Genomic DNA, 57,671 nt, shown 5'->3' with positions numbered 1-57,671 from the left:
GATTGAGTTTTTCGACATCAGTTTCAGTCATGCTGAGTAAATAATCTTGCCTGTTAATAGCTTGCGGTTTGGGAAACGGCTTGGGTTTTTCTCCTTTTTTTAACAAAATCTTATCCTTTTTTACCGGCTCAACCTTTCCGATAGTCAGACGAAATAATTCACTCTCTTTTGATGAAAGGATTTTTTTTACCACAATAGCTGCTTTTGTAAATTATTGTTGCTAAGATAATTTGATTTTATAGTGTACTCTGCTTCAGAGCGATTGGTAATGCACATTTTGTTAAGTAATGATGATGGCTACTTGGCTGAAGGCTTGTCGGCATTAGCGAACGCATTGAGCAACTATGCAGAAATATCGGTAGTGGCGCCCGATAGAAATCGCAGCGCCGCCAGTAACTCCTTAACCCTGGAAATGCCTTTGCGGGCATATAAGGCGCATAATGGATATATCAAAGTAGACGGCACCCCAACCGACTGCGTGCATTTGGCTATAACCGGATTGCTGGAAAAAGAGCCGGATATGGTTTTTGCCGGAATTAATCATGGCTCAAACCTGGGTGACGACGTACTTTATTCGGGTACTGTGGCGGCTGCGAGCGAAGGCCGTTTTTTAGGCCTCCCTGCAGTCGCCATTTCTTTAGCGGGCGTTAATCCCTGTTATTTTGAAACAGCGGCGCATGTCGCGATAACCCTGCTACAGCAGTTAATTAACAAACCTTTGCCGCAAGATACCATTCTTAATGTGAATGTACCGGATGTAGCCATTAAAAACCTAAAAGGCTATCAGGCGACCCGGCTTGGACTACGGCATAAATCGGAGCCGGTAATCAAGGGCAAAGATCCGCGCGGAGGCTCCATTTACTGGGTAGGTCCGCCGGGAGCTGAACAGGATGCCGGGCCTGGAACGGATTTTTATGCAATTAACACAGGTTATGTTTCAGTTACGCCCCTGCAACTGGATTTAACCTGGTATGATCGGATTAATGCCTTAATGGCATGGTTACCGAAGGAAAATGAATTATGAACCAAACCCTGCAAGGAATAGGTATGACGTCAAGGCGGACGCGTGAGCGCATGATTAACCGCTTATCTGAACAAGGTATTATCAGCAACAAGGTTTTGGATGTTATGCGGAATACGCCGCGGCATATCTTTATGGATGAGGCTCTGGCAAGCAGGGCTTATGAAGATACTGCGTTACCCATTGGCCACAACCAGACTATCTCTCAACCTTATATTGTCGCCAAAATGACGGAATTGCTGCTGGAAAGAGGACCTCTGGAAAACGTTCTGGAAATAGGCACCGGCTGCGGCTATCAGACAGCAATTCTGGCCCAGCTTGTAGACCGGGTCTATTCCGTAGAAAGAATCCTGGCTTTGCAGAGAAAGGCAAAGGGCCATTTGTGGGAATTGAAGCTTAAGAATGTCAGTTATCTGCATAGCGACGGCGGTTGGGGATGGCCGGATTATGCGCCGTTTGATGGCATTCTGGTTTCAGCTGCACCGTCTGAAGTGCCGGAAATGCTGCTGCAGCAGATGGCGGTTGGAGGAGTTATGGTGATCCCCATCGGCAAATGCGGCAGCCAGGAATTGCAAAGGATTACTCGTACTGAAAACAGTTATGAATTTGAAAAAGTGGAGCCGGTCAGCTTTGTGCCTTTTTTATCAGGCAGAGAATGAACAGATCAGTATTTTTGGTAGTGACTCATAGCGGCTCTCTTTCCCAAAAGAAATACAGGAATAGAAAGCCTCCGCCTAGATAAGCTTAAAGCTGACCTCTGTCCCCAACTCAAGATCAAGCTGTTGTCCTGCGTTTCCCTTATTGACCGCAATCTCTATCAGGCCGCTGGAGTTTTTATACCAGAATGCCTGATGCTCTTCGACGCCATTGAAGGTATCAGCCTGCCGGATAACCCTATCATTGACCCTTAAAATCCGGCCGGCAAATTGATCCTGATAACGTAAGCCTGTCATCGCGTTGCCATAATAATCAAAGTAAATTACTTCAGGCAAGTCCAAAAGCCATTCGTTTAAATCCTGCCTGGTAAAGGGCATCAATAAATCAGCGGCCGCATTTATGACCAGTTTTGCCGCAACAGACGCAAATATATCCCGGCCGTTAAAAGCTCATCGAACACTGTCGAGGCTCCCAGGTAATTTCCGACCATTGACTATGCCGGGATTGGAGTGCGACGGTATTTAGCAAACCGTTATCCGGCCCGACAAAAATTTGTCCATCCGCATGCAAAACCACGGCTTTGCGATCCGTGCCGACTCCAGGATCAACCACAGTTAAAAAAATACTGCCCGCCGGAAAACTGTAGCGCAAGGCCGCCAATAAATAGGAACTCAAGCGCGGGTTGGCTGCGGGCGCACTACTCAACAAATTAATGACAGGGCTAGCAGGGGCTATTTGCCGTATTACCGATTCCATTTGTCCGGTATAAGGGCCCCCGGGACCAAAATCAGTAAAAAGAACAATTGCTGTCATAGCGCCTATTGAGCTAATACTTTCAAACCGGCATTAAAAGACTCTATCTGTTCGCCGGTTCGATGATTTATTTTCAGCCCTGTAAAATCAAATAACTGCCTGTCGGCTAATTGAGAAGGCGCTATATTCTGCAAGCTGGTAAATATGGTTTCCAAACGCCCCGGGAACTGTCTATCCCAGCTTTTTAACATGACTTTCATTGCCTGCCTTTGCAGGTTTTCCTGGGATCCGCATAAATTACAGGGAATAATGGGAAATTTTTTAAAAGCGGAAAAGCGCTCAATTTCTTTTTCGCGGCAATAGGCTAAGGGCCTGATGACAATATTTTTCTTATCATCACTGAGCAATTTGGGCGGCATGGCTTTCAGTTTTCCCCCGTAAAAAATATTCAGGAAAAAGGTCTCAAGAATATCATCGCGGTGATGGCCCAAGGCTATTTTGGTGACGCTATTTGCTTCGGCATAGCCGTATAATGTGCCGCGTCTTAATCGTGAGCAAAGCCCGCAGGTCGTGCTGCCCTCGGGAATAACGCGCCTTACCACGCTGTAGGTGTCTTTTTCAATAATATGATAAGGCACGCCCAGCGACTCAAAATAATCGGGCAAAACATGCTCGGGAAAACCGGGTTGTTTTTGATCCAGATTGACGGCGATCAGTTCAAAATCAATGGGCGCAGTTTTCTGCAAATTTATCAGCACATCCAGCAAGGTAAAAGAGTCCTTGCCGCCCGATATACACACCATGACCTTGTCGCCGTTCTCAATCATTGTATAGTCGGCAATAGCGTCGCCGACATAATGCCGTAAACGTTTCTGTAATTTGTTAAATTGCGTTCTGGATTTCTTGCCCGGATCGGACATGGTCAGAGTTGATTAAAATGTCGGGTTAGGAAAATCGGGTTTTTAGCTGAATTGGCCCAATAAGGAAACATTAGCCGTTATAGCGCTGAAAAATTAAAGTCGCGTTGGTACCGCCAAAACCGAAGCTATTCGACATAATCGTGTTCAGGATAACGTTATCCTGACGTTCACGCACTATCGGAATACCTTCGGCGATCGGGTCAATACGGGTGATATTTGCTGATGCGCTGAGAAAGTTTTCCGCCATCATTAACAAGGAATAAATAGCCTCATTAACACCGGCGGCGCCTAAAGCGTGACCTGTCAGTGATTTTGTCGAACTGACCCTGGGCACGTTATCTCTACCAAACACAGTGCGCAACGCCTCGAGCTCTTTAGCATCGCCAACAGGCGTGCCGGTGCCATGAGCGTTAATGTAATCAATCGGACTATCTACTTTGGCCATAGCCAGTTGCATGCAGCGGGCGGCACCTTCCCCGGAAGGCTGGACCATATCATAGCCGTCGGAAGTTGCGCCGTAACCGGTCAGTTCGGCATAAATTTTAGCGCCTCTGGCCTTGGCATGCTCAAGCTCTTCAATCACTAAAACACCGCCGCCTCCAGAGATTACAAAACCATCCCGCGTTTCATCATAGGGCCTTGAGGCTGTTTCGGGCGTATCATTATATTTGGATGACATAGCAGCCATCGCATCAAATAATACTGACATCGTCCAGTGAACTTCTTCACCGCCGCCGGCAAAAACGACATCCTGCTTGTCCATCTGGATTAATTCCATGGCATGACCAATACAATGGGCGCTGGTTGCGCACGCCGAACTGATGGAATAGCTCACACCTTTAATTTTAAAAGGTGTCGCCAGACACGCCGTATTGGTACTGGACATCGCCCGGGTCACCATATAAGGACCGACCTTTTTAACGCCTTTTTCCCGTAATATATCGGCTGCTTCCACCAGATTGGAAGTGGAAGGACCACCTGACCCCATTACCAGGCCGGTTCTGAAATTGGATATTTCCGCAGCCTCCAGGCCGGAATCATCAATTGCCTGCTGCATGGCGATATAGTTGAAAGCCGCTCCTTCGCCCATAAAGCGTTTTATTTTGCGGTCAATAAATTGGTCCAAATCTATATTGATAGGGCCGTGAACCTGACTTCTAAACCCAAGCTCTTTATAAACTTCGGAAAAAACTATTCCTGAACGGCCTTCCTTCAGGGAATCAATAACCTCTTTTTGGTTATTCCCTATACTGGAAACAATTCCTAAACCGGTTACCACCACTCTTTTCATCAATAATGCCTCTAGAAATCTTCTGTTGAAGTAAATAAACCCACCCGTAAATCGGTAGCCTCATAAATTACTTTTCCATCTACTTCCATAATGGCATCAGCGATACCCATAACGAGTTTTCGCATAATCAGTCTTTTTAAATTAATACGGTAAATCACTTTTTTAGCCGTAGGCAATACCTGGCCGGTAAATTTGACTTCACCCACACCCAGAGCCCGTCCTTTGCCTGGACCACCCATCCAGCACAGAAAAAAACCAACCAGTTGCCACATGGCATCCAGCCCCAGGCAGCCAGGCATTACTGGATCGCCCTGGAAATGGCAATCAAAAAACCATAAATCGGGTGTTATATCCAGCTCAGCAATGATTTCGCCCTTTCCGTATGAACCGCCTTTATCCGAGATATAAGTAATACGGTCCATCATTAGCATATTAGGTAAAGGCAGTTGCGCATTTTGGGGTCCATATAGCTCTCCTCTTCCGGACTTCAGCAATTCGTCGCGCGTAAAGCTATGCTGTTTCTCCATACTATTTATTATACCTTAGTAATTATTCTTCATCGAACTGTACATTATCTAACACCCACTAAAAAAAATCAGCTCAATTTTTAGCGTGGCAAAACGTCCAGCATTAGATTTTTAATTTTAAAGGTATTTCTTTGCAAACGTTGCTGATAAATCATGGCGTAAGAAAGAACAGAGGTTACATATTTTCGGGTTTCTTTAAAAGGAATTGTTTCCACCCAGATATCTGCCGGCACGGATTTATCTATCGGCATCCAGTTTATTACCCGCCTTGGTCCGGCGTTATAGGCAGCCGTCGCCAGGGCGAAATGTCCGTTAAACCGATCCAGTAGCTGCTTATAATAGTAACTTCCGTATTTTATATTAATATCAGGGTTAAACAGGCTATTTTCTGATTGCCATTGTTCATTTAGCTCACGGGCTATCTGTTTGCCGGTTTTGGGCATCAGCTGCATTAATCCTTTAGCGCCAACCGGTGACTGGGCGTTTTCATCGAGCATGCTTTCCTGACGAATCAGACCAAAAATTATCGCCGGCTCAAGGTCTTGCCGGTAGGCATTATTTTGTACCTGGATTAAATAGTTAAGCGGAAATCGTAACGCCAGGTCATCCCAATAATCTGCCTTGACTAAAGTAATTATGGCAACCTGATCCCATCGCCACTGCTGAGCCAGTTTTGCTGCCGCCATGAGCCGCGCTTTAGGCAGTTTTTTTACCGCAAACCACCATTGCTGTTGAGCTTCTCTTTCACGATTTAACCATCTGAACTCTTGAACCTCTTTAAAATCAGAGTTTCCGGCCAGCGCTTCGAGTTCATCTTTAGCCACAAGAACAGGTTTATTAAGGGATTGATAGGGCCTGTTTATTGTATCAGCCGCCAAGAAACCGTAAAAACTTCTGTCTGCGGCGAGTTTATTGTATACAGTTTGCGCCTGCAGGATTTTGCCTGTTTCATTAAGAGATCTGGCCAGCCAGTATTGCCATCGGGGCTCTTCGCGTTCTTCAAATTTCAAACCGGTCAAGGCGTCGGAAACGTGCTGCCAGTTCTGTTCGAGTAAGGCCGCCCTGACTTTCCATTCCCTTACCTCTTCATCAACAGTGACTAATTGATTCAGCCGATTATAGGCATTCTTATTTTTATTAAACCCCATGGCTAGCGCCAATCTTCGTTCAAGTTGTTGAAGTGTCTGCTGGTCTATACTGAAATACCCCTTGCTCTTGTCCCACAAATAAATAGCCAAGTCGAGATTCGACCCGGCCAGTCTGTCTATACCGTGGGCAAAAATACGCCCCGTTTGATGATCATTTCTTATAACAAAGCCGCTATTACTAATTAAGGCCGGATTTCTATGAACCTGCAACCAAATATCGGCAAAATTCTGATCCCGTTTATTCATTAAACGCCGCAAATATTCAGTTACGGCAAGGCGATCCTTATTTAAAGCTAATTCAAACCGTTGCCAAATTAAATCCGGGGTAAAAATTGATGAAGTTACCAACACCGAGAATAAAGAATCACATTCTTTAGGCTGCGAAATATCTGACACCCATAAGCGTTTTGCATTATTTAACGCCTGTTGCTTATTGCCTGTTTGATAGATTGCCCAATAGAACTGGCACTCAAGAGCACTATTTCCAATTGCTTCATAATTTTGGATAAATTCAAGCCAGCGCTCATGATTAGCAAGAAAAGCCAGCCATTTTGGCTTCAGTAAGCCGGCATAGCGCGTTTCTTTATAGGCCGATAGAAAAGCCAGGACTTTATCAGTTCGGTGTAAATTGTTCTCTAACCACTGGAACTCCAAATAGGGGTAAAGAGGATAATCCTGTAGACCGGCGCTTAAATTTAATAAAGCCTGATCATTTCTTTCGGCAATAAGCCTTTCCGCCATTAGAAAGTCGCTTCTTTGGCGATCGAGCGGATTGCTTAAAACCGAGCCTTGCAAAAGAATCAAGCCCCAGAACAACACAATTGCATGCATATTTTTCACATTTATATTTTTATCAATACTTAATTATTTCTAAAGATGTGGCAGCCAGATATAATTAAGAACTCATAAAAATATTCCTGCCCATGCCAGCACAAGCAAAGCAACTTTTTTCGCAAACACTCCAATTTTATAATTGGAATTATATCTATCAAATTGCTCTGGAGCATAAAAAAGAGCTGATCTACTCTCATCTCATTGCTATTTTGGCGACCTGTGCCAGTGTCCCCGTACCACTGTTAATGCCGTTGCTGGTTGATGAGGTTTTATTGAATAAACCCGGGATTACAATTGCGACAATCAACTCACTGTTTCCAACTTCCTGGCAAAGCACAATACTGTATATTACTGTTGTTCTGGTTGCCAGTGTATTGCTGCGAGTTATTTCCATTATTTTCAATATTATTCAGGCCCGACACTTCTCCTGCATTTCAAAAGATATTATTTTTCGCATCCGCAAAAATCTTATCAGGCGTTTACAAAACATTTCAATGGCGGAATACGAAAGTCTTGGCACCGGTACTGTCGTTACGCACCTGGTAAAAGATCTCGATACTATCGAGACTTTTATAGGTACTACCGTCAGTAAATTGCTCGTAGCGACACTGACTATTATCGGTACGGCCGCCATTTTATTATGGATGCACTGGCAGTTGGGTTTATTTATTCTGTTGTTAAATCCGGTAGTCATTTATTTTACCCGCGTGGTCGGGTCCCGCGTTAAGGAACTTAAATCCAGGGAAAACTCCGCTTACGAAGTTTTTCAACAATCTCTCACTGAAACACTGGAAGCCATTCATCAAATTCGCGCCAGCAATCGCGAAAAGCATTATTGCCAAAAGCTGATTGAAACTGCCCGTTCTGTTAAAGATTACTCAACTGCTTTTGCCTGGAAAAGTGATGCGGCAGCGCGTTTAAGTTTTCTGGTATTTCTGTTCGGCTTTGACGTTTTCCGCGCCTGCGCCATGCTGATGGTATTTTATTCAGATCTGAGCATAGGCGAAATGCTCGCGGTTTTCGGCTATCTCTGGTTTATGATGGCTCCGGTACAGGAAATATTAAGCATTCAATATGCCTTTTATGCCGCTAAGGCAGCATTAACGCGTATCAACAGGCTTAATGCGTTGAAACAGGAACCTCATTATCCGCATCTTGAAAATCCGTTTTTAAATAAAAAAACTGTCTCTATACGCGTGGATAATCTGCATTTTAGTTACAGTGAAGAAAAAATATTAAAAGGCATACAGTTATACATTAAAGCCGGCGAAAAAGTAGCCTTGGTCGGCGCCAGCGGAGGGGGTAAATCCACGTTAGTGCAAACCCTGATCGGACTTTATCCTCCTGACAGCGGTCATATTTACTTCGATAATGTTGCCATTGAACGGATAGGTCTGGAGGTTGTCCGAGAAAATGTAGTAACAGTTCTTCAACATCCTATATTATTTAATGATACTATCCGTGCAAACCTTACTTTGGGAAGACTTGCTGAAGATAAAGAGTTATGGAATGCACTGGCTATCGCGCAATTAAAAGATGCCGTTACAGAACTGGAAGCCGGGCTGGATACCATCCTGGGGCGCCAAGGCATGCGGTTATCGGGAGGTCAGCGGCAAAGAATAGCCATTGCCCGCATGATTGTGGCTAATCCGAAGGTGGTCATACTCGATGAAGCAACTTCGGCACTGGATAGTGAAACGGAATATAAATTACATTCGGCTCTAGCAGGCTTTTTAAAAGGTCGAACAACAATTATTATTGCTCATCGATTGAGTGCGGTTAAACAAGCAGATCATGTGTATGTCTTCGAAGAAGGTAAAATCTGTGAACAGGGCCGCCATGAAACCTTGATCAGTCAGCATGGCCTTTATGCAAAACTTTATGGAGAATACCAATAACCATGCGCCAACTATACGATTTGCATTGTCACTCTACAGCCTCTGACGGCGCTTTATCGCCCACGGAATTGGTTAATCGCGCTCATCAGCAAGGTGTTACCGATCTGGCCCTAACTGATCATGACACCACTGCCGGACTTGCTGAAGCTGAGGATTGTGCTATTGATGCGGGGATCAGATTAATAGCCGGTATCGAACTTTCTACTAACTGGCATGATGATTGTTTTCATATTATCGGGCTTGGAATTGACCCTGCCTATCTGCCCTTGGCTGAAGCCACGCATAATCTGCAAAGAACGCGCCTTGAAAGAGCAGAAAAAGTTTCTCACAAACTTGAGAAAAAAAATATTCATGGCGCATTTGAAGCCGTGGTAAAAGCCGCCAGAGACGGCATGATCACCCGTACCCATTTTGCCGATTTTCTGGTCGCACAAAATCATGTATCAACCCGGCAGGAAGCGTTTGACCGGTATCTGGCTAAGGGTAAGCCGGCGTATGTGCCTACTCCGTGGGCTGATCTCGAGCAAGGTATAAACTGGATTACCGAATGCGGCGGGGTCGCGGTACTGGCGCATCCCTTGCGCTATAAACTGGCAGCCAATTGGATGAAACGCCTGTTGACTGCATTCAAGGAAGCTGGAGGCCAGGGAATAGAAGTGGTGACGGGCAGAATTGGCCCCGATGAAATAGACTTGGCCGCAGACTATGCGCGGCGTTTCGATCTGGCCGGCTCAACAGGCTCGGATTTTCATAGCCCGGACAATGAATGGGTTGAGCTAGGCAAGCTTGCTCCTTTACCTGTAAATATTAAACCGGTATGGGAATTACTGCATTAAGCTCTAAGTTTTCAAGCTGGGTATAAGCGCATCCTTATTGAGTTCTTTCCGGATCCTATATGATTTCACAGCTAGCTTACTCATGATAAATTATGGGGCAAGAAATTTCCTTATCAAAATTTGATACAGACGACTTCATACGTTTTCATCAAAAACTGGAGCAAGAGACCCTTTTGCTCAATTGTTTGATTGAGCAAAATGACTGCTCCCATCGCAAGCCGGTTGCCGGCTTCGAGCTGGAGGCCTGGCTGGTTGATCGCAAGATGCGGCCAGCCCCGATTAATGAACACTTTCTGGCTACGCTTAATGATCCGATGGCCTCGGCAGAGCTTGCCAAGTTCAATATAGAACTTAACAGCAATCCAGTTCCCCTGACAGGAGAAGTTCTGGGTTGCCTGCATCGGCAATTACAGACCACCTGGCAAAACGCCTATCGTCATGCTGAAAGTATGGACAGTAAAATCGTTATGATTGGCATCCTGCCAACCTTAAAGCAGGATGACCTGAATTTGGCTAATATGTCGGACATGAACAGATATCGGGCGCTGAATGAACAAATTCTGCATTCCCGCGCCAAACCAATACATATTGACATAAATGGCGCAGAGCATCTGAAACTTGATCATTATGACGTCATGCTGGAATCGGCGACGACCTCATTCCAGCTACATACCCAGTTACCGCTGGAAAGCGCCCATCATTTTTATAATGCATCGATTATTGCATCGGCCCCTATGGTGGCGTTATGCGCCAATGCCCCGTTTCTGTTTGGCAAAGAACTCTGGCATGAATCCCGAATTCCTCTTTTCGAACAAGCCATCGAAACCGGAGGATATGAAGGAGCAGCGCAGGGGCCGCTCAAGCGTGTCAGTTTTGGTTCCGGCTATGCCAGAAACTCGATAATTGAATGTTTCCAGGAAAATCTTGAGCATTTTCCGGTATTGTTGCCTGTGGATCATGATTCTGCTATCGAAGCTTTTGCACACTTGCGCCTGCACAACGGTACAATCTGGCGCTGGAACCGGCCTCTGGTTGGTTTTGACGAGGATGGCACTCCCCACATCCGAATCGAACACCGTACGCCCGCAGCAGGCCCTACCGTTATAGATGCAATAGCAAATGCTGCATTTTATTATGGCCTGGCACAGAATATTTGTACTGAAATCCTGGCCCGAGGATTACCGTTGCCTTTCGCTCAGGCAAAGGATAATTTCTATCAGGCTGCTCACTCCGGTTTGGACTGTAATATCATTTGGATTGACGGCAACAGGCATCGCCTGAAAGATTTGCTAAAATCAGAACTTTTGCCCAGAGCTGTTTCAGGATTAAAATCCTTAGGCGTTTCCCTTGCTGAAATTGATGACTATTTAGGCCTTATTCGGCAGCGCATCAACAATAAACAAAATGGCAGCTATTGGCAACGCCGCTATATCAGAGAATACAATCCGGATTTCACCGAAATGACGAGGCATTATTTGAACAACCAGAATCTCGGTAACCCTGTTAGTGAATGGATGTTCCATGCATAAACCGGGCCTTAAACAACTGGATTACTTACCGGAAGGTCTGCTGGAGGCAACTCATAAAACTCTGTATACTATTCTGCCCGAACCCACCTTAATCCATTTACCGGGCAAACAAACAGCGCCTTTATTTATCTCGGTGTTACTGCACGGAAATGAACCTACGGGATTCCAGGCAGTGCAATTACTGCTGCATAAGTATAAAGACAAACCCCTGCCGCGTTCACTGTCACTCTTCTTTGGCAATATAACGGCAGCCCGCCACGAGTTAAGAAGACATGACGACCAGCCGGATTATAACCGTATCTGGCCGGGTACTGAATTGCCGGATTGTGCAGAAACCGAGATGGCAAAAGAAATCGTCTCCATCATGAAAAAACGTAATGTTTTTGTCAGTATAGACGTGCATAACAATACCGGCATGAATCCTCACTATGCCTGTATTAACAAGCTCGATAATGAATTTCTGCGCTTGGCCTCTTTATTTGGACGATTGATTGTCTATTTTGTCCGTCCCAAAGGCGTGCAATCCGCAGCCTTTGCTGATCTATGTCCTGCCGTTACTCTGGAATGCGGCAGACCCGGTCAACAATATGGGATAGAGCATGTTCTGGAATTCATAAATAGCTGTCTGCATCTTAATGAATTGCCGCAGCACCGGGTTTTGGCCCAGGATATTGATCTTTTTCATACCGTTGCTCAGGTTAAAATACAGGAACAGGTAAATTTCAGCTTTAATCAGGCCGATAGCGGCCTTTTACTGAATGAAGACCTTGAGTGTATGAATTTTACCGAGATTTCCCCCGGCACCGTTTTCGGAACCTCAAAAAACATGAGTGATATGCCTCTTGTCGCTAAAGATGAAAACGGCATTAATGTCACTGATAATTTTTTCTCCTTGCAGAACGGGGACTTGCAAATAAATCGCCAAACCATGCCTTCCATGCTAACACTTGATGAGCGCATTATTCGGCAAGACTGCCTGTGTTATTTAATGGAAAGAATCCATTTATGAGCTTTTGGAAAACCAAGAAACTGCATGAAATGACTACTGGAGAATGGGAATCAATATGTGATGGCTGCGGCAAGTGCTGCCTGCATAAACTGGAAGATGAAGACACTGGAGACATATTTTTTACCAGTGTTGTCTGCAATCTGATCGATCTGAAAACCTGCCGATGCAGCCGGTATTCTGAACGCACCCGATTAGTCCCGGAATGTCTCGACTTAAAGCAACACGATTTTGCCGAATTTAACTGGCTGCCGGCAACCTGCGCCTATCGATTGCTTAGCGATGGTAAAGAGCTTCCCGGCTGGCATCCTTTGGTATCAGGAAGTGCCGGAAGTGTCAATGAAGCAGGTGTTTCAATCAGCAGCTACGCCATGAAGGAGTCGCAGATCAATGACCTGGAAGACCATATTATCGAATGGCTGGATTAGCCGGCTAGTCTTTGTCAAGCCATTCTTCAAGAGCCGCAATAATGCTTTTTGCTTGTTCTTTGCTGGAAATATTAAATTTTGATTTTTGCTGATACTCGCCATTTCGCTTCTGGTAACGGCGGATAGTGTATTTATCCGGCCCATACTCTTCCTTGGCGCGATTCCAATCCTGATAACGGTACATGACCGTTGCCCATGCCCCCTTGGTCAGCACTTTTTTATCCAGCTCCCTGACTGTCTCGATACCGCCATCTTCATATGCTACAGTCAATTCATCTACAGTTTCAGCCATATTATTCCTAAGTAATTAATTCAGTCAGCGGTTTATAAAAGCGCAGATTAGCTTAGTTGAGTTGACTATCTGGCAATAAATTGCCCGAATGCCCGACTGCCTTCGCCGGTTTTAATAATATCCGTCACTTGCATTGTTCTGGCGTCAATCACCGACACCGTACCATCAAACCAGTTAGCAACATACACATGCCGATCATCAGGATGCGTGGCAATGCCCTCAGGTTTGGCACCCACCTCAATCAGGCCGATTTCTTTTAATGTAGCCGTATCAATAACTGAAACAGAATCGTCATCCTGATTGGTGACAAACAGGCGGCTGTCATTGAGTGCTAAAGTTGCTGCATAAGGCCGCATATTAACTTTTACGGTGGCTATTGTCTTCATCCGGGCTGTTTCTAAAACCGTAACATCATCACTTTGTACATTGGCGATATAAATATACTCGCCTCTGCCGTCGATAGTCAGCCCGAAAGGATGCGTGCCAACCGGGACAGTATGTTTGACGGTCAGTTTATTAATATCAATCTTTGAAACTGAATTACTTAGCCGATTAGCAACATATAACCATCGATTATCAGGACTGACCACCAATCCGGATGGCGACTGCCCTACTGCAATAGTTTTAATTATTTTAAGACTTTCGGAATCGACCACCGAAACGGTGTTTTTATACCAGTCTGCGACATAAATCTGCCGGCCATGAGAGCCCGTGGCAATACCTAATGCTCCTTCAATTCCTGACACCTTGGCAGTGATTTTATGTTTTTTTGCATCTAAAACAGCAAAGCCCCTTGCTTCCGGAGTGCTGATATATATTTTATTCCTGTCAGGCGAAACCGCTATGCCGGCCGGTTTGCCGGTAATGACGACAGTATCACTCACCCTGTCCTTTTCGGTGTCGATAATTGAAACACTATTTTCCAATTGATTGCTGATGTAGGCAAAAGGGGCAGCCGCAAGTGAAGTCGCTAAACAGGCTGTAGCTACACCTGCCGCTACAGCCGTATATTTCCCTTGAAACACGTACAGATATTACTTTTCAGCTAAGGCTTTTAAGTTGGCTAAGCCCTCTTTTAAAACCGCTGTAACAGCTGTATTTGCCGCTTCTTCATTCATCTCAGGAGGTGGGTTATTGTTCATGTAGGCACGGTAATACGCTGCTTTCCAGCTTACAACTGAGCTGTTACCTTTTGATTCGACACCAATGCTTGCTGCATAGTTGTCTACCGGCAACACGGGCACTTTTTCTTCAGCTCCGGCATGCGTAATGGTTTTCGCGCTACTCATTTCAGTAATTTTATAAGCGTAAGACATTTTCTTGTCATCATACTTTTTTAATTCTTCAGTAATAGTGCCGCCGTTCTTCAAGGTCAAAACGCGGACAGCGCCTTTTTTATTGTCGCCCTTAACTGTTACGCTTTTTATGCCCGGATGCCATGACATATCGCCGAAATTTGCGATAATAGCCCAAACTTTTTCAGCAGGCGCATTGATGGTAATTTCTTCTTCCGCTTTTTGACGAACAGGGCCATGAGCACTGGCGGCAGCAGCAAACAAAAACATCAAGGCTGAAATAAATACCATAATTTTCTTCATCTTAACTCCTAAGGTAAATCTGTAAATATTAAACTAAAATAAACATTATATGATAACTGGGCAAAGCAAGCACCCGTTACAACATCTAAAACTCTATCGGGCAACTGATACCCATATTGTCCAGCGCGGATGAATTCTTAACAGGATTGATTTTTACAAGTCTGCAATACCCGATATTGAGGCAATATTTTAAGGTTCGCAAAGAACTTTCAGGCATTAACTTAAAATTCCGAGCTGGCGTATTTTCTCACTTGCATAAGCTTCCAGGGCATTGATAATGGTAGAATCAACGTTTTCTTTACTTTTAAATTTTTTTAATTGCATTAAATAATCTTCCAGGATAATTCCTGCTCCGCCCTGACCGCCTTTTAATCGATTTCTACAAAATTCATCCCATTTCAAGCGTTCATATATGTTCAGCGTTTCAGGATAATTACGGGCCCTGTACCTGAAAAGCATTTCAGCTAATCGAATATCACTGAATTGAAAAGAGGTTTTAGCTAATTGATCTGGAGACATAGCTCTGATTCTGGTCATTTTTTGCTTATCGGCGTCAGAAAAAAAACCGCCGCTATAAATGGCCAGATCCGGATCCGATTCGCATTCAGAATAGGCATGAGTAAAGACTGCTGATAATTTTTCGGCCAAGCCGGCTGCTGCCTTGATCTTTTCAATATTTGCCTGACAAAAAGCCAAATCAATTTCCAGCCTTTGCGCATCACACGGCCTGATAGCCGAAACAGGAGTTAATACCGGGCATTTGTTGAGATGTACTGTTTTTAACGGTATCCGTGCTATGCCGTCGGGCAGCTTATCCGTTGCAACAAATAGCCTTTGCTGAATTTCTTCCGCAGATAATGAGAGCATCGGTTCAGGATCGATAGACAGATCATAAACAATAATACCGTTGGTATTGGCGGGATGACGGCAAAGGGGAAGCACGATAGCCAGACAGTTTTTTAGCGCCGGGTATTTTCCTGAAATATGGATGACCGGCTGGAAACTGCCAAGCTGGAGCAAGTTAGCAGCTTCAGTTTTAGTACGATGCTGCCATAGGAACTGGTAGAGTTTTGGCTGGGCGGCCTTGACCAATCCAGCTATGGTTATAGTGGCATAAACGTCTGAAAGCGCATCATGCGCAGTTTCATGGGCTATGCCATTGGCTGCGGTCAATTCTTCCAGTTTAAAGCTGGGGCGTCCTTCTTCATTGACCGGCCAGACTAATCCTTCAGGACGCAGTGCTCTTGCCGCTCTGACAATATCAATGATATCCCAGCGCGAGTTGCCATTCTGCCATTCCCGCGCATAGGGATCATAAAAATTACGGTAAAGGCAGTTGCGGGTTATTTCATCATCAAAGCGCAGGCTGTTAAAACCAAGCGTACACGTATTGGGCGGAGATAACTGCTGATGAATTAATCTAATAAACTCTGCTTCACAAACGCCTTTCTGTTCAGCAAGTTGAGGGGTTATGCCAGTAATTGAACAGGCTTCCGGATGAGGTAGATAGTCTGCTGGCGGCTTACAATAAATTACCAGAGGGTCATCTACAATAGTAAAATCATAATCGGTGCGAACGCCGGCAAATTGCACAGGCCGATCTCTTTGCGGATCGGTACCGAAGGTTTCGTAGTCATGCCAATAAAATGTTTTATTAGTCACGTACTACTTCCCTAAAGACAATGAGTATGGCGGGCGCCCAACAAAATCTTATCAGGCAAAGTGCTATTTTTTGTGAAATCCGGTTTTATAACAAGCTGGGCTGAAAGCCATCCAGTCTCGATAATCTTACCTATAAATTGGGAGGCTCTTTGTATTTTCTTTAACTTAAGCGAGTTTTATTTTCTTGAGACCAGCTGGCTTCTTGAAAAGTGCTATGACCCAAGGCTACTAGCGGGAGGCTATTGCTACTCCATATTGCCTCGCTCTCGATGCTGTCCAGCGATTGCGATCAACGCCCTTAGGACATCCGTTCGGCTAATAACCCCGACAAAGTCCGTATTCTTGAATACCGGAAAACTTCTGATTGGGGACTTCTGAAATTTTTCGGCAAGATCTACAATAGTGGCATCAGCATCAATCTTTATGATTTCTTCGGTCATATATTCCCCCACCTTTCCGCTCATGCTTTGATTATAGACACTTTGAACCACTACTCTCATGCTGTCCTTTTCAGAAAACATGCCCAGCAAGTGTCCGCTTGAATCAATTACCGGAGCACTGGTTATTTTATGATCCAGCAGTTTCTTTATAGCATCAATAACATCCGTATCTCTAGTAAGTGTAGTTAATCTTTTTGCCATGTAATCAGCAACAGTAATTTTCGCCAGCATAATCAACTCCTTCTTATTTTCATTATTATTGTAATAACATCATCTATTATTGATCATCCATAAATATTGCGGATATGCCTGGAAAAACAAACTTAAGCGCTACCCTCAGCTTCCATTTTCTTCCTTTTATCACATTTTTTTATACAAACGCAATTCTCATTACTTATACCGCCACATGATCCTTTTATAGTTCGTCGGCCGAACATAACACCTATTGCCATGAATATAATAACAATAAGCATGAAAACAAAAGTCACCAGAAAATAAGTCATAATGCCACCTTTGCAAGGTTAATAAAAGCTGTGTAAAATTAATGCAAGCCGCCGTAGTTTGCACAAAATGTTTATGCCTGGTAATAAAATAATGTCGCGATATAACTCCAGGCAGGCAATTAAACCCCCTTAAGCGTTAGACGGTTATACCGCTTAAGTTCGATGGATGTTTACAGGCATTGCTTTTTGCTTATGCCACAAGATGTTTTTACTCTTAAACTAACTTTGATTGAAATCCCAATATTTTCTCATCACTCTCTATTCATGAGCAATCATAGCCAGTTATAAAAATATAAAACACGCTCCACTTTTAAACTCATTAAACAAGCCAGCACAAATTTCGACTCCAGGCCGACTTCGAATTAATCCCCTCGCCCTAAATCTCTAATCTCTATCAATTGTCCATTTTCAAAACGAAGATATTGCCGCAAGCGCGAAGAGCCAAAGTTGTAAATCCATTCTTCAACCTGAACTTCTTCGTATTGTTGCAAATCCAGGGTTCGATTTGGATGATGCAAAGTAATACCTTCTATTTTAGTACGAAGAGCCACGGAATCCGGTTCGCCACATTTCGCATATACCTCATCTTTATAATCACCCACATTCACCAATGAATGCCCACACCGTAATGCTGATGCCGTACCGGAAAAAAGCAGACACAGCAGCGAAATCCATAAGTTTACGTGTTTCATAAGTTACGATTCCAGAAGAAAGGGGAAAAGCGGAATCGCGCGCATTACTGTGTGCCTGAAGTTTTTCGCGGAAAATAGTTAATCAAAGGCCTCGCCTGGACATACTCTCCAGAAAAGCGGGAGAGATTAACTGTCAGCTAACCGCCAAAGTCATCCAGCATGATATTTTCGGGCTCAACGCCGTTGTCCATTAGCAGGTTTATGACTGATGAGTTCATGATCGGAGGTCCGCACATGTAAAACTCACAATCTTCAGGCGCTGGATGGTTTTTTAAATACTGTTCATAAAGAACATTATGGATAAACCCGGTATAACCCTCCCAGTTATCGTCAGGCAATGGATCTGATAGAGCCACATGCCATTCAAAATTGTCGTTTTCTTTGGCCAACATATCAAAATCTTCCACATAAAACATTTCGCGCTTGCTTCGCGCACCATACCAAAAGGTTATTTTACGTTTGGTTTTCAATCTGCGTAACTGGTCAAAGATATGGGACCGCATAGGCGCCATACCTGCGCCGCCGCCTACAAAGACCATTTCCGCATTAGTGTCTTTGGCGAAGAACTCACCATAAGGCCCTGAAATAGTACACTTATCGCCCGGTTTCAGTCCAAAGATATAAGACGACATAATACCGGGAGGAATATTATCTGGGGCACCGGGAGGAGGGGTGGCAATACGTACATTCAGCATAATTTCCTTTTCTTCAGGATAACTTGCCATTGAATAAGCGCGTAAAGTCGGTGCTTTTACATTAGAAACATAACGCCATAAGTTGTGTTTATTCCAATCTTCCCGAAATCGTTCATCAATATCAAACTCGCTATATTTTGCTATGTGCGGCTGGCATTGAATTTGAATGTAGCCCCCGGCCCGATAATTGATTTCTTCTCCTTCAGGCAACTCCAGAACCAGTTCCTTAATAAAGGTAGCGACATTATTATTTGACTTGACGGTGCATTCCCATCTTTTAACACCGAACACATCGTCTTCCACTTCGATGTCCATATCATGTTTTACCGTAACTTGACACGAAAGACGTTCACCCAGGGCTGCTTCACGTTTAGTAATATGATTCAGTTCAGTAGGTAAAATTTCTCCACCGCCTGAATGTACTTTTACTTTACACTGGGCACAGGTGCCCCCACCGCCGCAGGCCGATGAAACAAACAATCCGTGATCGGCTAAGGCAGTCAAGAGTTTTGCTCCTACGGGTACGTGGATTTTCTTTTCTTCATTGATAAGAATCTCAACATCGCCGGCAGCAACCAGTTTACTTTTAGCTCCGATAATGACAAAAACCAGTGCAATCACGAAAGCCGTGAAAATAATAATCCCTAATACAATTTCCAGCATTTACTATACCTTCTTAAAGTTGGATTCCAGAGAAAGCCATGAAGCCAAGCGACATCAGGCCCGCAGTAATAAAGGTAATACCCAGACCTTGCAAGCCGGCCGGTATATCACTGTATTTCAGTTTCTCGCGCACACCGGCCATAACTGTAATAGCCAATGCCCAGCCTAAACCGCTGCCGATGCCATAAGTGACACTTTCGCCGAAATTGTAGTCACGCTCGATCATAAATAAACTGCCGCCTAAAATAGCGCAGTTCACCGTGATTAATGGAAGAAATACGCCCAGCGCAAAATATAAGGCGGGGAAAAACTTGTCCAGGATCATTTCCAGAATCTGAACCAAAGCCGCAATCATGCCGATGGAGCTTAATAAGGCTAAAAAGCTTAAGTCAACGCCGGTAATGCCCATCCAGGATAAAGCATCTTCCTTTAACAATGTATGATAAACAATATTATTGGCCGGCACAGTAATGGCTTGTACCACCATTACCGCCACGCCTAATCCCATAGCGGTCGAAATTTTCTTGGAAACTGCTATGAATGTGCACATTCCCAAAAAGAAAGAAAGTGCCAGATTTTCAATAAAGACTGCTTTTACAAATAAGCTGACATAAGCTTCCATTAGTGAAGGCCTCCTTCACCATGAGCAATAGCCATGATTTTGAAGTCTACTTTTTCAACTTGCTCAGGCTTCCATTGACGGACCGCCCAGATGATCATGCCGATAATAAAAAAAGCGCTGGGAGGCAATAGCATCAAGCCGTTTGGGTCATACCATCCGCCATCCTTGGCAAGCTTGAAGACTTCGACGCCGAGCAGTTTGCCGGAACCCAATGTTTCTCTAAAAAATGCCACGATAATCAATATCAGGCTGTACCCCAGGCCGTTGCCGATACCATCCATAAAGCTTTCTATAGGCGGATTTTTCATCGCATATCCTTCAGCCCTGCCCATCACGATACAATTGGTAATAATCAAGCCGACAAATACCGATAGCTGCTTACTGACCTCATAGGCAAAGGCTTTCAATATTTGATCAACTACAATAACCAGAGAAGCAATTATGGTCATTTGCACAATAATTCGAATACTGCCTGGGATATGATTTCGAATTGAGCTGATTGCCGCGCTGGAAAATGCAGTTACCAATGTCAACGCAAGCGCCATGATGAGTGACGTTGACATTTTTGAGGTGACCGCTAATGCCGAACAAATCCCCAAAACCTGTAAAGTAATAGGATTGTCATTGACCAGCGGTGTAGTCAATACTTTTTTTGTTTCGCTATTTAATACTGCACTCATGATTTAGCCCTCTTTAGTCGTTCTTACTTTACCCAGATACCGTGCAAAACCTTCCTTGCCCATCCAGTATCTGATCAGATTAGTTACCCCTCTACTGGTTAACGTGGCGCCGGCCAAGCCATCCACCTGATATTGAGAGCCGGGCTTACCAGGCTCTACAGTTCCTTTAACCACGCTTAAAGCCGGTTCTCCGGAGCCTGCATCATCTATGGCGCCTTTCTCTAAATAAGGTTGATCGGTTTCGGCATAAACTTTCTTGCCTTTCCATAAAGCGCGCCAGTTCGGGTTAACTACCTCTCCGCCCAGTCCGGGAGTTTCAGCCTGATCGTAGAAGTTAATGCTTTGTACAGTTTGCCCGTCAGCATCCAAGGCCAGAAAGCCGTATAAAGTTGACCACAAGCCATACCCGCTTACCGGCAGAATAATCGATTTAATGGCATCGCCTTCCTTGACCAGAAAGACTTTAGCGAGCTTGGCTTTTACCCTGATATGCGCAATGTCCTTGTCCTTGGGAATGGGTACACTCTGCGCAGGATCTTTAGCCGCTTTGCGTTGATCATATTCGGCTGGACTTATATCTTCAACATAATCGCCGGTCTCAAGGTTAATGATTTTCGCTACAATTTTTTCTTCAAATGCCTTATCAATATCCTTGCCTTCCTCTAATAAACCGGCAACCTCAAGAATATTTTTTTTCATGTCCAGATCTTTGTTGTAAACCTGCAGGGGTTTTAAGGCAACAGCAGAAAATGAAACAAGAATTGCGCAAATAAAGCAGAGAGAAAGGGCGATGGCAATGGTTTTTTCCAGGCTATCGTTACCTAAAGCGAGAATTTTATCGCGGTAAATTTTAAACTTTTCGTAATGCTCCCACAGCTTGTCTTTATTAAGCATGGCGTTTTATCCTTCTTCTGATATTGGCCTGGATGACAAAATAGTCAATCGTAGGCGCGAACATATTGGCAAATAAAATCGCCAGCATAATACCTTCCGGAAAGGCGGGATTGACAACCCGGATTAAAATCGTCATGGCTCCCACCAAGCCGCCAAACAGCCAACGGCCCGTATCAGTCATGGCAGCACTGACAGGATCAGTTGCCATATAGACCATGCCAAAGGCAAAACCGCCGGTAGCAAAATGCCAATACCAGGGAAACGCAAACATGGGATTGGAATCACTGCCGATTATATTGAACAATAAGACAGTAGCCAGCATTCCTATAAATACGCCGCCCATAATCCGATAGGAAGCAACACCTGTATACAATAAAAATGCCGCGCCGATCAAAATGGCCAAAGTTGAAGTTTCACCGAGGCAACCCGGCTCAAAGCCAAAGAAAGTTTGCGCCCAACTGTAGTTAGCCGCATGCACCGCATCGAGCCCGCCATTTGCAGCCAGACTTAAAGGCGTAGCGGCAGTATAGCCGTCGACAGCCACCCAGACCGAATCCCCGGAAATCGTAGCGGGATAGGCAAAATATAAAAACGCCCTGCCCGTCAAAGCCGGATTCAGAAAGTTTTTACCGGTTCCGCCAAACACTTCCTTTCCGATCACCACACCGAACGAAATACCCAGCGCAACCTGCCATAAAGGCATATTCGGAGGCAAAATCAACGCATATAGCATTGAAGTAACCAGAAACCCTTCATTAACTTCATGCTTGCGCACGGTCGCAAACAGCACTTCCCAAATGCCGCCAACTGCTATGGTCGTCAGGTAAATCGGGAAAAAGTACAGCGCGCCGTGAACCATGCACGAAAATGGATTGGCCGGGCTATACCCGAATAGTGCCATGGGCATGCTGCGCCAGTTATTTATTTTATCCAGACCCATGGCTTCCATGGCCAGATTAGCCTGATAACCGGTGTTATACATGGCCATTAACACACAGAAAAATGTTGCTACTACCACAAAAGTCATGGTTCGCTTCAAATCATTGCCATCACGAACGTGAGTAGCACCGCGCGTTACTTCAGCGGGCGTATAGATGAACGTATCCACCATTTCATAAAGACCGAAGTATTTTTCAAACCTCCCGCCTTTTATAAAATGCGGTTCTATGCTATCTAAAAAATCTCTAGCCGACATTATCCTTCCTTCTCAATTTTAGTTAAATTTGCTCTCAGAACCGGGCCGAAATCATGTTTCCCGGGATCTACAAAAGTAAATAAGGACATATCTTCCTCATCAAGTTCAAGACATCCCAACAATTGAGCCTGATCCGAGTCGCCGACTATCAAGGATCTAAGTAACGGTGTGGATAAAATATCCATAGGCATTACCGTTTCATATACGCCTACAGGAACTATCGCCCGGTTACTTCCATTCTTGTTTGTTGTTAATGGAAATTTTCGATGTTGCTTACGATCGAGGCTGGACATATAAACATTAAGAGCCGAGTATTTATCTTTTCCCGGAACAATCCAGCCCAATAATTCACGCGCGCGTCCTTCCTGTAGCACGGAAATCTGATTGTCATACCAGCCTAAATAGCTTGCCCAACCAGAAGCGCGATGTCCGTACAACACTGAACCGGAGATCACGCGATTTTCCACATCCTCCAATTCACCTTTCACCAGATCATCAGTATTCGCACCGGCATGCGTTCGAATTAATCTGGGATTTTTGACGGTAGGCCCAGCCAGCGAAATCACTTTTTCAACATTTAGATTACCTGTGGTAAACAAGGCTCCTATTGCCATAACCGCCTGATAATCCAGATACCAGACAAATTTATCTATACTGACAGGATCAATGAAGTGAATATGGGTACCAGGCAGACCGGCAGGATGCGGCCCGGAAAATTCAGCGGTAACTACAGCAGCAGAACCGGTTGCTATATCAGCACCAGCCGCTTTGCAGACATAGGTTTTGCCGTCAGTCAGCTTAGCGATAACTGATAAACCATGCGCGAAATCACTGCCGCGATCCTTAATGATCACTGCCGGATCCGCCGCCAGCGGACTGGTATCGATAGCGGTAACAAAAATAGAACTGGGCTTGCTATCCACAGCCGGAATTTTGCCGTAAGGACGTGTGCGCAGAGAAATCCATAGCCCGGATGCCAACAAATTACTTTTAATCTGTTCAGGAGTTAAATTATCCAGTTCAGAATCACTGTATTTGGCGAATGATTCCTGTTCGGTTCCTTGAAGTTCAATAACTACGGAATGCAAAACCCGCTTGGCGCCGCGGTTAATGGATTTAACAATCCCAGCCCCCGGTGAAGTAAAGTTTACGCCGGGATTTTTCTTGTCGCTGAACAGTATCTGACCAAGTTTAACTGTATCTCCTTCACTGACCATCATGGTAGGCTTCATACCTACATAATCCATTCCCAGAAGCGCAACCGACTTCACTGGCTTGCCCTTGTCAATAACCTGTTTAGGCTCCCCGGTTATAGGTATATCCAAACCTTTTTTAATAGTAAATTGCATAGTTGATAAGCCTGCTCTTTAAACACAATATGGCAAAACCTTTCTCTTGCTTTTTATGAAATAAAACAAGAGGCACATTTAAAATGTCAAACCCAAACATTACATCATAAACATCATGATTTCTCAACAATGGCTGATTAAAATGCCAGCTTTTAAACCGCTGAAAACTTTATCCAGACAATATAGGCGCATTGAGAGAGTTTGAATTTTAAGAGCTGAGTTAAGGAAATTTGTATTTGTCATCCCAAGATTTTTATAAGGCGTCCGAGAATAAATATTGAGGTAACTTCCTGAAAATCTGGAATATAAAACACATAGCAATCGACTCAGGCATTTATTGCTAATCTGATCTTAAAAAATTAATATAAATTATTATGATTTATAATGACTTTTATAGTGCGAATCACTGCTCCCTCCCAAGCAAAGGGTGTGTTATTATTTGTGTTTTTTGCTGCCAGAATATAATTTCCGTTTTATGCATACCAGAGCTGATTAAGCCCGATATTTACGCGTTTTGATTTAAAAATTAAATGATAGGCCAGACGGTATAAATACTGTTAACATATAGCACAATTTTAAAACGTGGAAATCATAACGCAACGTTCTAAAGTTGCTGTTTAATTAAATTAAAATGAATAAGTTTTTCCAATCCAGGACTCCGGACAAACTTGTGTAGTTATACCATAAAAAAGTTTAGGAGAAATGAATGCTTAATAAAGTTATTTTAATTGGCAATTTAGGTTCTGACCCGGAAGTCCGCTACCTGCCCTCGGGCGCGGCCGTGACCAGCGCCAGTCTGGCGACTACGCGCCGCTGGAAAGATAAGCAAAGCGGGGAAAAAAAAGACGCTACTGAATGGCATCGCGTGGTGTTTTTTAACCGCCTGGCGGAAGTGGCCGGCGAGTACTTGAAAAAAGGCAGCCAGGTCTATGTCGAGGGTCGTATTCAAACGCGCAAATGGCAGGATAATACCGGCCAGGATCGCTATTCCACTGAAATCATTGCTGAAGAAATGCATATGCTGGGAAGCCGCAGCGGCGGCACTTCCGGTTTCAGCACCGATCAACCGCAAACCGGCTATGCAGCATCGTCATCAAGGCCTGAAAATCCATCACGACCTGCTGCGCCTTCACAGAATTCCGCAGCTACGCCCCCTGCTCCCGATTATGATGATTTTGATGATGATATTCCCTTTTAAAGACCCGTATCAGCAAAACCCGGAATAGTGTTTATTACCCGGATGCTGTCTGATATAACCGAATTGTTAACCAGGACCGAACAAGAACTGCCTAATCAGGACTTAGCAGCTAATCTTCCGGCATAAAACATTCCCTTAAGCTCTAATCAAGCATTATTATTGACTGTAGCGAAAAATCCCGGAAACCTGCGAAGAGAGAGACCACAGATTATGGTTTAAATGGGGGTTTCTCACTTCAAGACCTTGAGATGCCTAAACTTCAAGAAAACCATGTACGCCGCGCCTGGATTTAATCGCCAACCAGTCTTTCAATTGTTTTAACTCTTCCGTCTCTTGCAGGGAATCCAGGGGTTTGCGGTTTCGCAGCAAACGAAATGCCGCTGCAAGCATTTTATAGCGATCGCCTGTTATTCCCGCTCGCCTTAAACCTACCGTATTCAACTTATAATGCCGGGCAGGCCGCCCGCCAATCAGCGTAAAGGGAATAACATCCATATTAATGCCGGTTGTGCCCTGCACTATCGCGTATGATCCGACGCGGCAAAACTGGTGCACAACCACGGCCCCCCCCATAAAAACATTATGGCCCACATCAACATGACCGCCAATAGCGACATTATTGGCAAATATCGTATTATCTCCGACTGTACAATCATGGGCGACATGGCTGTTGTTCATAAAATAACAGCCTGAGCCAATACGCGTCTCCCCCTGTTCTTTTGAAGCTCTATGCGCGGTAAATCCCTCCCTGAATGCATTATTATCTCCACAGATAAGCCAGGAAACCGTTTCCGCTTTAAAACCGGTATCTTGAGGCAAGCCCCCTAACACGGCATGCGGATGCAGGATATTGCCATTACCCATTTTTACATATTGCTGTACTACCGCATGAGCGCCAATCCGGCAGTTAGCTCCCATCTCAACACCTGTTTCAATAACCGCAAATGGCCCTACGCTAACATTCTCACCTAGAGAAGCATCCGGCGCTATGCAAGCAGTCGGATGGATATTTGGGGTCATCGCAACTTATCCTCTGGGATGATATTTTGCATGCAGTTCCTTTAATCTTTCTCGGGCAATATGGGTATAAATTTGCGTAGTAGACAAATCTGAATGTCCCAACAATAACTGGACTACGCGCAAATCCGCGCCATGATTCAACAAATGGGTAGCAAAAGCATGCCTTAAAGTATGCGGTGATAGTTCCTTGTTAATACAGGCTTTTTTTGCATGGCGTTTGATAATATGCCAAAAAGCTTGCCTGGTCATGCCGGCGGCCCGGTTTGTCACAAACAAATAATCGCATTGCCGCTCACCTAGAATGATTTTCCTAGCTTGACTCATATAGCCTTCCAGCCAACTCATGGCTTCCTCGCCGACCGGCACCAGCCGCTCTTTATTACCTTTTCCGGTAATCCTGACGACACCTTGCCTGAAGCTGATCTGCTCGAACTTTAAATTGACCAGCTCCGACACCCTAAGTCCGGTGGCATAAAGCATTTCCAGCATGGTTTTATCCCTGAACCCGAGTGAATGGGTAACTTCAGGCGCATCCAGCAATAATTCCACATCTTTTTCGGAAAGAGATATCGGTAAAAGCCGGCCGATATGAGGAGATTCTATTAGTGCAGTTGGATCTATGGCTATATTATTTTCCCGGATACAATAAGCGTAAAAGCGCCGCAAACTCGATAGAATACGTGCTGAAGACCGGCTGCCTATGCCTTCTTTATATCTGCTGGCAAGAAAATTTGATACATCTCCGCTATCGATATCTAGCAGGGATTTTCCATTTAACCAGCCGGCAAATATTCTTAAATCACTGCCATAGGCCGACAGCGTATTTTGACTCAAGCCTTGCTCTGCCCATGCTGCATCCAGAAAGTGGTCTATTAAAGCGGTCGCATTCATATTTTACAGCTTGCTTCAAATGCCAGCAATTTACATTTTATAGTCATATAACCGCCTTTAGCCGGTCCGTTATAGCCCCCATTCCGGAAACAGAAACAACCCTGTGGCAAGGAATGAATAGAGGTTATGGATTATCCGCACATCATTGTATTTTTTACCTCCTTTCACTAGCACTCTCCAGCAAGAGAGGGGTGGAGGCGCCGACACTGAGGTGTGATAAGTATAAGTTTGCGCTTCGCCCTGAAAAAAGCTCGCGTCATCAGGCTAAAAAGCTATGGCAATGTTATCTCGTGCCCAAGGTAGCGGCAGCGTTTAATACACGTGCGTTTCCGACCGTAAAATCACGGCTATTGCTTAAAAAAAGAGGTAATAATAAGCGTGATTTTTGTTGTTCCGCTGACCTAAAAAAAGATTAAACGGCCAATGAGATATTGACAGCCAATAATATGCCCACTTCCCATTTTAGTGCCGCCAAATCCAGTCGAACAGGCGCAAGTCCTTCTTGCAAGATGGCGCCCTTAATCAAGCTTTCCTGGGCCTCGACAATACCGCCCACAATTACACGCGCCTGGCCTTCCATGACGCCAACGGCAATTAATTTCTGAATAAGGGTATGGGTATCGAAGGTGATGATGCTCACGCTTTATCTAACTGCTGGGTAACTGCCGATGGCTTCACTTTCAGGATCTTTGCAATAACGATTTGTTTAACGCCTGCGTCAGCACCGGTTGGGAGAAGCTTCACCCCGAAATCAGCCAGACGGACCCCTTCAGTCTTGGACATCTCGCGCAGTGGTGCAAGTAAAGCGGCTCAGCTTGCAGCTCTTGAGACATTCGACTCAGCCGCTTTATTTGCAGATTAAACTCGTTCATTATTTTCACATTTTCTAATTAAGAAAATTAAAAATTTAATTAGAAATTACCAGAATGTCAATTTTATTCTCCATACCCTCACTTCTCTAACGCATCAAATATTCGAATGAATAATGGTACTATTATTTGCGATATCGTCTTCATACTTAGAAACAGTGTATTAAGGTGCTGATGCTCTTGAAATAATGAATAAACCAGGGTTTAATTAAAGATGGGTTTGAATCCACGCATTTTTAATAGCCGATTTCCTGCCAGGACTGTATAAGTACACTAATTTTAATCCAATAATTTTAACTACAATGCGCAAAACAATTATTAAGCAGCCAATTGAAAATATTCCACCTGTTGATCTGAAATTTTTAGACCTGGAGCAGTTGGCGCAAGTCGAAATTACTTCGGAGTGTGCGGAACATCCGATTGAATCGGCGTTAATGGAGGCAGGAGGAGCCGGATGGCAGGCTGCGCAGGCGGGCGAGCAAAGCATCTGCCTGATCTTTGATCAGCCGTTGAATGTCAAACATATTTATCTGGTTTTTGATGAACAGAAACAAGCGCGCACCCAGGAATTCGTTTTGCTTTGGTTAATGAATAACGAGGGCGATTACCGGGAAATTCTGCGCCAGCAGTTTCACTTCAGCCCGCCCGGTACAACGCAGGAAATCGAGCATTATCATGTCAATCTCAATCAATTAAAGGCGCTTAAGTTAAAAATTATTCCCAACATCGATGGCAGTGAAGCCTTTGCAAAACTTAAACAACTGCGGCTTGCGTAGCTTTATCAGTGACATTTTGCCCTGAAATTATTCTTTGATAAACGGCGCGGCTTTAATAACTTAGCCTTTAGCCGAAAACCCTATCCCAGCAGTTTTTTCTTAAAAATCGTATTCATTCGAGCTAACTTGTCTAAAGCACAGGTTTTTCCGGCTTGAAACCAATTTGTCTGAAAATTCAAACTGAATACAAAATTTTGGTATGTAGCTATCCTTATAAAGAATTAGCTTACGGCCAGCTTCCAATAACAAGGAGGTCTGGCATTTGCTTAAACAAAATTCAACTTTGAGGAAGTTATGCTGGTTATACTTGGTTATCTGCTCGTGATGGCCTCCATTGTGGGAGGATTTATGGGGGTTGGCGGACAGCCCGCTGTGCTGATCCAGCCGTTTGAAGTGCTCATCATATGCGGAGCGGCCATGGGCGCCTTTATCAGCGGCAATTCATTTGCGCTGGTAAAAGCATCAATCGTTCAGGCCACCGGTACATTAAAGCCGGCCAGGCACAATAAAGCTTATTATCTGGAATTGTTGTTGTGTTTTTATGCGCTCACCAACAAGACCCGCAAGGAAGGCCTGCTATCACTGGAAGATCTTATAGAAAACCCGGAAAACAGCACAATATTTACCGCCGCAATTCTCGCAGATCATCATTTAATGGAATTTATCCGCGACAATCTGCGCCTGATTGTTACTGGGGTGGAAAACCATCAGCTTGAAGAACTTATGGATCAGGAACTTGAGATCCATCACGAAGAGGGTTATGGACCCATTAAAGCCATCCAGCGCATTGGCGACGGCATGCCTGCATTCGGTATTGTGGCTGCGGTAATAGGTGTGGTGCATACGATGGAATCCATTAACCTGCCGCCCGCTGAACTTGGAAAATTAATTGCCGCAGCCCTGGTAGGAACATTTCTGGGTATTTTACTGGCCTATGGCTTTATTGCGCCGGTCGCCGCCTTAATGGAAGAACGGCTTGAAGCTGCCGGCAATGCGTTTAAATGCGCTCAAAAAGGTCTGTTGTGCTGCGCGCAAGGTATTCCTCCGGTCATGACCGCCGAATATATGCGCTCTATCATTACTTCCAATATGCGTCCTGATTTTGCAGAGATGGAAATGCAATTGAAAGCCAATAAAGGCTGATTCCCAATATGGCAGATCAACCCGTCATCATAAAAAAAATAAAGAAAAATAAAGGTCATGAACATCATGGAGGCGCATGGAAACTGGCTTACGCCGACTTTGTAACAGCCATGATGGCGTTTTTTCTGCTTATGTGGCTGGTAGGAACAACGGATGAAACAACGAAAAGGGGCATTGCCGAATACTTTCAGGATCCTGATAAAGTAACCCTGCTGGAAGAAACGAATGGCGGGGCTCGAACCAGCCTGATTCAGGGAGGCGGCGCTGATCTGGCAGCGCAGGAACAGGGGCAGGTTAACAAGGGCCAAATCACCGAAACTGAAGAACAGAGGCTGGAAGACATCGAAAAGCAAGCAGAGCAAACAGATTTGCAGCAGCTTGAACTGCTCAAGAAAAAAATTCAATCAATGATAAATGCGAATTCCAACTTAGCGGAATTCAAGGATCAGATTAAACTGGAAACAACACAGGAAGGGTTGCGCGTTCAAATCATAGACAATAAAAATACCCCCATGTTTAAAATAGCCAGCGCCGAGACAGAACCTGATGTCCGGCTTATTTTAAGAAAACTGGCGCCCGTGATTAATGAACTGCCCAACAAAATTACCATTAACGGCCATACCGATGCGCTGTCTTTTCCAGCCAATCAAACTGGCTACACCAATTGGGAGCTTTCCAGCGACCGCGCCAATGCCGCCCGCTATGAATTGAATCAGGGCGGACTTGCTGAACAAAAAATTCTACGGGTTAGCGGATTATCATCCAGCATTCCCTATAACCCCAAGGACGCCCTGGATCCGATGAACCGGCGAATTTCAATCATAGTCATGAATAAAAAAACCGAGCAACAGATATTGGAAGAAGCAGGCAGCAAACCGGAAACTAAAAAATCCATGCACTCCGGCACACCGTAGCATAAGGGTTAACGAGGCTTTTGCTGAGACTATTTCCATGCCTTTAGCTGAAAACCTATAGCTTTAACCCGATGCAAAATATCCATAGGAATTTAATCAAGATAAATAACATACCTATTCCTTATTAAAAAAGTCACAGTCGAATCAAAATGGTAGGGTCAATATTTCTCCTGTCCAGCAACACAGCTGCAGGTTTGTTTATCAATCAGGTAGAAAACCTTGGAGAAATATATGAAACTGGAACCGGGACTTTTTATCACCAGGATTCTTCTGTCTGGCTTATTGCCAGACTCCCTATGCGGCGCTAGCGGAGCTGATATTAGCTCCAGATCTGCTGGATAAAATCAAGCATTCTTTCGCTTGCAGCGCTACGTAAGACGGAGATACATCTGGTGAATCTTGAGCTATTGCGGCAATCTTACTGTGTAAGCGGCTAGGGAAGCGTTTGAAAAACTGCACAATAATAACCGTAGTAAAGTGCTGGAGCTTCTCTCGACGCTGGTGCTGTTTCCTCCCGATGACACGGCTTCTACCCTCAATCCCGGCCATCCTGGCGCTGATAACCCTCAGGGTCCATCCCAGCATGACAGCATTAACCTCGGGGCATGGTTCCGGATACCGTATGAAGGGCCTGAATAAGCGCCATTAAGAAATACGGCTGTGCCAGCTAAACGAAGCGTCATACCGGCCCTCCCGGCCGGTATGACAGAAGAAGTAAGTGTTACAAATGGGTTGAAGATGCTTGCTAATCCGGGCTTTTTTTCAGCCGGTACAAGGCCGAAATATCCTCATCGCCATGACCTTGTGCGATTAGTCGCTCATAATCGGCGACAGTCATATCGGACAAAGGCAGTGAAAACCCTGCTTGCGCGGCCATCGCCTGGCAAATTTTTAAGTCCTTGTGGTGCAGCGCCAGTTTGAAGCCGGGCGCAAATACACCGTGAGTCATGGTCAGGCCGCGATGCTCAAGAAACCAGTTGCCGGCGGCGCCGCCTGAAATGATTTCGATCACTTTATCCATGGCCAGACCCTGAGCCTGGGCAAAGGCCAGGGCTTCGGTCACCGCCTGGTTAATGCCTGCCGCCATGATTTGATTGACTGCTTTGGCAGCCTGGCCTGTGCCGGTTGGGCCCATGTGCATGATGCGGCCGGTCATCGCCGCCAATACCGGGCGCGCTTTTTCCAGTGTTTGCGTTTCGCCGCCGACCATCATTGCCAGGCTGCCGTTTTTAGCCCCTTCTACGCCGCCGGATACGGGCCCATCAAGAAAGCCTGCCTGTTTTTCAGCCAAAAGGGCAGCGGCTTTTCTTGCCGTTTCGCTGCTGACGGTAGACATATCCACGACGACTGATCCGGGCTTCACGGTTTTTGCAATCTGTTCAACGATTGACAAAACATCGCTGTCGGCAGAAACGCAAATCAGCACAATATCGACATCTTCCGCCAGTGCTTCAGGTCGAGGATAAGCCGTGACCTGCAGTTCTTCGGCCAGGCTTTGGGCTTTTGCCTCCGTGCGGTTATAGACACCGGCCAAATACCCGGCTTTGGCGATATTTTTGGCCATGCCTGTGCCCATCGCTCCCAATCCTATCATGCCCGCCTTCATGTTATTTCTCCAGATAAGTGTAGGAAGTCAAGCCGGCAATTAATTCCTGTTCAAATTGCTGTCTTTGTGATTCGCTCAGATTACTTTTTGCAAGTTTTTCGCGATAAGCGGCTTTCAGTTCTTCGCTGCTGATATGCACATAGTCGAGCAAATCAGACACATGCTCGCCTTCGTGCAGGTCATAAAAATGGTAACCCTGGTCATCGAGTTGTATATTAATGGAATGAGTGTCGCCAAATAAATTATGCATATCGCCCAGGATTTCCTGGTAAGCGCCGACCATAAAAAAACCGATGAGATACGGCTCATGGCCGTCGATTTCATGAATGGGCAGCGTTTTTTCAATATTTTGCCCATTGATATACTGGTCGATCCGGCCGTCGGAATCACAGGTCAGATCCTGAATAATAGCGCTGCGCAAAGGCTGTTCATCCAGCCTGTGAATAGGCATGATGGGAAAAATCTGATCGATGCCCCAGATATCAGGCATGGACTGGAACAAGGAAAAATTGCAAAAAACCTTGTCGGCAAGTTTTTCATTCAGTTCCTGCAGGATGGCGGCCTCGCTCTGAATGCTGGGGTTCAGCTTGCTTTTAAGCTGCTGGCAAAGAATCGCATAGTCATTCTCCGCCTGGGCCAAGTCGTTAATGCTGAGTTTATCCTGGGCAAATTGCGCACGGGCTTCCGACAAGGAAAACTGGATGTCATGATAGTGTTCCACCCAATTATTGCTATCCGGCAACGCCAGCAATTCGGCTTCATTGCAATAGACCGATTCAATATCCGTCACATTAGTGATGAGTACCGCATGATGCGCCGTGAGCGCACGGCCGGATTCGGTAATGATGTCGGGCTGAAGAACCTGTTTTTCGGCGCAAATATCAGCAAAACTGCGCACGATATTCTGGGCATATTCATCAAGGCTGTAATTGATTGATGATTCGCGGCGCGACCGGCTGCCGTCATAATCCACGCCCAGCCCGCCGCCGGCATCGATGATGTTTATCTGCGCGCCCAAGCGATGCAATTCAGCATAAAATTGCCCGGCTTCTTTCAGAGCTATTTTTATGTCATGGATATTGGCGATTTGCGAGCCCATGTGAAAATGCATGAGATTTAACGTATCCAGCAAACCGGTTAGTTTCAGGCGTTCGATCAACTGCAGGACTTCATGCGCATGTAGCCCGAATTTGGATTTCTCGCCGCCGCTGTTTTGCCATTTGCCGGCGCTGATGCTGGACAGCCTGACCCTGACCCCCAATTGCGGCCTGATATCAAGGCGGGCCGCTTCTTCGATAATTAATTCCAGTTCCAGCGGTTTTTCGATGACCAGATAAAGGTTCAGGCCCATCTTTAAACCGATCAGCGCAAGACGGATATAAGCCCTGTCTTTGTAACCGTTGCAAATGACCACGCCCTGGCTTGACAAGGCCATAATTGCCAGCAATTCGGGCTTGCTGCCCGCTTCCAGCCCGATATTGTCAGCCGCCAGAATGCCTTCGACCACTTTGCGTTGCTGGTTGACTTTGATCGGATAAACAGGGGTGTATTTGCCGTGATAATCATTATTGGCGCAGGCTTTTTTAAAAGCCCTGGACAGCCGCGTTACGCGATCTTTTAAAATATCGGTAAAGCGCACCAGTACCGGCAAGGATAAGTTTTTAGCGTTCAGCGACTGGGCAATTTCATACAAATCCAGCTCGACACTGCTGTCTGAGCTGGGTTTGACGCAGACATGGCCGCTGGCGTTGATGGAAAAATAGGCATCTCCCCAGCAATCGATCGCATAAGTTTGGGCTGAAAGCCGGGTTGTCCACGCTTTGGTAAAACCTGGATTCACTATTTATCTCCATTTTTCAAATACTGCGGAATTCTAATATAAGCTCCGTTATTTATCCGGTTTTTTTACTCGCTTCCGGATTCCAACGCTCAGTTAAGCGATTTTTCAATCGCCAGAGCTTCCTCCTTAAAACTCCGCATGCTGCCGGCCACTCTAGTACACCAATCCCTGAATAACCCCTAATAAAACCTCTGGTTTTCTTCGATCAAACTAAAAGATTTTATAGTAGACGTTACTAATAATCCGAGATAAAAACCGACTTGAGGGAACTGCGGGGAGAGAGTCAAGCTTGAACCTATAAATAACCAGCATGCCACAGCGCAGAATAAAGCAAAAGTGCTATGACCGGAATTCAAGCTTTGGAACGCCTGACTTCCGGCTTTAACAGGGCAAGCGGATAAGTGCCAGGTCATTGTGCAGATACGCCTACAGAATTGATCTTCGGATTATTTGCAGGGCCTGCTGATGCTAGAATCGGCACAAACACAATAGCCCTGAGTCATAGCCAATCTGAATAAGCAGTGCACGGAAGCGCTGGTTCGGTTAGTCGTCAAGGCCATAGGTTTTACGGGAGAACTTGGCCATTAAGGCAAGGAGGCAATATTGCAAACGATGACCAGTCGTCAAGCCTTGCCTTGCTGACCATACAAGCCGTTGCATGAGTGTCACTTTACCGAAGCGCTGCTCATGGCTCAATCAGATCCAGATCGGTTCTTAATACTAATGAAAAAAGTCATTCGCCGCGGTAACTGTATGTCCACAGGAGATTTATAAATGAAAGCCGAACAGTTTATTCATTACTTCCATGAAACAACGGCAAATCCTTTTCGCAACACCTAGCAAGCTCAACCTCTTACTCAAGAGCATGAATACTTACGCTGTAGAGCCGTAGTTTAATTTGTGATTTTCTATTCGCTTTCAATAAAAGCTCTTATTGCCGAGATTCCCTGGCCTCCGGCACTACGGGCTGCAATCACGCTGGATTCGCTCATGCCCCCCAGGGCATACACAGGCAAATTAATCCTGGAAACCAGTTCGGCAAACCGTTTCCACCCCAATACTTCTGCACCTGGATGGGTTTGAGTCGGCAGCACCGGCCCCAATACGATAAAATCCACCCCTATTTTTTGAGCATGCCGCAATTCCTGAAGAGTATGGCAGGAAGCGGCAACCCAGCGTCTGTGCCCAGGCCGCTTATCAAGAAACATCAAGTCGCGGCTGGTTAAATGAATGCCATCAGCCTCTAAGTCATCCGGACTTTTAACGGCTGAATTTATTAATAATAATGCACCCTTTTGTTTGCACAATGGATAAGCCTGTTCAACAAACTTTTTAACAGCTTCGGGCGGTAATGTTTTTAGCCTTGCCTGTATCAGCTTGACGCCTCTGTCGAGGATTTTTTGCAGATTAATCCGCAACAGCGGCTCATCCGTATCTTCCAGAATCGCGTATCTGTCAGGTAATCTGGCTGCTGTAATAATCGGCTGGTTGACTTTGGGAAAAGCATATTGCCTTAAAGCGTCCGGCTCGACCCATAAAAACGCTTGTCCTTCGCAGCTTTCAACTTCACCGGAAAAATCTTCCACCAAAAATACATTTAATTGTACAAGCAGATCCGTATATTGATGTTTAACAGTAATAAGCGGGGTTGCTGCCTTGACATTAAGGTTGAGCTCTTCCTTGAGTTCCCGGATCAAGGCCTGCTCAGCCGTTTCCTGCTGCTCGATCTTGCCGCCGGGGAATTCCCATAATCCGCCCTGATGAGAAGACTGATCACGCAAAGAAATCAGAATCTTGCCGTCGGCGCTTTTTACTACCCCGACAGCAACTTGAAGAGGATTCATATCGGTTAATGAAGAACATTCGGGGCCGGCTGTAGCTCCCTACCTGCAAAAGGCATAACTAAGAATTTTCCCCTGTAACCTTGGCCGTTAAGTCCTGTATTCCGCATTAATCCGCACATAATCATAAGAGAAATCACAGCTTAAAATTTCCTGACAGGCCTCGCCGCGCCCCAGCTTAACCGTAACGGTAATCTCTTCCTGATTCATCACCTGTTGCCCGGCCTCTTCGGTATAAGTATCTGCCCGGCCGCCGTTTTTGACGATGCAGACATCATCCAGAAATATCTGTACTTTATCAATATCCATATTTTCAACCCCTGAGCGGCCTACTGCCGCCAGAATCCGCCCCCAATTCGGATCGCCGGCAAAAAACGCGGTTTTGACCAAGGGCGAATGAGCGATTGTTTTACCTACGCGCACAGCTTCTTCATCATTCAGGGATTGTTCAACCACTATCCGCATTAATTTGGTTGCTCCCTCGCCGTCCCTGATTATGGCTTCAGCCAATTTCTTGCAAACGGTCATAATGGCATCCGCAAAAATCATATAGCTTTCACTGTTCCGGGTAATTTCCGGCGCAGCGGAGCAGCCGGTAGCCATTAACACGCCCGCATCATTCGTCGAGGTGTCGCCGTCCACAGTAATGCGATTAAATGACTGTTCAACCCCTTGCGCCAGACATTCCTGCAGCAAGTGTTGTTTGATTTTTGCATCCGTCGCAATAAAACCCAGCATGGTCGCCATATTGGGCTGAATCATGCCGGCGCCCTTGGCTATTCCGTTAATCGCAACCGGCTTTCCTTCAATTGAAATAACCTTAGAAACTCCTTTCGGAAAGGTATCGGTAGTCATAATAGCCTTGGCGGCTTTATCCCAGTTTCCAGGCGAAAGGTTATTAACTGCCGAAGGCAGCGCTGCGTTAATTTTTTCTACCGGCAGGGGCTGGCCTATCACGCCGGTAGAAAAAGGCAGCACCTGATTAGCGGTACAGCCGGCAACCGCAGCAAGTGCTGCGCAAGAGGCCAGGGCATCCTGCATACCTTGCGTGCCGGTGCCGGCATTGGCATTTCCTGAATTGATGAGCAGCCAGCGCGGCGCATGCGCCAGGTTCGCCTTTGCCACCTGCACGGGCGCTGCGCAAAATGCATTCCGGGTAAAGACGGCCGCACAGGTTGAATGGTCCGCCATCTGTATAATTAAAATATCATCCCTGACGGTTTGCTTGATACCTGCACACGCTGTGCCCAACTGTATCCCCGCCACCTCAAGCATTTCAGGAAAATCGCCCTGCCCCACCGCCATTATTCAGTCCTTATCAGGTTTTATAATTGTTTAGTACGCTGCACTTAATTATTAGCGTTACGCCCAGCAGTGCTGCAAGCTGCGAAAAATATCCAATGAAATTTTTGGCATTACAGCCTTCAGTCACTGCTACCCCACTTCCAGAATCACAATATATTCATTATCAGCGGAAATGGTTTCCAGCACTTTATGGCCATTAATACGGCACCAGGCAGGGATATCCTGCATCACTCCGGGATCGGTGCAAATGACTTCGAGCTGATCGCCAACCTGCAATTGTTTGACCTTATCCTGGGTGCGGATCACAGGCAAAGGGCATAACAGACGCCGGGCATTTAAGACTTCCTTATTCATATAAACCACGCTTGCGGCATGTTTTCAGCGAGCAAAGGCTTGACTTGAATAGTCCGCTCCGAACCGTCCTTGCTCATGATATTAATATCGACCTGCTCAGCGTCGCGCCCCTGTCCGTAGCGGGCAGTAATGCTTGCCGCCAGGTATAAATCTTCGGCCGAGGGCGAGCCGTCCACCAGTACTAAGGGGCCGCTATGACTTACGCTGTTCATGCTGATAAAGTCTTTTTTGTAGCCTTGTAGAAAACGTCCCTCGCCCTCCTCCCTGGCCACAATCAGCTTGAAATTTTGTTGCGGACGGATATGGCGGCCGACTTTTAACAGCATGACGTCATCCAGGTCATAGTCTTTATTATCCTCACGGGCTTTCCATAAATCGACCAGCTTGGAAGAGTAACTGGCATCGGTCAGAAAACAGCAGCCGCCAGCCGGTTGGGCATAGTCATCAAAACCGAATTGCTCCGCCATTTCCATCTGCGGCTTGCGCGAACGGCCGGTGATAGCATGCAATTTTTCCCTATCGACCCAGCCTTCGCGCTCCGGCAGTGTGGCAGGAAGATTCCTGGCGCATAAAGGCCGCAATAACAAATCATCGGCCCCGGATTCCCTGGCGACAATCGGCATCGTGGCTTTGCGCTGCGACATTGGCCGCTGGCCGATCACTTCGCCGGTGATAATAAAGTCAAAACCATTCTCCGCTATCCACTGCCTGGCCTTTTTGACCATGAAAATCTTGCAATCCAGACACGGATTCATGTGCGCGCCGTAACCGTGCCTGGGATTAATCAGGACATTTTTATAGTCCTCTATAACATCGACGATATGCAGTTTTATGCCCAACTGCTCGGCGACCCATAACGAATTATTGCGCTTAAGTTTGGCCTTGCCTCTTTCTCTGATGGCATGAGTATGACCTTCCACACAAAAACCGGTAAAGAAATTGATGCCTTCCACATGGACGCCCTGTTCCATGACTGTTTTTGCCGCCAACATTGAATCCAGTCCGCCTGAAATCAACGCGACCGCTTTTCTTTGCATACTCATAATCGATAAGGTTATAAAAAATTGTCATATTATACGCGGTTATTTTGCAATCCGGCTTCAACTTCTACAGTTGATCACCTAGACTTGAATGACCTGATTTATTCCTGATCCCGGATTAACTATGGAATTCAAAGACTATTTAAAAATCCTCGTTCAAAATGACGGCTCTGACCTTTACTTAACTGCAGATGCGCCGCCAGCCGCCAAATTTCAAGGCGCCCTGAAACCGTTGGAGAATATTAAGCTGACGCCGGCTCGAATAAAAGACATCGCTTACAGCCTGATGGACGAAGATCAGCAAAAAGCGTTTGAACATATTCCTGAAATGAATCTGGCTATCTCTGAACCAGGGATTGGCCGATTCAGGGTCAATATCTTCAAACAGCGTAACAGCTTTGCGCTGGTCATCCGCAATATCAAGGTGGAGATTCCCAATGCTGACAAGCTGGGATTGCCGCCCATACTTAAAAAGTCCATTATGGAAAAACGCGGCCTGATTTTATTTGTCGGCGGCACCGGTTCAGGAAAATCGACCTCACTTGCGGCACTCATTGATTACCGCAACAGCAACGCTTCCGGGCATATTATTACTATTGAAGATCCTATCGAATATATACACCCGCATAAAAAATCCCTGGTCAACCAGCGGGAAGTCGGGGTTGACACCATGAGTTATGAAGATGCGCTCAAGAACACGCTGCGTCAGGCTCCCGATGTCATTCTAATCGGCGAAATCCGTTCTCAGGAAACCATGGAGCATGCTCTGGCTTTTGCAGAAACCGGGCATTTATGTCTTTCAACCTTGCACGCCAATAATTCCAACCAGGCGCTGGACAGAATCATCAACTTCTTTCCGGAAGAACGCCGTAACCAGTTATTACTGGATTTGTCGCTCAATCTGAAAGCTTTTGTCTCGCAAAGGCTGGTGCCCGCTATTGACGGCAAGCGCACGGCCGCCATTGAAATTTTGCTGGGTACGCAACTGGTTCGCGATCTAATCCAGAAAGGGGATATTCACGGCATTAAGGAAGCCATGGAAAAGTCAGAAAATGTCGGCATGCAGACCTTTGACAGCCATTTGTTGAGATTGTTTAAAGAAGGCATGATTTCACTGGAAGAAGCGCTGCAAAACTCCGATTCACCAAATAACCTAAAGTTGAAAATCAATTTGAGCGAGGGCCTGGGTTCGGCATCCTCTCCTAAAAAAACAACCGCTTCAAAAAACGAACTGAGCGGCGGGCTATCGCTGCAAGCGATTCAGAAAGACGAGGAACAGGAAGCGGCAGAATAATCTTTCGTCCTTCGCGCTGAAACTTGCCTCTTCAGCGCCAGGCCTTCCAGTTTTATTTCCTGATACAGGCTATTCCAAACCTGCCATAAAAATATATTTGAGCTATAATTGCCGCCTTTTATTGCCAGACTGGTAGCGACCGTGCCGAGTATTAACAACGATTTATCGACCTTTCAGGGACTTATTCTGGCTCTACAGGAATATTGGTCACAGCAGGGCTGTATTTTATTGCAGCCATTGGATCAGGAAGTAGGCGCCGGGACTTTCCATCCTGCCACTTTCCTGCGTTCAATTGGTCCCGAACCCTGGAACGTTGCCTATGTCCAGCCGTCCCGCCGGCCCACCGACGGCCGTTTTGGCGAGAATCCCAACCGTCTGCAACATTACTACCAGTTCCAGGTGGCGTTAAAGCCATCCCCTGTCAATATCCAGGAACTCTATCTGGGCTCGCTACGGCAATTGGGTTTTGACTTGCTCGAACACGACATTCGCTTTGTTGAAGACAACTGGGAGTCACCCACTTTGGGCGCCTGGGGCCTGGGCTGGGAAGTTTGGCTAAACGGCATGGAAGTGACCCAGTTCACTTATTTTCAACAAGTCGGCGGTTTGGAATGCAGACCCGTTACCGGCGAAATCACCTACGGACTGGAGCGCCTTGCCATGTATTTGCAGGGAGTCAAAAGCGTTTTTGATCTGGTCTGGACGAAAGGCCCATTCGGCACAGTTACCTACGGCGATGTTTTTCATCAGAATGAAGTGGAGATGTCTGCCTACAACTTCGATTATGCCAATGTTGAATTCCTGTTCCAGTGTTTCGAGACCTACGAAAAGGAATGCCAAAAGCTGATTGCGCTGAACTTGCCTTTACCTGCCTATGAAATGGTGCTGAAAGCTTCGCACACCTTTAATTTACTCGATGCGCGGCATGCGATTTCCGTTACCGAGCGCCAGCGCTATATATTGAGGGTCAGAAACATGTCCAAATCCGTTGCCGAAGCCTATTACCAGCGCAGGGAATTGTTGGGTTTCCCCATGTTGAGCGGACAGGGAGCATAAAATGATAAATGGCAAACATTTACTTTTCGAGCTGGGCTGCGAAGAATTGCCGCCCAAAACATTGCTTAAACTAAGCAATGCCCTGCGCAGCAACATAATTGAAGCTTTAACAGCCGCTGGTTTAAGCTTTACTGCCAGCAAAGCCTATGCTACGCCCAGACGCTTAGCCGTAGTGATTGAAAACCTGGCTACAGCGCAACCGGATAAAACCATAGAGAAACGCGGCCCTGCCATGCAGGCTGCTTTTGCAGCAGACGGCACGCCCAGCAAAGCTGCTGTTGGTTTTGCTGTCAGCTGCGGCACGACTTTCGACAAACTGGAACGATTAACCACAGACAAGGGTGAATGGCTGGTCTTTACCCAAAATGTTAAAGGTCAATCCACTGAGAATCTAATTCCGGACATCATTAGACACAGCATTGCTGCATTGCCTATCGCTAAAAGAATGCGCTGGGGCAGTTTCAGTACAGAATTTGTCAGACCTGTACATTGGGCGGTACTGCTTTATGGCGGCAACATCATTAAAACTGAAATTCTGGGACTTGAAACCGGAACAGCAACGCGAGGCCATCGCTTTCATGCACCCCAGAAGCTGACTATCAACAAGCCGGAAGATTATCCGGAGGCTTTATTCAAAGAGGGCAAAGTCATTGCCGATTTTGAACAAAGAAAATCAATTATCCATGCGGCCGCACAAAAAGCCGCATTAGCGGTTAATGGCATAGCCCATATAGAAGACGAGTTGCTGGAAGAAGTTACCGCCCTGAATGAATGGCCGGTACCGGTAACCGGCAGTTTTGATCCGCGTTTTCTTGATCTGCCTGCCGAAGTGCTGATTACCACCATGCAGACCAATCAGAAATATTTCCCGGTTAAAAATGCCGTCGGCGGTTTGTTGCCGCATTTCATCACCTTCAGCAATATTGACAGCAGCAATTTGCAGTCGATCCGGCAGGGCAATGAACGCGTGGTGACACCGCGCCTGTCCGATGCCGAATTTTTCTGGAAACAGGATAGAAAAAAACGCCTGGAAGAGCGTTTATTAAGCCTGTCCAGCATTATCTTTCAGGAAAACCTGGGCACATTGGCTGATAAAACCGAACGCGTTGAAAATCTCGCGGCTTATATAGCCACTAACATTAACGCTGATATCGACCTGGCTAAACGTGCGGCCCTGCTGGCCAAAACTGACTTGATGACCGAAATGGTCGGCGAATTCGGCAACTTGCAAGGGATCATGGGGCGTTATTATGCACTGGCCGACAATGAACCGGCCGAAGTCGCCCGGGCGCTTGAAGAACAGTATTTTCCCAAACAATCCGGCAGCCCGACGCCGCCGAGCACAACAGGGCAAATTCTTGCCATTGCCGACAAGCTAGACACACTGGTCGGAATTTTTAAAGTCGGACTGATTCCCACCGGCGACAAAGATCCTTATGCCTTGAGACGCGCGGCACTGGGCATATTGCGAACGATTATAGAGAATAAACTCAATATAAATATTGTTGAGCTGATACGTTTCGCCAATGATCAGATCAATCCCAGCGCCAGTCAATCTGGCTCTGAAGTTAAGCGCTATGCAAACGGAAGCATTGATGATGAGCCAACAACATCCGATCAGGTTATCGATTTTATTTTTGACCGTCTGAAAGGCTACTGTTTCGATCAGGGCTATAGCGCTGATGAATTTGACGCCGTTATTGCCGTGACGCCGGCAGAACCGCTGGACTTTATGCAGCGTCTACAGGCCGTTAAAGCTTTCCGTCAATTGCCGCAGGCTGAAAGTCTGGCAGCAGCCAACAAACGCATCCGCAATATTCTTAAAAAATCGGAAACTGCGCCAGGTGCTCAGGTGGGCCAGCTGATTGAAGCGCAGGAAAAACAGCTTTTAGCCGCTGCCTTGCAATCCGACAAGGACATCCAGCCATTACTGGCGCAACGCGACTATCCAGCGATGCTTAATCGTCTGGCGCAATTACGGGATGATATTGATGCGTTTTTCGATCACGTCATGGTCATGACCGAGGATGCTGAACTGCGCGCAAACCGGCTGGCCTTGTTGTCGATGCTGTCGGAACAATTCCTGAGCTGTGCCGATATCTCCAGACTGCAATCATAAACGCCAGGTATAGATCGATGCACGCTGATAGATGTGGCGGCGTTCTTAATCATGAGTCCGACCCATTTATTAAATCACCCGTGGAATGGCGCTCCCTTGGGTCAGCCTTGAGGCTATTGTCCTGTTCAATCAGCACGGTTATAAAGCCGCCTTTATCACAACTTAATAGGGGCTTGCGCACGGCTTGCTCAGTCTGGCCTCAGTGGATAAAATTAGCGCCAAAATGCATCGTTTGACTGCTTATAAAGGCGGCCGCTGCCGCTGTCGGAAATCCAAATCTGGTCTACTGAAATCTTTTGCCGCAGCAAGAAAAGCCAACCTGAAAAGTATGCCTTTTATCGGCGATTCCCTAGGTGATATTCATGCGAACCAAACTGTTAATGTCAAATCCGATACTTGTCAAGACCGGCAAAGGCAAAAAAACATTGGCTTATCATCCCCATCTGACTTTCCTGTTTTTAAAAATTTCTATGACGCGGCACACTATCTCGTACCCAGACAATAAAATTCCAGGCACTAAAATCCGGATTTTTATTGGTTCAAGCATTTTCTTGATCTGCTCGATTCTGTCTGCGCTGATAATCGGCGGACTCGTTCTTTTATGCCTTCCCTGTCCTTTTCATATTCGCTACAAAATTATGGGTTTATGGCCGGCATTCATTTTATGGGCGGCGAAAGTTTTTTGCGGCCTTCATTATGAAGTCGAAGGCATGAAAAATATTAACAAGCATCGGCCTACGATTGTATTGAGCAAGCATCAATCTGCCTGGGAAACCGTTGCTTTAAGACATATACTGCCAATGCAAACTGTGCTGTTAAAGCGATCTTTATTGTGGCTGCCGGTGTTAGGCTGGGCAATGGCAACATTAAAACCCATAGCCATAGACCGGAAAAATCAGCGCGCGGCCTTACGATTATTGCTGGCTCGGGGAACAGCCTGTTTAAATCAGGGCTTATGGGTGATTATATTTCCTGAAGGTACGCGCACAGCACCAGGGGAAACGAGGAAATTTAATGCAGGCGGAGCCATGTTAGCTCAAAAAACCTGCTATCCGGTCGTCCCCATTGCTCATAATGCGGGTATATACTGGCCGCGCTATAGTTTTCTGAAATATCCGGGAACTATAAAAGTTAAAATTGGCCCCGTCATTAAAAGCAAGGGACGTAAAGCCGCAGATATCAATGCAGAGGCAGAAGCCTGGATAACCCAGGCCATGAAAGAAATGTCTGCAGGGGGCGAATTTAATGGCTATGACCCATGAATTCAGCCTGCAGGCTTGCACTACAATCAAAAAACGATGATATAACAATAAGCGTATAATGCTTTGTTTCGTTACATCCGTTTAAACCCTTAACTACGGTATTTTTTCATGACTAAACTACTGCTGATTTTTCTCTCTGCATTCTTACTCTCAGCGTGTGCTGATAAGAACCGGTATGAACAGGCTGTATTCGAACAAATGCAGAAAGAACAGGACGTTAAGGACTATCATGTAACTCCTGAACATATGACTGACTGCGTCGTAGCAACAACTTCCGCCAATATGCCCGGCGCCTTTCCTTTTGACCCCAAGCGAATGACGGCTTATCGCAACTATACCAAGATGTTGACTCTATCCACAGCCAAAGACCCTAAAAAGACAATGGATGAATTACGCAGCGATTTCGGTTCAGCGCAGGAACTTGCCGAAGCCCATAGCAACTACACGGAAAGTTTGATGACCTGCTATTCAGCCGTAATCATGGAATCGGAGGAAACGGAAAAAGAAAAAAAGTGACGGATATCTAAAAATCCGACCTTAATTAACTCCGAGTTCTACGATACCTGCCAGACTCCAACAGTCATTAATGCAACCAGGGCCAGCTTGAGTGGCAACTGCTGACGCGCCTCCTTGTTATCAAAACGTTTTGTGGTGGCAACCAGGAGCAATGTCAGCGCAAATGTATACCCGGGAATGGTCGTTTCAACGGCTGCAACCAGCGCCGGCTCGCCCAGATCTACAGCCCGAAGAGCCGTATAGAGAGCCACCCAGTTCACCGCTTCAATGCCTATAAGCATAGGGATTGCGGGACGAAGAGTCGGCATATTGTTGCCCAGGGCCTTCCTGATATCGGGAATTAACAAGGGCAATACGCCGCTTCCTATAATCCCTATCATAACAATCAGAAAACAGATGAAAAATTCTCCCTGTTCGAACACAGTCTTCTGGATAAGCATGGTAATGACCTGAACCATGCAGGCAGCCAGCATGAGCATGAAGGAATACCACCGGCCTTTTAAACAGGAGTCCAGCAGGCAAAAACAAACCGAGGTAAAAATCAGAATACCAATGCCGGCATATTGCCAGAGAGTGAGAACCTCGTCGAATAAATAATAACTGGTTAGTGGCAAGAGAATCGGAATAAGGTTCCAGTAAGCGGCAACGATCCCAGCCTCGCTATACTGCAAGGCCTTGAAGTAAAATGCCTGACTCAGCTGAATAAGACCGCCTGCCAGTAAGGCCAATACGACCACATCCGGTCCAGGCAATTGCCATATTGCAAATGGCATCGCAAAGGATACAGCAAGCAAGATAACTAATGAAGCGACGGAGCCTGTAATGACCCCCATAAAGGGCCGATCAAACACATTTTCAACACAGTGACTGTCGAGGACATGGACAATAGCACAAAATGGCGGACCAAGCAGCGCATAGAAAAGCCACATAACCTTTATCCCCTAAGGTTATTGAACATTAAAACTGTTGTAAGAAATGGCTCCACCGGCGTGCTCTGTTATTTCATCGGATTATGAATTTATCTTCCCCCCCTGAAGTTGAAAATTTAATGCAGTTAATGGCTAAGGCATGCAAAAGCGTCTAGCCGGTTAAAATACTTTAACTTAGCGGTAGAGCTTTATGACTTAAATATGCTACAAGTCCATACACGAAATCTTGTCCAGGTTATTTTTAAGATAGTTCAGCTTTTCAAATATTACAAATTACTACAGACAGTATAACAATCCCGACGGCCAGGAATGCTAATAACAGGCATTGACCATGTCATCTATAAATATTGCTAACCTTCAATATCGGTGGACTTTGATTTTCCCTAGTTGAAATTATTTAACTATATTGAGATTAATTTCAGCATTGAAAAAAAGAGCAGACTTATGCAGTGTTCTAAATTATTTATTTTAATTATCGGCATTATTGGCTTACCTCTTCAAACCTCTGCCTTTGCAGCGGAAGAAAATTCAACCCCGACCCCTTCGCTTGAAGAAGATAGCCTGCTGTTTCAGGAAATTGCTTCAGTTTATAGCGCCTCCAAATATGAACAGAAAATAACCAAAGCTCCGGCTTCGATCAGTATCGTTACTTCAGACGAAATAAAAAAGTGGGGCTATCGAACCTTTGGCGAAATTTTGGCCAGTCTCAAGGGCTTTTATAACACTAACGATCGGAATTATGGCTTTGCCGGGGCACGCGGCTTCGGCCTGCCGGCAGATTTCAATTCTCGTTTGCTATTATTAATAGACGGACACCGGTTTAACGATAATATCTATGACTCATGGGATACGTCTGAAGGATTCCCGGTTGATGTTGATATGATTGAACGGGTGGAAATTGTCCGGGGCCCCAGTTCCTCCCTGTACGGCACCAGTGCTTTTTTGGGTGTTATTAATGTCATCACCAAGCGCGGACGGGATCAGAGAGGCGCAAATATTAAGGCTTCCTACGGCACTAACGATACCTATAAAACCAGTGCAAGTTATGGCAACCGCTTCGGCAACGGCCTGGAAGCCTTCATAACCGGAACTTTTTACGACAGCCAGGGCTATAATCGCCGTTATTACAGGGAATTTGATACGCCGGCCACGAATAATGGCGTCAGCCTGCATAATGATGAGGAACAGGCAAAGAAGCTGATGGCCACTGTCTCTTTTCGGGATTTCACCTTTCAAGGTTTATATGTCAGGCGAAATAAAGATGTCCCTACCGCTTCTTTTAATACTGTATTTAACCATCCGGCTGAGAATACTATTGATGAATCCACCTTTTTGGAGCTTAAATATGGCCATACCTTTACTAACCAATTGAATATAAGCTCCAGAGTCTCCTACAATAACTATCGCAACAGAGGCGACTTTCCTTTTGATGTTTCAACTACTAATGTGCCTGATATTATTGTTAATAAAGATCTTGTCAGAGGGCAGTGGTTATATGGCGAACTGGAAGCTGCTAAAGTATTCTGGAATGATCATAGAATAACAGCCGGAGGTGTTTACCAAAATAATTTTGATCAATTTCTAACTAACTATGATAGAGCTACTTACATAAATTCAGATGCCAGTACGTATCAATGGGCGCTCTTTATTCAGGATGAATACAGTATTACTTCTTACCTGACATTGAATGCCGGAGTTCGTGTTGATTATTTCAGTACTTTCGGCAATACCGCCAATCCCCGTCTGGCGCTCATCTACAATCCTTGGGAAAGCACAACAGTAAAACTTCTTTACGGCACTGCTTTCAGGGCCCCTAACCAATATGAGCTGAACTATAACGATGCCGGCATTTCAATTATTCCCAGTATTAATTTGCAGCCGGAAAAACTGCAAACTGAGGAATTGATACTTGAACATTATTTTAATGAATACCTGCGGGCCGAATTCAATCTCTTCCATACCGACATAAGCGACATAATTTCTTTAGTAACAACAACTCATGATTTATTACAAAATCAGAATGCCGGCGATGTAGAGTCCAACGGACTGGAAGTTCAATTGGAAAATCTTTTGAACAACGGCTTTCAATGGCGTATCAGTTATTCCTGGCAGGACACTAAGAATACTGCAACCGCTGAACGCTTGACCAATTCCCCGGAACACATGGTTAAGCTAAACCTTATCGCGCCTTTATGGCAGGACAAAATATTTGTCGGCTTTGAGACCCGCTATATGAGCGGCAGAATAACGCCCCCTAAAGAAGCTAACGGCAATGCCAGGGGCCAAGTGGGTGATCATGTCATTAGCAATATCACTTTATTCACGCAAAACTGGGTTAAAGGCCTTGAGCTTTCAGGGGGTGTCTATAACCTTTTTGATGAGCAATATTTTGACCCCGGCGCCGGACAGCACAGGCAAAATGCCATAGAACAGGATGGTTTAACCTTCCGCATCAAAGCAAGCCTCGACTTTTAATAACTGATGCGCTGTAAACTTTTTGCGCACGAGCTAATGCTGCTGATCGCACTTCTAGTGCTTTCAGTATTGCCGGATAAAGCAGTCGCAGAAAAAACCATGCACGTTTTAATCATGACTAATACCGCAGAGGAACCTTATCAACAAGCGATTAAAGGATTTAAGGAGCAGCTTTCTTCACAGCTGGATGTAAAATTCACTCTGTTAATTCTTTCTCTGGCTACAAACAAACATGACGCCTTGCTAGCGGCAATGCGGAACAACAATCCTGATCTGATTTATACCCTTGGCGCAGAGTCCACAGAACTGGCCATGCAGAATATCCTGACCTTACCTATTGTATCAACGATGGTCTTAAATAAAGATCTGTTTAAAGGCGCAAAAAATATCACAGGAGTAACTCTGACCTATCCTTTAGATATCCAATTCCAATGGCTAAAAAAGTTTTTTCCTGAACAAAGAAAGGTAGCTATCCTCTATAATCGGGAAGAGAATGATAAGATAGTTGAAGATGTCAGAAAAACCGCTGAGCAAGCCGGCTTTGAACTTATCGCTATTCCTGTTAATACGCCGAAACAATTGCCTTTCGCGCTAGAACAACTGGCCAGGAATATTGAAATATTATTAGCCATACCGGATGAAATCGTTATGTCTCCTAAAACAGCAAAAGAAGTGCTCCTGGCATCTTTTAGAAACCGGGTACCATTAATCGGTATTTCCGATAATTGGGTCAAATCAGGCGCATTATATGCGCTTTCGTGGAACTATGATGATTTAGGGAGACAATGCGCCCTTCAAGCCGCCAAAATACTTAAAGGCATCCCTGTACAGTCTATGCCTCCGGAATTTCCCCGTAAAATTACCTATACAATCAACCAGAAGATCGCCGAACATATGCGGGTGGAAATCCCGGAAGCCTTACTAAAAAATGCCAAAATAATTTTCAACTAAGGCCTGAGTTAAAATGAAATCTATAGCTTCCAAGTTTAACTTTCTGATTATTTTTTTAATCATGTTAACAACGCTGGCTACGGGCAGCTACTTAATTTGGCAGCATCAATTAAATACTTTCAGCAACTATATCAAGCATGGACAAGAGACAGCGAAAATGCTGTCAAAAAATATAGAATACGGCGTCTATACAGAAAATCAGAAAGCCATTGATCAATCTCTTCAGGGTTTGGAAGAAAGTCCGGACATTGCTTATCTACTGGTATTCAACAAACAGAAACAACTACTATCGCAGCGGAATTATCTTGGCTTGTCTAAAACGCCATCGCTAGCTATCAAAGAAAGTAACCAAAGCCCTGAAAAACTAATAAGCGGCTATTATGTTGATCCAGCTACTAATAAATCCTATATTAATATTATGGCTCCGGTTTATATCCGGCCTGAGTTATCGGGTATTGATTTAGAAACGGATTTTATCAATTTAGAGGCTCCAAGAAATACCAAAGAATTAATTGGCTACCTACAATTAGGTATCAGTCAAGACAGGATTTATCAAGACTCCCGAGAATTCATGCTGAAGACTCTAGGTATTGTTCCGATAACACTCGCCCTGGGTATCTTTCTGACTTTTTGGCAAACAAGACGCATTACCTTTCCCATAAAAAAGCTGGTTTTAGCTACTCAAGCCATTTCTAAAGGCAACTTTGGCAACGCGCTTGTGCTATCTTCAAATGATGAAATTGGCGAGTTGGCAGCGTCTTTTAATAATATGTCATCGGATTTGGCAACCTATCAGGCAAAAGTTTCAAGGCATCGTGAAATTCTCGAAGAACAGGTGGCTGAGCGCACTCATGATCTTCAATCCAAGACTAATGAGGCCATTCAGCTCGCACATAAAGCTGAAGCCGCAAACAAAGCAAAAAGCCAATTTTTGGCGACCATGAGTCATGAAATCCGCACCCCCATGAACGGCGTTCTGGGGATGACAGAACTGTTACTGAATACCGAGCTTGACTTGCACCAGAAACGGCTGGCTGATACCGCATTTCGTTCAGCTGAATCCTTATTGGGCATTATTAATAATGTTCTGGATTTTTCTAAAATTGAATCGGGGAAATTTCAGCTGATAGTCAAGGATTTCGATTTGCGCCACCTGCTCGAAGAAACAGCTGAACTATTGTCAAATCAGGCCCATACCAGGGGTCTGGAGTTGATTCTGAACTTGCCGCCGGATCTGTCCGGAATTGTTCGGGGTGATGCCGAAAGACTGCGCCAGGTACTCATAAACCTGCTTGGCAATGCGATTAAATTTACTGAGCAGGGGGAAATACAGTTAAAAGTCAGTTATCTTGAACAACGAGAGTCAGATGCTTCCCATATAAACCTGCTCTTTGAAGTATTCGATACCGGGCCGGGTATTGCCCCCGAGCAGCAACAGCCTATCTTCGAAAATTTTACTCAAATAGATGGCTCCATTACTCGCCGCTACGGCGGAACCGGCCTGGGTTTAACCATTTCCAAACAGCTGACGGAATTAATGGGGGGTAAACTTGAGCTGATTAGTAAGGTGGGTAAGGGCTCCCGTTTTTTCTTTAGTCTGGGTCTTGAACAAAGCCTCCAACCCGCTTTCTCAAAGCCGGACATCAGCGCCTTAAAAGGCTTGGCCGTCCTTGTAGTCGATGACAATTCCACTCATCGAACGCTACTGCATGACCAGCTTTGCTACTGGGGCATCCGTTGCCAAAGCGTAGAAAGCGGGAAACAGGCGCTGGACCTGTTAGTGGAGGCAGCCAGAGTGAATGACCCTTATCGAATTGCCTTGCTTGACTGGCATATGCCTGAAATGGATGGCTTCACTCTCGCTCATATTATTAATTCGGAACCGCGGATACCTCCGCTGTCTGTAGCTATTTTAGGTTCGGACACTATCATGAATAATGATAAAGACGATCAATACGGCATCAGCTATTTTCTGAATAAACCCCTGATCCAGCAAAAATTGCTGAATTGCCTGCTGGCAATGCCGGTCACTCACAACAAACCGTTTAAGATGTCTTCAAATGAAGAGCGCACCTTAAAAGGAAATATCCTGATGGCTGAGGATAATCCCATAAATCAGGAAGTCGGGTTAGGTATGCTTTCTGCTATTGGCTGTCAGGTTCATGTGGTCAATAATGGCGCAGAAGCGGTACATGCCACAACCGATAAGCAGTATGACTTAATCCTGATGGATTGTCATATGCCGGATATGGATGGTTTTCAGGCAACAACTGAAATACGCCAGCAAGAACATACACGTTCTGATCATTCTCATGTTCCCATTATTGCCTTGACAGCTGACATACAAAAAGGGATAGTCGAACAATGCCTGAACGCTGGAATGGATGGATACATCAGTAAACCTTTTAGTAAGAAAGAGTTACAGGATACTTTAGCACAATGGCTAGCGGCCAAACCTGCCGGATTAACTAAATGCATTCCTAATTATCCCGTTCTTGCTTGTGCACAAACAGAACCTGTAATAAATCCGGCAGCCCTTGAAAATTTACGCTATTTAACGGCTTCAACTGGAGAAAACTTGCTTAACAAGGCTATCCAGCTGTTTCTGAACACTGCACCGCAAGCAATGGATACGATGCGTGCCGCCTTAAAAGCTCCTGATATTGAAAGCTTGGCAAAAATCGCTCACAGCTTTAAATCTTCTTGCGCCAATCTGGGTGCTCAAACTTTAGCCGATTATTGTGCATCTGTTGAAGCCATTGCCCGGCAGCATCACACTGATGGCGCCGATATCCTGTTGAGGGCTATGGACTATGAGTTGCCTAAGATAATGAGTGCCTTACGCAGGGAAATCACCAGTCCCTGTGCTTCAAAGTTGACCAAGCCAAAGACCGACTTTCAGAACAATCGAATTCTGCTAGTTGACGATGATCCTAATTTTCGTTTAATTAGCAGTGAAACACTACGGGCGGCCTCCTTTTTTGTCGATGAAGCCTGTAACAGCTCCCAAGCCTTCGAGAAGATTAACCAACAACTCCCTGATCTGGTTTTGCTGGATGCTGTGATGGAGGATATCGATGGATTTGAAACCTGCAAATTATTGCGGACACTGCCTGCGATGACAGACGTACCTATTATCATGTCGACAGGATTAGGCGATCTGGATTCAATAACTCGGGCATTCGATGCTGGAGCAACGGATTTCATCGTTAAACCCATTAACTATCCAATCCTGATTCACCGGTTATATTTTATTTTAAGGGCTGGCCAAAACACGGCCGAACTCAAAAACAGCAAGCATCAGCTTGCTGCAGCTCAACGCATAGCTCGCTTGGGATACTGGACCTGGGATAACCAACATAAGCGCTTCCAGATTTCAGAAAATCTGGCCAAGCTGTGCGGGATTAATCTGGAAAAATTTGCCGGTACCCTGGATAGTTATATCCAGTTAATTCATCAGGAAGACCGTGAGTTGGTCAGGCATATTATCAATGCGGCAGTGCATAGTAAAACAATTCAGCCTATCGAATATCGAATACCTATCCCGCCCTCGAATATTATTTTCGTGCATCAGGAAATAGAAGAAATTACCGATAAAAACAAGTCTGTAATTACCGGTACAGTGCAGGATATTACCCATAAAAAACAAACGGAAAAGCAAATTCACCGGCTGGCCTATTTTGACAATCTGACCGGACTGGCCAGCAGAGCCTACTATCAGGAACGCATCGAGGATATTATAAAAACGGCCGTTCGCCGCAACGAGCAATTTGCTTTTCTGTTTCTTGATCTGGACGGGTTTAAGGATATAAATGACAGCTTTGGCCATAACATCGGCGATGAATTCCTCAAGGCAATTGCCCAACGCTTGAAGCTTGTGGCACGCGAAATCGACTTTACGGCCCGCCTGGGCGGGGATGAATTTTGTATAATTTTAGTTAATATTGCTGATGATGATAACGTTAGGGAAGTCGCTAACCGATGCCTGCAAAAAATAAACCAGCCGTTACTGTTAGACTCTCATCATATAACTCCCAAAGTAAGCATTGGCATCGCTATTTTTCCAAGAGATGGAAATTCTGAAACAGAACTGCTCAAAGCCGCCGATATGGCGATGTATTCGGCAAAACGGTCCGGAAAACAACGTCATGTATTCTATTCGCCGGACATGGCCAGCCAAGCCATACATCGGCTGCAAAAAGAGCAAATGCTGCGGGAAGCTTTTGAGAAAAAACAGTTCATCCTTCACTATCAGCCGCAAATCTCAATGAATACCGGCCGAATGGTCGGTATCGAGGCGCTGGTGCGCTGGCAACATCCGGAACAGGGCATTATTCCGCCTGTAGACTTTATCGGCCTTGCCGAACAATTAAGTTTAATAGTAGAACTCGGCGACTGGGTACTTAAAACTGTATGCGAACAAATTTCCCGCTGGCATGAGCAAGGCTTGCCTTTCATTCAAGTGGCCGTCAATATTTCCCCGTATCATTTCCGTGATACTACTTTATTGGTTACAGTTCAGGATTTACTGATTAAAAACGGTATTCCGGGCCATTATCTGGAGCTCGAAATAACCGAGAGTGCAATTCAAACCGAAGGCCATATTGATGCATTCAAACAGTTAAGGGATCTGGGAGTGACTATTGCCATAGATGATTTCGGCACCGGCTTTTCCTGCCTGGCTTCCCTAAAACAGCTCCCGCTCGATTGCATAAAAATCGATAAAATATTTGTTGACGACGTATTGAAGAATCCTCATACGCCGTTACTTTTGAGAACCATCATCAGCCTGGCCAATGCACTGGACTATACCCTGATTGCCGAAGGAGTTGAGACCAGAGAGCAGGCGTTAGTCATGCATAGTCTGGGCTGTTCTATCATACAAGGCTTCTTTTTCAGCCCGCCGGTCAGCGCCCATGAAATTCCCGCCCTGATAAATGTCGACTTCAGGCTTCAGGAAGACAAAGTTTGATTCAACAATGCCATTTAACTGCCTCGATATTCACGATAGTGTGATTTATAAAAGCAAAGACGCACGCCGCGATTTGGGTGCTGAGTGCAAGTGAATTTGACAATATCGCCTGCTTTAACAAAAGCTGGCAGGCGGTCCATGAAATTAGCAAAAAGCCATCAATTATTAGATAAAACCTGAGCCGCCTTCCGATCCTGCGCAAACAGCTTAAGCTTGCCGCTTGATTTAATCAAGCGGCATTGTCATGTAACCTTAAATAAATGTTCATTTTATTGTCACAATAGAGTTTTAATCTTGATCCTGACTCATAAAGACAAAGATTAAGCGGAAAATCCACGGTTCTCATCTCTGCAAAAGCCGCAGCCGATTTTTGCAGAATCACTCTCTGAAGAGGACAAAAAAATGAAACTGCTCTATTCCATCCATAAATACGACGTTTTCATGTTCTCCTGGCTCATCAATGCCAAAATCCACTCCGCCCTGACGCAGACCAGCCGATATCTGTCAAAAACCGGCGACGGCCAACTGTATCTGTTAATAATAAGCCTGCTATATCTGCGTGAGGGAATAGAAAGCCGCCTTCTGCAAACTGTTCTGCTGGCATTTCTCATCGAAAGGCCAATTTATTTTCTTCTAAAAAACGGTTTCAAACGCAATCGACCGGAAGCGATGTTAAAAAACTTCCATAGCATTATCACTCCATCCGATCAATTCAGTTTTCCTTCCGGCCATACTTCGGCCGCTTTTATGATGGCGACTTTACTCAGCTATTTTTTTCCTTCTTTACTAATCATTCTTTATTGCTGGGCAATACTGGTCGGTTGCTCACGAGTGATACTGGGTGTGCATTTTCCGAGCGATACCCTGGTAGGGATGCTTTTGGGCATTGGGACAGCACTTTTTAGTTTGGGACAGATTATTTAATGCGAATTTTTTATGGCGTGCAAGGTACCGGTAACGGACATATTACCCGCGCGCGGGTCATGGCAAAAGCGCTTTTCGCAGCCGGGATCGATGTTACTTTTCAATTTACCGGCCGCCCTGCCGGTAAATATTTTGATATGGAAATATTTAACGGCTATCAGCTACGCACCGGTCTGACTTTCAATACCAATAAAGGCCAGGTCAGTTATCTTAAAACAGCTTGTGATGTAAAACCGATTACCTTTATCAAAGATGTAAAATCGCTGGACTTGGCAGGCTATGATCTGGTAATCAGCGATTTTGAGCCGGTCACCGCCTGGGCGGCTAAAACTCAAAAAAAGACGGTGCTCGGTATTGGTCATCAATATGCCTTTAGACATAAAATCCCCAGAGAAGGGTCAGATCCTCTTGCTGAGCAGGTTATGAAATATTTTGCTCCTGCTGACAGGAGCGTCGGATTACACTGGCATCATTTTGGCCAGCCCATTTTACCTCCTATTATCGATACTCCTGAAATACCCCAAAATGTTTTGAAAAATAAGATCGTCGTGTATCTTCCTTTTGAAAATCAACAGGAAGTCATCAAGCTTTTATCGCCTTTTAAAAATTTTGAGTTTCACCTTTATTCGCCCGGCGATATTTCATCAAAATTTGCGCATATTCAATGCAATCCGCTGTCATATGAAGGATTTCAAAAAGATATGTATAATTGCAGCGGTATTCTCAGCAATGCCGGGTTTGAGCTCGCCAGTGAAGCGTTACAACTGGGCAAAAAAATCCTGGCTAAACCCCTGCATGCGCAAATGGAACAAATCTCCAATGCGGCCGCATTACAGCAACTTGGCTATGGTCATGTCATGCATGATATGGATAGCTCTATTATTGAACATTGGCTGCATGACGACCACGCCGTCCGCATCACTTACCCCAATACCGCCAAAGTGCTGGTTCAATGGATTCAGAACGGCCTGCCTGAGATGGATACTGATTTTATCGAAAATATATGGAATGCTGTGGAAGTTCTCCAGATTAATCTCTAATCGCCCCCAGGTTTTAAAGCCTGACTTCCCAAAGCAGATCGGAGGAATTAACCTGAATACCTCCATCAGAGTAGCAGAGCACAGGCCCAACGCTTTGTTTCGTATCGGAAAACAGAGAGAATTGTACTGATTATAATGCTTCCCGAAAGCCGGACAATAGTTTAAGCCAGGCTCTGAGCTAAATCAGAGAGCGAAAATGAGTGAAAGAAACGGCAGATGTTTATAGTGCTCAAAAAGCCAAGATTGCCATAGCAGCCGTAAAAAGCATCAAGACGATCAATGAATTGCTCAAGAGCACAGTGTCCGCCCGAGTCGTCGGGTGAGTCCATGGAAAAAAGACCTGTCGGCAAAGGCGGGCAGCTTGTTGGAAGGCAAGCGCCGGCCGAAACCCATCAACGTGCATTTAAGTATCTGAGTGGGAGTGAGCTAAGCGCAAAATATTAGCCGTCAAACTGATGATTACTATAGCAGTTTGATATGTCGTCGATGTGCTTCAAAAAGCATTCATGCGATACGGCCCGCAGAGATCATCAAAACCGACCAGAAAATTCAATTCAGTGGCTAATCAGATTGACCGAATCGGCGCCAATCGTTTTATCGGGCTACACCAGCAACGAATGGAACGGCACATTAAGATAAACGAATTGCTTTGCCCTTAAGTGCAGTTCCGGTGGCAATTAATTTTTTGTATTTATCGTTATTGACTTTCGCTGCTGAAAAAGCTTTGCTCCTCGGGAAGGAAGACGTTATGTTGTTTACAATACTCACGAACCATCACTTCCACCATGTTGGTGAAGCTGCGATGTTCTATTTCTGCCAAGCGGCACAAACCTTCTTTAATCATCGGATCGACGCGTAGAGATAAGGTGGTGGGATTTGTAGTAGCCATTGACTAACACCTCTAGTTATTATTTTAGTTAGAAAAGCAATTAAAATTATACACCTGTCGGACACCTTAAGCTACTTATAAGAATTTTTTAATGCAAAGCTGTTAGCCTGCTACAGACGACAGGCAAGATATGTTTCTAAGAACATTTCAACCTGAGTTGAGGGACTTAAGGGCGACTTTCTTAAATTAACCTCAGTTCGGTTTAAGAGTTGCTGATTAAGGGCAATAAATCAGCATCGCGTAAATTAAGAGCGGGTTTTTTCTCTTGATAAGAATAAGCGACTAAACAGGCCACGATGTTTGATAGGTAATTG

At 45.3% G+C, this 57,671-nt stretch carries 55 protein-coding genes and 1 pseudogene (1 of these 56 running past the window's edge); 23 read left to right on the top strand and 33 right to left on the bottom strand.

Translation table 11 applies throughout. The features are described from left to right. A protein-coding gene (locus HUX64_RS03060; protein WP_174624770.1) for a Smr/MutS family protein crosses the window boundary here: on the bottom strand, window positions 1-193 show its 5' portion. It extends 377 nt beyond the left edge of the window; the window shows 193 of its 570 coding nt (coding positions 1-193); it begins with the start codon at window positions 191-193; the stop codon falls past the left edge of the window. A 75-nt stretch (window positions 194-268) separates the two neighbouring features. On the opposite strand from HUX64_RS03060, the gene surE reads away from it, so the two are divergent. Together surE and HUX64_RS03050 are read left to right on the top strand one after the other, a co-directional pair. Beyond that, window positions 269-1,024: a 5'/3'-nucleotidase SurE gene (gene surE, locus HUX64_RS03055; RefSeq protein WP_174624769.1), complete on the top strand. Its 756-nt coding sequence runs from the start codon at window positions 269-271 to the stop codon at window positions 1,022-1,024. After that, window positions 1,021-1,680 carry a protein-L-isoaspartate(D-aspartate) O-methyltransferase gene (locus HUX64_RS03050; RefSeq protein WP_174624768.1) on the top strand — a complete coding sequence of 220 codons (660 nt, stop codon included), beginning with the start codon at window positions 1,021-1,023 and terminating at the stop codon, window positions 1,678-1,680. Before surE ends, HUX64_RS03050 begins: the two co-directional genes overlap by 4 nt. A gap of 75 nt (window positions 1,681-1,755) precedes the next feature. On the opposite strand, the gene HUX64_RS20085 is transcribed toward HUX64_RS03050, so the two are convergent. The 6 genes from HUX64_RS20085 to HUX64_RS03025 all read right to left on the bottom strand — a co-directional run bounded on the left by HUX64_RS20085 (window position 1,756) and on the right by HUX64_RS03025 (window position 7,148). After that, window positions 1,756-2,055, bottom strand: coding sequence for an SAM hydroxide adenosyltransferase (locus HUX64_RS20085; RefSeq protein ID WP_343034375.1), 300 nt, complete (start codon window positions 2,053-2,055; stop codon window positions 1,756-1,758). A gap of 64 nt (window positions 2,056-2,119) precedes the next feature. Continuing rightward, window positions 2,120-2,491, bottom strand: coding sequence for an SAM-dependent chlorinase/fluorinase (locus HUX64_RS20080; protein WP_281355249.1), 372 nt, complete (start codon window positions 2,489-2,491; stop codon window positions 2,120-2,122). Window positions 2,492-2,496: 5 nt separating this feature from the next. Further along, window positions 2,497-3,351: a tRNA 2-thiocytidine(32) synthetase TtcA gene (gene ttcA / locus HUX64_RS03040; RefSeq protein ID WP_174624767.1), complete on the bottom strand. Its 855-nt coding sequence runs from the start codon at window positions 3,349-3,351 to the stop codon at window positions 2,497-2,499. A 70-nt stretch (window positions 3,352-3,421) separates the two neighbouring features. Further along, window positions 3,422-4,642, bottom strand: coding sequence for a beta-ketoacyl-ACP synthase I (gene fabB, locus HUX64_RS03035; RefSeq protein ID WP_174624766.1), 1,221 nt, complete (start codon window positions 4,640-4,642; stop codon window positions 3,422-3,424). A gap of 11 nt (window positions 4,643-4,653) precedes the next feature. Further along, window positions 4,654-5,169, bottom strand: coding sequence for a 3-hydroxyacyl-[acyl-carrier-protein] dehydratase FabA (gene fabA / locus HUX64_RS03030; RefSeq protein ID WP_174624765.1), 516 nt, complete (start codon window positions 5,167-5,169; stop codon window positions 4,654-4,656). An 80-nt stretch (window positions 5,170-5,249) separates the two neighbouring features. Then, window positions 5,250-7,148: a lytic transglycosylase domain-containing protein gene (locus tag HUX64_RS03025; protein WP_174624781.1), complete on the bottom strand. Its 1,899-nt coding sequence runs from the start codon at window positions 7,146-7,148 to the stop codon at window positions 5,250-5,252. Window positions 7,149-7,240: 92 nt separating this feature from the next. Here HUX64_RS03025 and HUX64_RS03020 point away from each other — a divergent pair, with 92 nt between their 5' ends. The 5 genes from HUX64_RS03020 (at window position 7,241) to HUX64_RS03000 (ending at window position 12,848) form a co-directional block, all read left to right on the top strand. Beyond that, complete coding sequence (locus HUX64_RS03020; RefSeq protein WP_174624764.1) at window positions 7,241-9,049, top strand: ABC transporter ATP-binding protein; 1,809 nt, start codon at window positions 7,241-7,243, stop codon at window positions 9,047-9,049. Between the two features lie 2 nt (window positions 9,050-9,051). Continuing rightward, window positions 9,052-9,885 carry a PHP domain-containing protein gene (locus HUX64_RS03015; protein WP_174624763.1) on the top strand — a complete coding sequence of 278 codons (834 nt, stop codon included), beginning with the start codon at window positions 9,052-9,054 and terminating at the stop codon, window positions 9,883-9,885. A gap of 92 nt (window positions 9,886-9,977) precedes the next feature. Continuing rightward, a complete protein-coding gene (locus HUX64_RS03010; RefSeq protein WP_174624762.1) occupies window positions 9,978-11,414 on the top strand; it encodes a glutamate-cysteine ligase family protein in 1,437 nt (478 codons plus the stop codon). Continuing rightward, a complete protein-coding gene (locus tag HUX64_RS03005; RefSeq protein ID WP_174624761.1) occupies window positions 11,407-12,423 on the top strand; it encodes a M14 family metallopeptidase in 1,017 nt (338 codons plus the stop codon). Before HUX64_RS03010 ends, HUX64_RS03005 begins: the two co-directional genes overlap by 8 nt. Next, entirely contained in the window at window positions 12,420-12,848 is a 429-nt protein-coding gene (locus tag HUX64_RS03000; protein ID WP_174624760.1) for a YcgN family cysteine cluster protein, read from the top strand. Before HUX64_RS03005 ends, HUX64_RS03000 begins: the two co-directional genes overlap by 4 nt. Window positions 12,849-12,852: 4 nt before the next feature. Here HUX64_RS03000 and HUX64_RS02995 read toward each other — a convergent pair whose 3' ends face one another. The 13 genes from HUX64_RS02995 to HUX64_RS02935 form a co-directional block, all read right to left on the bottom strand. After that, window positions 12,853-13,140, bottom strand: coding sequence for a hypothetical protein (locus HUX64_RS02995; protein ID WP_174624759.1), 288 nt, complete (start codon window positions 13,138-13,140; stop codon window positions 12,853-12,855). Window positions 13,141-13,205: 65 nt separating this feature from the next. After that, complete coding sequence (locus HUX64_RS02990) at window positions 13,206-14,165, bottom strand: YVTN family beta-propeller repeat protein (RefSeq protein ID WP_174624758.1); 960 nt, start codon at window positions 14,163-14,165, stop codon at window positions 13,206-13,208. Between the two features lie 9 nt (window positions 14,166-14,174). Further along, entirely contained in the window at window positions 14,175-14,738 is a 564-nt protein-coding gene (locus HUX64_RS02985; protein ID WP_174624757.1) for an SRPBCC family protein, read from the bottom strand. A gap of 216 nt (window positions 14,739-14,954) precedes the next feature. Then, window positions 14,955-16,400, bottom strand: a complete 1,446-nt coding sequence (gene sbcB / locus HUX64_RS02980) for an exodeoxyribonuclease I (RefSeq protein WP_174624756.1) — start codon at window positions 16,398-16,400, stop codon at window positions 14,955-14,957. A 245-nt stretch (window positions 16,401-16,645) separates the two neighbouring features. Continuing rightward, window positions 16,646-17,071, bottom strand: coding sequence for a CBS domain-containing protein (locus tag HUX64_RS02975; RefSeq protein ID WP_174624755.1), 426 nt, complete (start codon window positions 17,069-17,071; stop codon window positions 16,646-16,648). A gap of 92 nt (window positions 17,072-17,163) precedes the next feature. Beyond that, the gene (gene nqrM / locus HUX64_RS20345) at window positions 17,164-17,277 is read right to left on the bottom strand and encodes a (Na+)-NQR maturation NqrM (protein WP_425484240.1); all 114 of its coding nucleotides are present in this window, start codon (window positions 17,275-17,277) and stop codon (window positions 17,164-17,166) included. A gap of 428 nt (window positions 17,278-17,705) precedes the next feature. After that, window positions 17,706-18,035, bottom strand: coding sequence for a DUF2845 domain-containing protein (locus HUX64_RS02965; RefSeq protein WP_174624753.1), 330 nt, complete (start codon window positions 18,033-18,035; stop codon window positions 17,706-17,708). Between the two features lie 137 nt (window positions 18,036-18,172). Further along, window positions 18,173-19,393, bottom strand: a complete 1,221-nt coding sequence (gene nqrF / locus HUX64_RS02960; protein ID WP_217426417.1) for an NADH:ubiquinone reductase (Na(+)-transporting) subunit F — start codon at window positions 19,391-19,393, stop codon at window positions 18,173-18,175. A gap of 13 nt (window positions 19,394-19,406) precedes the next feature. Continuing rightward, entirely contained in the window at window positions 19,407-20,015 is a 609-nt protein-coding gene (gene nqrE / locus HUX64_RS02955; protein WP_174624752.1) for an NADH:ubiquinone reductase (Na(+)-transporting) subunit E, read from the bottom strand. Then, window positions 20,015-20,695, bottom strand: a complete 681-nt coding sequence (locus HUX64_RS02950; RefSeq protein ID WP_174624751.1) for an NADH:ubiquinone reductase (Na(+)-transporting) subunit D — start codon at window positions 20,693-20,695, stop codon at window positions 20,015-20,017. Before HUX64_RS02950 ends, nqrE begins: the two co-directional genes overlap by 1 nt. A gap of 3 nt (window positions 20,696-20,698) precedes the next feature. Continuing rightward, window positions 20,699-21,589 (bottom strand): Na(+)-translocating NADH-quinone reductase subunit C, encoded by an 891-nt coding sequence (locus HUX64_RS02945; protein ID WP_174624750.1) that lies wholly within the window; start codon window positions 21,587-21,589, stop codon window positions 20,699-20,701. Next, window positions 21,582-22,784 carry an NADH:ubiquinone reductase (Na(+)-transporting) subunit B gene (locus tag HUX64_RS02940; RefSeq protein ID WP_174624749.1) on the bottom strand — a complete coding sequence of 401 codons (1,203 nt, stop codon included), beginning with the start codon at window positions 22,782-22,784 and terminating at the stop codon, window positions 21,582-21,584. The genes HUX64_RS02945 and HUX64_RS02940 overlap by 8 nt, the downstream gene beginning before the upstream one ends. After that, window positions 22,784-24,133, bottom strand: coding sequence for a Na(+)-translocating NADH-quinone reductase subunit A (locus tag HUX64_RS02935; protein ID WP_174624748.1), 1,350 nt, complete (start codon window positions 24,131-24,133; stop codon window positions 22,784-22,786). Before HUX64_RS02935 ends, HUX64_RS02940 begins: the two co-directional genes overlap by 1 nt. A 706-nt stretch (window positions 24,134-24,839) precedes the next feature. On the opposite strand from HUX64_RS02935, the gene ssb reads away from it, so the two are divergent. Next, window positions 24,840-25,331 carry a single-stranded DNA-binding protein gene (gene ssb / locus HUX64_RS02930; RefSeq protein WP_174624747.1) on the top strand — a complete coding sequence of 164 codons (492 nt, stop codon included), beginning with the start codon at window positions 24,840-24,842 and terminating at the stop codon, window positions 25,329-25,331. 252 nt (window positions 25,332-25,583) lie between these two features. Here the strand turns inward: ssb and lpxA are convergent, their stop codons facing one another. From lpxA to HUX64_RS02910, 4 genes are all read right to left on the bottom strand, one after another. Beyond that, window positions 25,584-26,351, bottom strand: coding sequence for an acyl-ACP--UDP-N-acetylglucosamine O-acyltransferase (lpxA, locus tag HUX64_RS02925; protein ID WP_174624746.1), 768 nt, complete (start codon window positions 26,349-26,351; stop codon window positions 25,584-25,586). Window positions 26,352-26,357: 6 nt separating this feature from the next. Next, entirely contained in the window at window positions 26,358-27,242 is an 885-nt protein-coding gene (gene xerD / locus HUX64_RS02920) for a site-specific tyrosine recombinase XerD (protein WP_174624745.1), read from the bottom strand. Between the two features lie 412 nt (window positions 27,243-27,654). Next, entirely contained in the window at window positions 27,655-27,882 is a 228-nt protein-coding gene (locus HUX64_RS02915) for a DUF1640 domain-containing protein (protein ID WP_174624744.1), read from the bottom strand. Next, a complete protein-coding gene (locus HUX64_RS02910; RefSeq protein WP_174624743.1) occupies window positions 27,879-28,025 on the bottom strand; it encodes a hypothetical protein in 147 nt (48 codons plus the stop codon). Before HUX64_RS02910 ends, HUX64_RS02915 begins: the two co-directional genes overlap by 4 nt. 388 nt (window positions 28,026-28,413) lie before the next feature. Between HUX64_RS02910 and HUX64_RS02905 the strand changes: the two genes are divergently transcribed. From HUX64_RS02905 to HUX64_RS02890, 4 genes are all read left to right on the top strand, one after another. Continuing rightward, entirely contained in the window at window positions 28,414-28,887 is a 474-nt protein-coding gene (locus HUX64_RS02905) for a hypothetical protein (RefSeq protein ID WP_174624742.1), read from the top strand. 294 nt (window positions 28,888-29,181) lie between these two features. Continuing rightward, window positions 29,182-30,030 (top strand): flagellar motor stator protein MotA, encoded by an 849-nt coding sequence (gene motA, locus HUX64_RS02900; protein ID WP_174624741.1) that lies wholly within the window; start codon window positions 29,182-29,184, stop codon window positions 30,028-30,030. An 8-nt stretch (window positions 30,031-30,038) separates the two neighbouring features. After that, entirely contained in the window at window positions 30,039-30,944 is a 906-nt protein-coding gene (gene motB, locus HUX64_RS02895; RefSeq protein ID WP_174624740.1) for a flagellar motor protein MotB, read from the top strand. A gap of 477 nt (window positions 30,945-31,421) precedes the next feature. After that, window positions 31,422-31,583 (top strand): hypothetical protein, encoded by a 162-nt coding sequence (locus HUX64_RS02890; protein ID WP_174624739.1) that lies wholly within the window; start codon window positions 31,422-31,424, stop codon window positions 31,581-31,583. A gap of 106 nt (window positions 31,584-31,689) precedes the next feature. Here the strand turns inward: HUX64_RS02890 and HUX64_RS02885 are convergent, their stop codons facing one another. From HUX64_RS02885 to HUX64_RS02860, 6 genes are all read right to left on the bottom strand, one after another. Beyond that, on the bottom strand, window positions 31,690-32,550 hold the full coding sequence (locus HUX64_RS02885; protein WP_174624738.1) for an NAD(P)-dependent oxidoreductase: 861 nt from the start codon (window positions 32,548-32,550) through the stop codon (window positions 31,690-31,692). Window position 32,551: 1 nt separating this feature from the next. Next, window positions 32,552-34,390 carry a biosynthetic arginine decarboxylase gene (gene speA / locus HUX64_RS02880; protein WP_174624737.1) on the bottom strand — a complete coding sequence of 613 codons (1,839 nt, stop codon included), beginning with the start codon at window positions 34,388-34,390 and terminating at the stop codon, window positions 32,552-32,554. Window positions 34,391-35,298: 908 nt separating this feature from the next. After that, window positions 35,299-36,234 carry a Nudix family hydrolase gene (locus HUX64_RS02875; protein ID WP_174624736.1) on the bottom strand — a complete coding sequence of 312 codons (936 nt, stop codon included), beginning with the start codon at window positions 36,232-36,234 and terminating at the stop codon, window positions 35,299-35,301. Window positions 36,235-36,321: 87 nt separating this feature from the next. After that, a complete protein-coding gene (gene argJ / locus HUX64_RS02870; RefSeq protein ID WP_174624735.1) occupies window positions 36,322-37,536 on the bottom strand; it encodes a bifunctional glutamate N-acetyltransferase/amino-acid acetyltransferase ArgJ in 1,215 nt (404 codons plus the stop codon). A gap of 129 nt (window positions 37,537-37,665) precedes the next feature. Then, complete coding sequence (locus HUX64_RS02865) at window positions 37,666-37,890, bottom strand: sulfurtransferase TusA family protein (protein ID WP_174624734.1); 225 nt, start codon at window positions 37,888-37,890, stop codon at window positions 37,666-37,668. After that, the gene (locus HUX64_RS02860; protein WP_174624733.1) at window positions 37,887-38,933 is read right to left on the bottom strand and encodes a tRNA (5-methylaminomethyl-2-thiouridylate)-methyltransferase; all 1,047 of its coding nucleotides are present in this window, start codon (window positions 38,931-38,933) and stop codon (window positions 37,887-37,889) included. The genes HUX64_RS02865 and HUX64_RS02860 overlap by 4 nt, the downstream gene beginning before the upstream one ends. A gap of 121 nt (window positions 38,934-39,054) precedes the next feature. Here HUX64_RS02860 and HUX64_RS02855 point away from each other — a divergent pair, with 121 nt between their 5' ends. The 5 genes from HUX64_RS02855 to HUX64_RS02830 all read left to right on the top strand — a co-directional run bounded on the left by HUX64_RS02855 (window position 39,055) and on the right by HUX64_RS02830 (window position 45,177). Further along, window positions 39,055-40,224 carry a PilT/PilU family type 4a pilus ATPase gene (locus tag HUX64_RS02855; protein WP_174624732.1) on the top strand — a complete coding sequence of 390 codons (1,170 nt, stop codon included), beginning with the start codon at window positions 39,055-39,057 and terminating at the stop codon, window positions 40,222-40,224. Between the two features lie 141 nt (window positions 40,225-40,365). Continuing rightward, window positions 40,366-41,280, top strand: coding sequence for a glycine--tRNA ligase subunit alpha (gene glyQ / locus HUX64_RS02850; protein WP_174624779.1), 915 nt, complete (start codon window positions 40,366-40,368; stop codon window positions 41,278-41,280). 1 nt (window position 41,281) lies between these two features. Continuing rightward, a complete protein-coding gene (gene glyS / locus HUX64_RS02845) occupies window positions 41,282-43,399 on the top strand; it encodes a glycine--tRNA ligase subunit beta (RefSeq protein WP_174624731.1) in 2,118 nt (705 codons plus the stop codon). Between the two features lie 362 nt (window positions 43,400-43,761). Beyond that, window positions 43,762-44,661 (top strand): lysophospholipid acyltransferase family protein, encoded by a 900-nt coding sequence (locus tag HUX64_RS02835; protein ID WP_343034374.1) that lies wholly within the window; start codon window positions 43,762-43,764, stop codon window positions 44,659-44,661. Between the two features lie 108 nt (window positions 44,662-44,769). Further along, complete coding sequence (locus tag HUX64_RS02830; protein WP_174624729.1) at window positions 44,770-45,177, top strand: hypothetical protein; 408 nt, start codon at window positions 44,770-44,772, stop codon at window positions 45,175-45,177. A gap of 38 nt (window positions 45,178-45,215) precedes the next feature. Here the strand turns inward: HUX64_RS02830 and HUX64_RS02825 are convergent, their stop codons facing one another. Continuing rightward, window positions 45,216-46,106: an EamA family transporter gene (locus HUX64_RS02825; protein ID WP_174624728.1), complete on the bottom strand. Its 891-nt coding sequence runs from the start codon at window positions 46,104-46,106 to the stop codon at window positions 45,216-45,218. Window positions 46,107-46,550: 444 nt separating this feature from the next. Between HUX64_RS02825 and HUX64_RS02820 the strand changes: the two genes are divergently transcribed. The 6 genes from HUX64_RS02820 (at window position 46,551) to HUX64_RS20075 (ending at window position 56,791) form a co-directional block, all read left to right on the top strand. After that, a complete protein-coding gene (locus tag HUX64_RS02820) occupies window positions 46,551-48,581 on the top strand; it encodes a TonB-dependent receptor plug domain-containing protein (protein ID WP_174624727.1) in 2,031 nt (676 codons plus the stop codon). Window positions 48,582-48,587: 6 nt separating this feature from the next. After that, window positions 48,588-49,532 (top strand): ABC transporter substrate-binding protein, encoded by a 945-nt coding sequence (locus HUX64_RS02815; RefSeq protein WP_217426416.1) that lies wholly within the window; start codon window positions 48,588-48,590, stop codon window positions 49,530-49,532. A 13-nt stretch (window positions 49,533-49,545) separates the two neighbouring features. Then, the gene (locus tag HUX64_RS02810) at window positions 49,546-54,504 is read left to right on the top strand and encodes an EAL domain-containing protein (protein WP_174624725.1); all 4,959 of its coding nucleotides are present in this window, start codon (window positions 49,546-49,548) and stop codon (window positions 54,502-54,504) included. Window positions 54,505-54,906: 402 nt separating this feature from the next. Beyond that, window positions 54,907-55,428 carry a phosphatase PAP2 family protein gene (locus HUX64_RS02805; RefSeq protein ID WP_174624724.1) on the top strand — a complete coding sequence of 174 codons (522 nt, stop codon included), beginning with the start codon at window positions 54,907-54,909 and terminating at the stop codon, window positions 55,426-55,428. Continuing rightward, a complete protein-coding gene (locus HUX64_RS02800) occupies window positions 55,428-56,468 on the top strand; it encodes an MJ1255/VC2487 family glycosyltransferase (protein ID WP_174624723.1) in 1,041 nt (346 codons plus the stop codon). Before HUX64_RS02805 ends, HUX64_RS02800 begins: the two co-directional genes overlap by 1 nt. A 200-nt stretch (window positions 56,469-56,668) precedes the next feature. Beyond that, a complete protein-coding gene (locus tag HUX64_RS20075; protein ID WP_281355248.1) occupies window positions 56,669-56,791 on the top strand; it encodes a hypothetical protein in 123 nt (40 codons plus the stop codon). 374 nt (window positions 56,792-57,165) lie between these two features. On the opposite strand, the gene HUX64_RS02795 is transcribed toward HUX64_RS20075, so the two are convergent. After that, entirely contained in the window at window positions 57,166-57,357 is a 192-nt protein-coding gene (locus HUX64_RS02795; protein ID WP_174624722.1) for a type II toxin-antitoxin system antitoxin, read from the bottom strand. Window positions 57,358-57,559: 202 nt separating this feature from the next. After that, window positions 57,560-57,671, bottom strand: a pseudogene (locus HUX64_RS20340) (IS982 family transposase); the annotation flags it as partial.

The organism is Candidatus Methylobacter favarea, from assembly GCF_902806695.1.
Taxonomy (GTDB): Bacteria; Pseudomonadota; Gammaproteobacteria; order Methylococcales; family Methylomonadaceae; genus Methylobacter_B; species Methylobacter_B favarea.
Note: the sequence above shows the minus strand (reverse complement) of the source record. Positions and strands in the feature narration are given on the sequence as shown.

What these genes read in the sequence shown, in the direction of transcription:
- surE (WP_174624769.1), top strand. Translation starts at nt 269, where the DNA reads ATGCACATTTTGTTAAGTAATGATGATGGCTACTTGGCTGAAGGCTTG.
- HUX64_RS03050 (WP_174624768.1), top strand. Translation starts at nt 1,021, where the DNA reads ATGAACCAAACCCTGCAAGGAATAGGTATGACGTCAAGGCGGACGCGT.
- HUX64_RS20085 (WP_343034375.1), bottom strand. Translation starts at nt 2,055, where the DNA reads ATGCCCTTTACCAGGCAGGATTTAAACGAATGGCTTTTGGACTTGCCT.
- HUX64_RS20080 (WP_281355249.1), bottom strand. Translation starts at nt 2,491, where the DNA reads ATGACAGCAATTGTTCTTTTTACTGATTTTGGTCCCGGGGGCCCTTAT.
- ttcA (WP_174624767.1), bottom strand. Translation starts at nt 3,351, where the DNA reads ATGTCCGATCCGGGCAAGAAATCCAGAACGCAATTTAACAAATTACAG.
- fabB (WP_174624766.1), bottom strand. Translation starts at nt 4,642, where the DNA reads ATGAAAAGAGTGGTGGTAACCGGTTTAGGAATTGTTTCCAGTATAGGG.
- fabA (WP_174624765.1), bottom strand. Translation starts at nt 5,169, where the DNA reads ATGGAGAAACAGCATAGCTTTACGCGCGACGAATTGCTGAAGTCCGGA.
- HUX64_RS03025 (WP_174624781.1), bottom strand. Translation starts at nt 7,148, where the DNA reads ATGCATGCAATTGTGTTGTTCTGGGGCTTGATTCTTTTGCAAGGCTCG.
- HUX64_RS03020 (WP_174624764.1), top strand. Translation starts at nt 7,241, where the DNA reads ATGCCAGCACAAGCAAAGCAACTTTTTTCGCAAACACTCCAATTTTAT.
- HUX64_RS03015 (WP_174624763.1), top strand. Translation starts at nt 9,052, where the DNA reads ATGCGCCAACTATACGATTTGCATTGTCACTCTACAGCCTCTGACGGC.
- HUX64_RS03010 (WP_174624762.1), top strand. Translation starts at nt 9,978, where the DNA reads ATGGGGCAAGAAATTTCCTTATCAAAATTTGATACAGACGACTTCATA.
- HUX64_RS03005 (WP_174624761.1), top strand. Translation starts at nt 11,407, where the DNA reads ATGCATAAACCGGGCCTTAAACAACTGGATTACTTACCGGAAGGTCTG.
- HUX64_RS03000 (WP_174624760.1), top strand. Translation starts at nt 12,420, where the DNA reads ATGAGCTTTTGGAAAACCAAGAAACTGCATGAAATGACTACTGGAGAA.
- HUX64_RS02995 (WP_174624759.1), bottom strand. Translation starts at nt 13,140, where the DNA reads ATGGCTGAAACTGTAGATGAATTGACTGTAGCATATGAAGATGGCGGT.
- HUX64_RS02985 (WP_174624757.1), bottom strand. Translation starts at nt 14,738, where the DNA reads ATGAAGAAAATTATGGTATTTATTTCAGCCTTGATGTTTTTGTTTGCT.
- HUX64_RS02975 (WP_174624755.1), bottom strand. Translation starts at nt 17,071, where the DNA reads ATGCTGGCGAAAATTACTGTTGCTGATTACATGGCAAAAAGATTAACT.
- nqrM (WP_425484240.1), bottom strand. Translation starts at nt 17,277, where the DNA reads ATGTTCGGCCGACGAACTATAAAAGGATCATGTGGCGGTATAAGTAAT.
- HUX64_RS02965 (WP_174624753.1), bottom strand. Translation starts at nt 18,035, where the DNA reads ATGAAACACGTAAACTTATGGATTTCGCTGCTGTGTCTGCTTTTTTCC.
- nqrF (WP_217426417.1), bottom strand. Translation starts at nt 19,393, where the DNA reads ATGCTGGAAATTGTATTAGGGATTATTATTTTCACGGCTTTCGTGATT.
- nqrE (WP_174624752.1), bottom strand. Translation starts at nt 20,015, where the DNA reads ATGGAAGCTTATGTCAGCTTATTTGTAAAAGCAGTCTTTATTGAAAAT.
- HUX64_RS02950 (WP_174624751.1), bottom strand. Translation starts at nt 20,695, where the DNA reads ATGAGTGCAGTATTAAATAGCGAAACAAAAAAAGTATTGACTACACCG.
- HUX64_RS02945 (WP_174624750.1), bottom strand. Translation starts at nt 21,589, where the DNA reads ATGCTTAATAAAGACAAGCTGTGGGAGCATTACGAAAAGTTTAAAATT.
- HUX64_RS02940 (WP_174624749.1), bottom strand. Translation starts at nt 22,784, where the DNA reads ATGTCGGCTAGAGATTTTTTAGATAGCATAGAACCGCATTTTATAAAA.
- HUX64_RS02935 (WP_174624748.1), bottom strand. Translation starts at nt 24,133, where the DNA reads ATGCAATTTACTATTAAAAAAGGTTTGGATATACCTATAACCGGGGAG.
- ssb (WP_174624747.1), top strand. Translation starts at nt 24,840, where the DNA reads ATGCTTAATAAAGTTATTTTAATTGGCAATTTAGGTTCTGACCCGGAA.
- lpxA (WP_174624746.1), bottom strand. Translation starts at nt 26,351, where the DNA reads ATGACCCCAAATATCCATCCGACTGCTTGCATAGCGCCGGATGCTTCT.
- xerD (WP_174624745.1), bottom strand. Translation starts at nt 27,242, where the DNA reads ATGAATGCGACCGCTTTAATAGACCACTTTCTGGATGCAGCATGGGCA.
- HUX64_RS02910 (WP_174624743.1), bottom strand. Translation starts at nt 28,025, where the DNA reads ATGTCCAAGACTGAAGGGGTCCGTCTGGCTGATTTCGGGGTGAAGCTT.
- HUX64_RS02905 (WP_174624742.1), top strand. Translation starts at nt 28,414, where the DNA reads ATGCGCAAAACAATTATTAAGCAGCCAATTGAAAATATTCCACCTGTT.
- motA (WP_174624741.1), top strand. Translation starts at nt 29,182, where the DNA reads ATGCTGGTTATACTTGGTTATCTGCTCGTGATGGCCTCCATTGTGGGA.
- motB (WP_174624740.1), top strand. Translation starts at nt 30,039, where the DNA reads ATGGCAGATCAACCCGTCATCATAAAAAAAATAAAGAAAAATAAAGGT.
- HUX64_RS02885 (WP_174624738.1), bottom strand. Translation starts at nt 32,550, where the DNA reads ATGAAGGCGGGCATGATAGGATTGGGAGCGATGGGCACAGGCATGGCC.
- HUX64_RS02875 (WP_174624736.1), bottom strand. Translation starts at nt 36,234, where the DNA reads ATGAATCCTCTTCAAGTTGCTGTCGGGGTAGTAAAAAGCGCCGACGGC.
- argJ (WP_174624735.1), bottom strand. Translation starts at nt 37,536, where the DNA reads ATGGCGGTGGGGCAGGGCGATTTTCCTGAAATGCTTGAGGTGGCGGGG.
- HUX64_RS02865 (WP_174624734.1), bottom strand. Translation starts at nt 37,890, where the DNA reads ATGAATAAGGAAGTCTTAAATGCCCGGCGTCTGTTATGCCCTTTGCCT.
- HUX64_RS02860 (WP_174624733.1), bottom strand. Translation starts at nt 38,933, where the DNA reads ATGAGTATGCAAAGAAAAGCGGTCGCGTTGATTTCAGGCGGACTGGAT.
- HUX64_RS02855 (WP_174624732.1), top strand. Translation starts at nt 39,055, where the DNA reads ATGGAATTCAAAGACTATTTAAAAATCCTCGTTCAAAATGACGGCTCT.
- glyS (WP_174624731.1), top strand. Translation starts at nt 41,282, where the DNA reads ATGATAAATGGCAAACATTTACTTTTCGAGCTGGGCTGCGAAGAATTG.
- HUX64_RS02835 (WP_343034374.1), top strand. Translation starts at nt 43,762, where the DNA reads ATGCGAACCAAACTGTTAATGTCAAATCCGATACTTGTCAAGACCGGC.
- HUX64_RS02830 (WP_174624729.1), top strand. Translation starts at nt 44,770, where the DNA reads ATGACTAAACTACTGCTGATTTTTCTCTCTGCATTCTTACTCTCAGCG.
- HUX64_RS02825 (WP_174624728.1), bottom strand. Translation starts at nt 46,106, where the DNA reads ATGTGGCTTTTCTATGCGCTGCTTGGTCCGCCATTTTGTGCTATTGTC.
- HUX64_RS02820 (WP_174624727.1), top strand. Translation starts at nt 46,551, where the DNA reads ATGCAGTGTTCTAAATTATTTATTTTAATTATCGGCATTATTGGCTTA.
- HUX64_RS02815 (WP_217426416.1), top strand. Translation starts at nt 48,588, where the DNA reads ATGCGCTGTAAACTTTTTGCGCACGAGCTAATGCTGCTGATCGCACTT.
- HUX64_RS02810 (WP_174624725.1), top strand. Translation starts at nt 49,546, where the DNA reads ATGAAATCTATAGCTTCCAAGTTTAACTTTCTGATTATTTTTTTAATC.
- HUX64_RS02805 (WP_174624724.1), top strand. Translation starts at nt 54,907, where the DNA reads ATGAAACTGCTCTATTCCATCCATAAATACGACGTTTTCATGTTCTCC.
- HUX64_RS02800 (WP_174624723.1), top strand. Translation starts at nt 55,428, where the DNA reads ATGCGAATTTTTTATGGCGTGCAAGGTACCGGTAACGGACATATTACC.
- HUX64_RS02795 (WP_174624722.1), bottom strand. Translation starts at nt 57,357, where the DNA reads ATGGCTACTACAAATCCCACCACCTTATCTCTACGCGTCGATCCGATG.